Genomic DNA, 57,671 nt, shown 5'->3' with positions numbered 1-57,671 from the left:
GTCGTTGACGTACCAGACGGTAAGAGCCACAAACGCGACGAGGGCGCCGAGGTTGATCGCGTTCTTGCCCGGCAGCATCAACGGTGAGGACTTCATCCTCGCGGAGAGTTTCAGGAACGCCACGATCGAGCCGGTGAAGGTCACCGCACCAATGAAAACGCCGATGAACACCTCGGCGTGGTGGATCGCTGTCAGGTCCGGGGATAGGTCCGGGGCTTCGAGGTGCCCGTTCCACCCAACCAGCACCGCGGCGAGACCAACGAAGCTATGCAGCAGGGCGATCAGTTCGGGCATGCCGGTCATCTCCACCACCCGGGCGCGCCAGAGCCCGATGGCGCCGCCGACGGCCACCGCGGCGACCAGCAGGCCCAGCCCGGTCAGGCCGGCGCCGGTGCCCCAGGCGCCCTGCAGGGTCAGCCAGATCGTCGCTGCCAGGGCGATGACCATGCCGGTGATGCCGTAGATGACCCCGGCCCGGGCTTTCTCGTGCTTGCTCAGCCCGGCGAGGCTGAGGATGAACAGCAGGGCAGCGACGACGTAGGCGGCGCCGGCGATGGAGTCGGCGGTCAACGGACCGGAGACGGTGTCAGACACGGTAGAGCTCCTCGTAAGTGTTGCTACTGCTGCTTCGGTGGCCGCGCTCATGAACGTGCCTTCCCGGCCGAGAACATGGCGAGCATGCGCCGGGTGACGGCGAAGCCGCCGAAAATGTTAATGCTGGCCAGCAGCACCGCGACCGCGGCCAGGACCTGCATGACAATGTTGTCCGAGGTGACCTGCAGCAGCGCGCCGACGACGATGATCCCCGAGATCGCATTCGTGACGGACATCAGCGGGGTGTGCAGGGCGTGATGGACTTTCCCGATGACATAGAAGCCGACCACTATCGAGAGCATCAGCACCGTAAAGTGCTGGGGCAGCGGCGCCGGAGCCACCGCGTTCACCAGGAACAACGCCGCGATGCCGGCGGCAAACAAGCCCGCTTTACCGGCGGTACCGAGGACTTGCTTCTTCTTCGGGGCGGTGGTTTCGGCAGCCGTGGCCTGGGCCTGGGCCGCCGGGGCGGCTGAGACCTGGACCGGTGGCGGCGGCCAGGTCTTCTCACCGTCGCGCACCACCGTCACCGAGCGCTGCACCACGTCATCGAAATCGATCCGAAGCTGACCGTCTTTGTCCGGGGTCAGGAGCTTGAGCAGGTTCACCATGTTCGTCCCGTACAGCTGGGACGCCTGGGCCGGCAAACGGGCCGGAAGATCCGTGTAGCCCAGGATCACCACCCCGTTGTCCGTCACGATGCGTTCGCCGGCGACGGAGCCTTCGACGTTCCCGCCCTGACCCGCTGCCATGTCCACGATCACACTGCCAGCCTTCATGCCGGCCACATCGGAGGCGGTGAGGAGCTTCGGCGCCGGACGCCCCGGGATCAGGGCAGTGGTGATGATGATGTCCACATCCGCTGCCTGCTCGGAGTAAATTTCCGCGGCCCGGGCGTTGTACGCCTCGGACGTCGCCTTCGCGTATCCATCGGAGGACTTCATCTCCTCGGCGACCTCGACCTTGAGGTAGGTACCGCCGATCGACTTCACCTGGTCGGCGACCTCCGGCCGCGGATCCGTCGCCCGGACAATCGCGCCCAGGCTGGACGCGGCCCCGATCGCCGCCAACCCGGCAACACCGGCACCAGCGACCAGGACCTTCGCCGGCGGAACCTTGCCCGCCGCCGTCACCTGCCCGGTAAAGAACCGGCCAAACTCGTGCGCAGCCTCGATCACGGCACGGTACCCGGCAATGTTCGCCATCGAACTGAGCACATCCATCGACTGCGCCCGCGAGATCCGCGGCACCGCATCCAACGCCAGCGCCGTGACCGGACGCGAAGCCAGAGCCTCCACCAGCTCAGGCCGCAAACCAGGACTCAACGACCCGATCAACGTGGCACCCTCGGTCAGACGGGCAATCTCATCCTCAGTAGGCGGATTAATCCGCAACACCACCTCGCTGCCCCACGCCTCATCGGCGCCCACAATCAGGGCACCCGCTTCGGCATAAGCCTCATCACGGAACGACGCGGACTCCCCCGCACCCTTCTCGACCACAACCTCGTAACCCAACCCCAACAACTGCTTCACGGTGACAGGCGTCGCCGCCACCCTCGTCTCGCGACCCAACTCGGCCACAATGCCAATACGTGTCACTTTTTTCCTTTTCTCTAAGATGTGATGTGCCTGGACGGATCCCGTTGCCGGGCACCGGGCGACGTCTGTCCGTATCTCTCAAGACCGATCATCATTGACGGTCCCCATGGCTCATTCCCCGTGAGAATCCCGGGTCGATGGAAACCCCTACTACCGCGCGACCACCATGCTGTATACAGCGGTTATTCGGCTTACGGGGAGATCCCGGCAATCCTCTCCGCCTGAAGAACAGGCGTCAGCAGGGGACCTCTTGGTGCAAATCACTGCAGGAATGGTCGCCGGTGAGCCTAGCAGTAAAAGTATCCGGCCCACTGCGGCTTACCACGACGCTGTCCGTCCTGGTCGCGGCCCGTGCTGCAAGGTTCTGGACCATGCCGTCAAGTGTGGCGATGATAGTTGACCGGTCCCATATTTTCAGCGTTAGGGAGTCTGTACATTCGCAGTTCATGTCAGTTCTTTCATTCATGGGGAGCAATGTCGGGATCGTTCCAAATCTCGCAGAAACTCTCACAACTGAGTCTCCGCGTACCGCTCTTGTGAACGGTACGCGGAGCCAAGAAGGAGATTCTTGCCCGTCAACGGGGGGCAAGCATCTCCTATCGCAGTCAGCCCAGCTCCCGACTTTCGGGTCTCCTGTTGCGATTGGATTGCTGGACCGACTGACGCTTTCCGCTTTAGGCTCTGGCGAGTTCTTCCTCGGTGGCCTTTTCGCGGGCCTCGGTGAGGTAGTGGGCGTAGGCGGGGAGGGTGAGGAAGGAGGGGAAGTCCTGGCTGAGTGTGACTTCCTCGAAGATGTCGCGGGAGTCTTCGAAGCGGTCGCCGTCGAAGCGTTCCAGGCGTGCGAACTCTTCGTCGAGCAGTTCCTCGATCCAGTGGTGGGTGATGATTTCGCCGCGGTCGGTGATGGCGGACGCGTACATCCACTGCCAGAGCTGGGAGCGGGAGATTTCCGCGGTGGCGGCGTCTTCCATGAGGTTGTGGATGGCGACGGCGCCGTTCCCGCGGAGCCAGGACTCGATGTAGCGGATGCCTACCTCGATGTTGTTCCGGATGCCCTGTTCGGTGATGGTCCCGGTGGTGGCGGCCACGTTGATGAGGGCGCGGTCGTCGGGGATGACGTCCTCGCGGGTGCGGTCCAGCTGGTTGGGGCGTTCGCCGAGGGTGGCGTCGAACACTTCGCGGCAGACCGGAACGAGGTCCGGGTGGGCCACCCAGGAGCCGTCGAAGCCGTCGTTGGCCTCGCGGGTTTTGTCGGCACGGACCTTCTCGAACGCGTTGGTGTTGGCTGCTTCGTCCTTGCGGTTGGGGACGGCGGCGGCCATTCCGCCGATGGCCATGGCGCCGCGCTTGTGGCAGGCACGGACCAGCTGTTCGGTGTAGGCGCGCATGAAGGGCTGGGTCATGGTTACCTGGGCGCGGTCCGGCAGGACAAACCGGGGGCCGCGGGTGCGGAAGTTCTTGATCAGGGAGAAGATGTAGTCCCAGCGGCCGGCGTTAAGGCCGGCGGCGTGGTCGCGCAGTTCGTAGAGGATCTCCTCCATCTCGAAGGCCGCGGTGATGGTCTCGATCAGCACGGTGGCGCGGATGGTGCCCTGCGGGATGCCGAGCAGGTCCTGGGCGAGGATGAAGATGTCGTTCCACAGCCGGGCTTCGAGGTGGTTTTCGATCTTGGGCAGGTAGAAGTACGGGCCTTTGCCCTGGGCGATCAGGCGGCGGGCGTTGTGGAAGAAGAACAGACCGAAGTCCACGATGCCGCCGGCCACGGGAGCGCCGTCGATGATCATGTGCTTCTCGGGCAGGTGCCAGCCGCGGGGCCGGACCACGATGGTGGGCAGATCCTCGGCGGGGCGGAGCTTGTATTCCTTGCCTTCGGGGCTCGTGTAGTCGATGCGTCGTTCGAGGGCGTCGGTGAGGTTCAGCTGGCCCTTGATGACGTTGCGCCACGTGGGGGTGGAGGAGTCTTCCATGTCCGCGAGCCAGACCTTTGCGCCGGAGTTCAGCGCGTTGATGGTCATCTTCTTGTCCACCGGGCCGGTGATCTCCACCCGGCGGTCCTCCAGCCCGGGCGCCGGCGGAGCGACGCGCCACGACGGGTCGTTGCGGATGTCCTCGGTCTCCCGAAGGAACCGCGGGTCCTGCCCGGCAGCGATCTCGGCCCGCCGGGTCCGACGTGCCTGCAGCAACTCCTGCCGCCGCTCAGCGGTGGCCCGGTGCAGCTTTGAAACGAATTGCAGCGCCTCCGGCGTGAGGACTTCGTTCTGGCGCAGTATGGGCTGGGCAGTTAATGTAATCCCAGTGATGGTCAAAATGTCAGTGAAGTAGCTCACGAGTTTCTCCTTGGAGGGCGACGGCGGGCACTTCATTTCAAGAGGTGGAAGGCCCGGCCGTCGTAGGTGTTAGTGGAACTGGCCTTCTTCGGTGGATCCCACCAGTGCCAGGGTTGATGCGTTCGGGTTGAGCGCGGTAGCGATGTCGTCGAAGTAGCCGGTGCCGACTTCGCGCTGGTGCTTGGTTGCGGTGTAGCCGCGGGATTCGGAGGCGAATTCCTTTTCCTGGAGCTCGACATAGGCGCTCATGCCTTCACGGGCGTAGCCGTGGGCAAGGTCGAACATCGAGTAATTCAGGGCGTGGAAGCCGGCCAGGGTGATGAACTGGAACGTGAAGCCCATGGCGCCGAGTTCACGCTGGAACTTGGCGATGGTGGCGTCGTCCAGGTGCTTGCGCCAGTTGAATGACGGCGAGCAGTTGTAGGAGAGCATCTGGTCCGGGAAGTCGGCCTTGACGGCTTCGGCGAACTTGCGGGCCAGTTCGAGGTCAGGGGTGCCCGTTTCCATCCAGATGAGGTCGGAGTACGGGGCGTAGGCCTTGGCGCAGGCGATGCAGGGTTCGATGCCGTTGCGGACCTTGTAGAAGCCCTCCGGGGTGCGAACCGGCTGGCCCCCTTCGCGGAGGACGAATTCCTGGTCGCGGGGATCGACGTCGGAGGTGATCAGGGTTGCCGCCTCGGCGTCGGTGCGGGCGATGACCACCGACGGTGTGCCGGCGACGTCTGCAGCCAGGCGGGCCGCGTTCAGGGTCCGGACGTGCTGCTGGGTGGGGATCAGGACCTTGCCGCCGAGGTGGCCGCACTTCTTCTCCGAGGCGAGCTGGTCTTCCCAGTGCACACCCGAGGCGCCGGCCTGGATCATGGATTTCATGAGCTCGTAGGCGTTCAGCGGCCCGCCGAAGCCTGCCTCGGCATCGGCAACGATCGGCACCATCCAGTCCTCAACAGTCTGGATGCCCTCGGAGAACTCGATCTGGTCTGCCCGGAGCAGGGCGTTGTTGATGCGGCGGACCACTGTGGGTACCGAGTTGGCCGGGTAGAGGGACTGGTCCGGGTAGGTGTGGCCGGAGTTGTTGGCGTCCGCGGCCACCTGCCAGCCTGAGAGGTAGATGGCACGGAGGCCAGCCTTGACCTGCTGCACAGCCTGGTTGCCGGTCAGGGCGCCCAGGGCGTTCGTATAGCCGCCGGTCTTGTGCTCCTCGGTCAGCTGCTTCCACAGCTTTTCCGAGCCGCGGCGGGCCAGAGTGTGCTCTTCGGAGACACGGCCACGGAGGCGGACGACATCCGCGGCCTTGTAGTCCCGGGTCACACCTTCCCAGCGCGGGTTGGCGGCCCACTCAAGCTCCAGGGCGGCCGCCTGCTGTTCGGCCGCCTGCTGTTCGGGCGTCTGCTGGTTTGGCGTAGATGCAGTCATCATCGATCTCCTTGATTGAGCTAGGGGTGTTTGACGCCGGCAGGAACTGCTGCTTTGCGTCCCGACCGGTCACCCCCGGTGCGGTGCTTCTTTCCGTGAACACCACCTTCCAGCACTTCCAGTTGGCTTTCTAGGTCAAATGACCAGAAAGAAATGCAGTTCTTCTCGTATTCTCAACAAATGTCGTTTGGAAGCTCGAGTGATAGGCCCTCGGATACGTCTCGGCATCGTGAGCGCCGGAGCGGCCGACTCGTGAATGGTAGATAAGTATCAGTTAACTTCTGAGCCGCTCCACTGCGGACAACAGTTGCTCGGCGTCTCCTTGCCGGCCGTCGGCGTTCCAGGAGGGTCCGCTTTCCCACATGGCGTTGAAATTTAGCCCGTTTCCCATGTAAAGGACCGCTTTAGCCGCTTCCTCGCCAATGTCTGCGCCAATCAGTTCCAACAATCGCTGCTGCGTGGATACAAAGTAGCGGCGAGCCTCCTTATCTGCACCCTCAGCAAGACGCGTTACAGCCATGAGGGAGCGTTGCAGGGGCGAGTTGGACCGGAGGGATGACTGGATGAAGTACACAGCCGGTCCCTCTGGCGCGGATGTCATTTGGCCCCGGTCCTCACTTGCCAGACGGTCCAGACGCTCTAGCGTGGCAGTAATCAGCGCGTATTTATTGGGGAAGTGGTAAAGGAGGCCTCCTTTAGAGACCCCGGCCCGCTTGGCCACAGTGTCCAAGGTAGCGGAGCGCTCCCCTGCTTGAATCAGGAGTTCCTCAAAGGCGTCGAGAACTGCATCCCGCGCACCGGGTTTTTTGGCCATTACTCCAACGCTCCGGGGGTCGGCAAATGCTGTATTTACAAGGGCACACCTGGTCTTGTTTCCCGGGAGTCGCCGGTGGACTGTTGCCGTATTGATGTCCTGTTCTGCCTGCTTACGGACCTGCCAATACATCATCTGTGCCACGCCGGGACTCTATCTGTTTCGGGAGCACCCGGTAGGTGTGTGAGGCCAGCCCTAAACGCGGAAGGGCCGGTCCGGTGGACCTAGCGGTGGACCGGACCGGCAATATATGGAATGAGCAGGGCGGTAGGTATCACCGGGTCCTGGTGGTCAAGGGATGTCTGCGCTTGGAGAAGGTCTGCCCGTTGACTCGTTGGGAGGCGCCTACACGGTCCAGGTAGGGGGTGATGCCGCCCATGTGCATCGGCCAGCCGGCACCCAGAATCATGCACAGATCGATGTCCTCGGGGGCCGCGACCACGCCCTCATCAAGCATGAGACCGATTTCCAGGGCCAGTGCGTCTTGGACGCGGACCAGCAGTTCGTTGGAGGTGCTGGGTGTGTTGCCGAACCGGAGCAGTTCCAACGTGGAAAGCGGGACGCATAGGGCGCCGTCGTCGTTCCTGGCCCACAGCGAGCTGATGCCGTTGTCGATGAGGATCTGCAGGTTGGCGGAGACGTGGAACCGTTCGCCGAAGGCGGCGTGCAGCGATTTGGTCACGTGTTGCACCACCGGAATCCCCACCATTGCCAGCAGAGTGAACGGAGTCATCGGCAGCCCCAGCGGTTTGAGCGCATTGTCAGCCATGTCCGCCGGCGTGCCATCGTCGAAGGCATTGACAACCTCACCCATCAGGCGCAGCAGGACACGGTTCACGACGAACGCAGGGCTGTCTTGGACCAAGACCCCGGTCTTCTTCAGTGTCTGGGCGAGGACAAACGCGGTGGCCAGAACTTCGTTGCTCGTCTTGGGCGTACGCACTACTTCAAGCAACGGCATGGCGGACACTGGATTGAAGAAGTGGAATCCGATAACCCGCTCGGGGTGCCGCAGATCCGCGGCCATGTCCGCTACGGACAGGGATGAAGTGTTGGTTGCGAGGATGCATTCAGGCGAAACGACGGCTTCCACCTCGGCGAAGACCTGCTTCTTCACGGACATGTCCTCGAAAACGGCTTCGATGACAAAATTGGCGTCGGCAAAGGCCTCTTTGGATACGGAACCGGTTACTAGTGCCTTAGTGCGTTGGGCGGCGTGGTCGGTGATGCGCTGTTGAGCGAGCAACTTGTCAATTTGTGTGTGTACGTACGCCACGCCATTGTTCACCCGTGTCTGGTCAATGTCCGTCATGATCACGGGCACTTGGAGCTGGCGGACAAAGAGCAGCGCTAGCTGGCTGGCCATCAGGCCGGCACCAATGATGCCGACCTTCGTAACCGGCCGGCTGAGCTGCGTGTCTGGGGCACCCGCGGGTTGCTTGGAGCGCGACTGGATCACATCGAGGAACGCGTAGACAGTGTCCTGGAAATGCGGAGTCTGCATGAGGGCTGCCAAGGTCTCCACCTCAGCGTCGGCGGACTCTTCTGCCGTGAGGTGTCTGCCCTTCTCCAGCAGGTCCAGGACCTTGCCGGGCGCGGGGGTGGCGTTCGAGGTCTTCGCCTCGATGAATGCCCGGCCACTGGCGAGAGCGGCATCCCAGTCGGTGTCGTCACTTGCTGCCTTTTCGGCACGTCGGGCAACTATGTCGGCAACGGCGGCCTCGTCGGCGATGATTGTTTCGGCCCAGTTCAGGGATTCCTGGAGGAAATTGTCCGGTGCGAAGATGGCGTCAGCGATGCCAAGATCGAAGGCGGCTTTGCCAGCGAGCGTTCGGTTGTTGTTGAGGGCGTTTTCAACCATCACCTTTACCGCGTTGCCGGGGCCGATCAGTCGCGGCAACTGGTAAACCCCGCCCCAGCCGGGAATCAATCCGAGGTATGCCTCGGGCAGGGAGATAGCCTTAGCTGCCGTGGATACCGTGCGATAGTCCGCGGACAGCGCGACTTCGAGACCGCCCCCTATGGCGGATCCGTTGATGAAAGCAAACGTCGGCACGCCCAGGGTACTCAGCGCCCTGAATGTCTGATGGCCAAGGCGGGCCATGAGACGGGCGGGGACAGGATCAGTAAGCGTCCGTAGCGCAGAAAGGTCAGCGCCAGCGGCCAGATAGCCCGATGTCCCAATAAGGCCGACGGCGGAAACGTCCCCGGCCGCCGCCCGTTCCTTGAGCCTGTCGAGCAGGCAGCCAAGTTCGATGAGCGTCTTCGGTCCCAGCGTGGCAGGTCTGCGGTCAAGCCCGTTGTCCAGGGTGATCAGTGCGAAGGTGCCGGATCTTGGGAGTTCGATTTCCTGCAGGCGGGCATGGGAAACTGTCTCGTTCGGGAAGAGCTCCATCAAAGTCCGGTAATCGTCCGGGGTCATGGCTTGTCCTCTCCGGCGACGGAAGCGAGGTCGCCTGAGTAGTGCTCAGCGAGCACGCGTTTGAGGATTTTTCCGCTTGGTCCCAAGGGCAGTTCAGACACCACGTTGATAATCCGCGGGTATTTGTAGGCGGCTAGCTGGCTGCGCGCGTATTCGACCAGGTTCCCGGCCCTGACGGTGCTGCCCGGCGAGGTAACGACGGCGGCTGCGACTTCCTGGCCATGCAAATTGTGTACGACGCCGAAGACTGCCGCGCTGACCACTTCGGGATGCCGGTTCAGGACTTCTTCGACCTCTCGCGGATACACGTTGTAGCCGTTTCGAATGATCATGTCCTTCTTACGGTCCAGAATGCGCAGGTAGCCGTCCTTGTCCTTCGTACCCAGGTCACCCGTCCTGAACCAGCCGTCGATGACCGCCTCGGCTGTCGCGTCCGGCCGGTTCAGATAGCCCCTGAAGAGGTTGTGCCCCCGAATCACCAGTTCGCCTAGTTCATCAAGCGGCAGTAGTTCAATGCTGTCAGTGGCCTCGGGTCGGGCGATTTCAATTTCAACGCCCCAGATGGGCGTTCCGATGGAGCCAGGGCGAGGCGTTGTGCCCACGTGGTTAAAGCTAGCTACGGGGGAGGTCTCCGTCAGGCCGTAGCCTTCGTAGATGTCGGCCCCGAAGACCTCGCGGAATTCATCCATCACCGCTACCGGCAGAGAAGCGCCGCCTGAGATGCAGTAGCGCAGCCCGTCGGGGCGGGCGGGATTGGTCTTAGCTGCTTCCAGTAGCGCCACGTACATGGTGGGCACGCCGAAGAAGACGTTGATCTTGTGTTGGTGCAGCAGTTCCAACGCCGCACCGCCGGTGAATCTTGGGCACATGACTATGGTGGCGCCGGCGCGGAGACCAGCGTTGAGCACGCAGGTCTGGCCGAAGGTGTGGAAGAGCGGCAGGCCGCCAAACACATGATCGTCGGGCCGGAGATCGAAGGTGCCGTTCAGTAGCACATTGACCTGTTCCATCAGAGCGAAATGCGTGCCGAGGGCACCTTTGGGTTTCCCTGTCGTCCCGGAGGTATAGAGGATGGTCGCGATGTCCTGCGGCTTGCGCGGGACGTAGCTTTGAATCGGGTCAGCAGCGACGGCCTCGGATTCCAGCCGGGCGGGACACACACTAGCGTCCGGAGCCATCACCGTCAGCACTTCCACCTCGGCTGCAGCGGCGCCCGGGGCACCCTCGCCCAGCAGGGGGGCAGCACAGATGAGCAACCTGGCGCCGCTGTCGCGCAATGCGTACTCAATTTCACCGGCCTTCAGCAGTGCATGGACCGGGACCACGACCCCTCCGAGGGCCAGGACGGCGTAGTAGACACGGGCGAAGTCCGCCACGTTGGGGATGAGGATGGCCACGGGGTCGCCTGGTCCGACGCCGCGGGCGCGCAGCGCCCCGGCGTAGGCCCGGGTTTGTTCCCACAGTTGCTCGTAGCTGGTCTTTTCGTCTCCGACGATGATGGCGGTGGCCCGAGGCCTCCGGGCGGCTGACTCGGCCAAGATGGCTGCGAGGGAGATCGTGCTGAAGTCGTCAGTGGCTAGCGTGTTTGTCATAGTGGCTGGTGTCCTTGGTGATGAGTGGGAGGGCGTCGTTATGCCTTGAGGATCAGGGCGTCGCCCTGCCCTCCGCCGCCGCACAGGGCAACGACGCCGGTCCCGCCGCCGCGGCGCTTGAGCGCCAGTGCCTGGTGCAGGACCAGCCGGGCGCCAGAGGCGCCGACCGGGTGTCCGAGGGCGATAGCTCCGCCCTCGGCGTTAATGCGGTCGGGATCGATGCCAAGGTCTTTGGCGGACTGGATGACTACGGAGGCGAAGGCTTCATTGACCTCAATGAGGTCCAACTGCTGAGTGGTGAGTCCTTCACGTTTGAGTGCTGCCGCGATGGCTCGTGACGGTTGAGAATGCAGGTACCCGTCCGGGCCGGCGGTCTGGCCGTGTGCGCCGATTTCTGCGATCCATTCCAGGCCTGCCGCTTTGGCGGCAGCCTTGCTGGCAATGACCACCGCTGCGGCCCCGTCGGAGAGCGGAGAGGAGGAACCTGCGGTGATGGTTGCCTGCTCACCCTTCGCGAAGGCCGGCTTGAGCGCCGCGAGGTCCTCCACGGTCGTTCCGGGGCGGATGCCTTCGTCGGCCTCGAGCGTCAACGCTGGTCCCCGTCGCTGCGGGATCTCCACGGGGACGATTTCCTCCGCGAAGATGCCCGCGGCGCGGGCGGTTTCGGCGCGCTGGTGGGACAGGGCGGAGACCTCGTCCTGGTGCTGGCGGCTGATGCTGCGTGCGGCGTTACCGGCGTCCGTGGCCGAGCCCATAAGTTCACCGCTGAACGGGTCCTGCAGACCGTCGTGGTTCAGCGAGTCCACCAGGGGCGTGTCTCCTATGGTTACACCTGTCCGTAGCCCCTTAACCAGGTGCGGAGCGTTGGTCATCGATTCCTGGCCGGCGGCCACGACAAAGTCGGCCTCTCCGCCCCGGATCATCCGGGCAGCGTCGATTATGGCGGTTAGGCCGGAAATGCAGAGCTTGTTTACCGTCACCGTAGGGACGTCCCAGGCGATGCCGGCGCCCAGGCTTGCCTGCCGGGCCGGTCCCTGGCGAGCGCCGGCCTGGATGACCTGGCCGACAACAACGGCATCAATCTGTGTGGCGGCTACGCCGCTGCGCTCCAGAGCTGCACGGATGGCGAGGGAACCGAGGTCGGTGGCGGAGAACGGCGTGAGGGCACCCCGGAAGCGCCCGAAGGGGGTTCGGGCGCCGCCGAGAATGACGGGAGTAGTGGCATCGGTGTTCATTGGGGCTGCCTTTCGGACAGGAATGACGGGGGAAAAAGGGTAGGTGCGGCCATGCGGTGAAATCAGGCGAATGCAGATATTCCTGTGATGGACCGCCCGATTATCAGGGCTTGTATGGTCTCAGTGCCTTCATAGGTGTGGAGGGCTTCAATGTCAGCCATATGCCGGGCTACACGGTTGGCCACCAGGATCCCGTTGCCGCCAAGCAGGTCCCGGGCGTTGGCGGCGATGGTACGGGCCGTGCGGGTACAGGTGAATTTGGCCAGAGATGCCTGCTCAGGGGTTAAATTGCCGGTTTCGTCCAGGCGTGTCGCCTGCAGGGCCATGAGTTGCATGGTGACCAGTTCGCTCTGCATCCGGGCCAGGCGTTCCTGCACGATCTGGGATGCGGCCAGGGGCCGGCCAAATTGTTTGCGTTGCGCGGCGTACTGTACCGCGGTCTCGTAGCAGGCGGTCGCCTGGCCGACGGCGCACCAGGCGACGCTGACACGAGTGGCTAACAGGATTCGGGCGACGTCCTTGAAGGAGGTGGCGCCAGGCAATTCGTTAGAGGCCGGAACGAAGACGTTCTCCAGCCGGATATGCGCCTGCCAGATGGCCCGCAGCGAAGATTTGCCTTCGATGACCGTAGCCCTGTATCCGGGGGATTCCTGGGGGACGAGGTACCCGTGGACTTGTCCGTCTTCGGCTCGTGCCCAGATCACTGTGAGTCCGCCAATCGAACCGTTGCCGATCCACTTCTTCTCGCCGTTAAGCAGGAAACCTCCATCGGTGCGGGTGGCGGAGGTCTCCAGGCCTACGGAATCCGAGCCGTGGGTCGGCTCGGTCAGGCCGAAGGCAGCAAAGTCATCCGCCCGCGACAGAGCAGGCAGCCATCGGTCCTTCTGCTCCCCTGACCCGCAGTATGCGATCGAGCGCATGGCCAGTCCGCCCTGGACGCCAATGGCGGTGCTCAGGGACCCGTCGCCCCGGCTGATCTCCATGGACACCAGCCCGGCTGCCAGCTTGCTCATTGGGGCGAAACCTTCAACCTGAACGCCATCCCGTAGCAGATCAAGCTCGCCCATCCGCCGTACTAGATGCAGTGGGTACTCCGCTCGCTCCCAGTAGCCGCCGATGACCGGCAGCACTTCCTCCTGGACAAAGGTCCGGGCGCGAGCCCAGTAAGCACGGTCTGCCGCACCGATGTTGACAAACACACCGGCAGGATCAATTTCAGGTGGATCGGTCAGAACATACTCGGGTTCAACTGTTCCGGCCGGGAACTCTTCCGGTACGCGGGTATGGGCCTCTTGGGCGGTGATTGACGGCGTCGTCATCGTGCAGTCCTCAGTCTTGGGCTTCCGCTCCTGCTAGGGCAGGGGAGCGGTTAGTTTGGGCGGAAAACCCACCGTGGCGGCAAATGGGAGCCAGCTAAATGCTTGTCCCTGAACCGATATCGGCAGTACGTTGGCCGACTTCCCCAGTGGGCAGAACACATTTGGTTGAACCTTGGCTGGTCGCCAATGAAATCAGGGGCGGTAAACTGCCCTGTTCCCAGGCAGGCATGTGAAAAAGGGAGGCTGTTCGACAGGCGCAAAGGGAACTATGAGCCATTGGCCGCCGTAGAACTCCACGTATGAATCCGAGGGGCATCCTGCGTAGGCTTCTTCCCGCGTCACTCTAATCTCTCCTTCTAAACAGTGAGTCGGTCATATGACTAAGTCTATTGATCACATACGTGATGGTCAAGAGTTACGTCAACGGAGCCCGTGCTTAAAACGCCGACAATGGAACTTTCGTATAGTTTTCGCGAAGGCGTAGGGATACCCGTGCAGAGTGGTGCTCACCGTTCATCACTCGACGGGGGCATCGGATGGCCAAGTGGTCATAGAAAACCAACCCCAACATCGAAGTTCGTCAGTAGCGCCTAGAGGTTCCGTCGATCGGTCAGGACGGTGGCGATGTACTCAGACCCTGAGTTGAAGCCGGTCTTTGGCCTGGATTGATTGAGCCTTTGCGGCTTGCCTGCCCATGCTGGCGACCGGCTTGACCCGCCGGAACGCGGCGAGAACGGCCCGGCCCACCAGAATGATTCCGACGATGGTGGTGACGGCACGCAGCGTGTCCCAGCCCGCCGTTGACGTCACCAGCGAGTAGAGCAGGAAGCTGCTGAGGTTGGTGCCCAGAGGTGCGCCGGGCACGTAGGAGATGCCGGTGCCGGCGCCTACCGCGAAGGGCCAGAACCACAGGTTGGTCAGCAGGCCGAACACGTAGGACGCCACCACGCCGTAGCCGCACAGCATCCACAGTTCGGCTTTGCCGCGCACGCGTCGGGGGAGCAGGCCGGCCCCGGCGCCCACCCACGCGCAGGCGAAGATCTGGAATGGTGTCCACGGCCCGATGCCACTCCACAGGGCACTGGAGACGGCGATGGTGGCGGCGCCCAGCAGCAGCCCGAAACGGGCCCCGAAGGCCCGGCCGGCCAGGATCAGCAGGATAAACACTGCCTCCACGCCCCCGACGCCGGTACTTGCCACCCGCACCGCCGAGCCGACGGCGGCCAGGACACCGAGCAACGCCACCGTGTGCGCGGAGCTGACCGAGCCGTCCAGCGACACCACGATGGCAACGACGGCGAGCGGCGCGATGGCCAGCGCCGCATACGGGAGCGCCGCGGCGGCATCCTGGGGGAGGGCCGCGGCGAGCAAAGGCCAGCAGAACGCCGCAAGGGCCAAAATGTTTGCGGCAGCGAGAACTACGAGCTCGACGCCCCGCGGCATCCGGATGCGGGGCTTCCTGGCCGCGCTCTGGGAGTCTGTTTCGTCGAGGACACTTGATCGTGGCCCGGCACCTGCTGGCTGGCGAGCCGGAAGCGGCTCTTCAGGAACATGGGCTGCCGCGGACGAAGGCGCGACGCCGTCACTCATCGGAAGGATCCGCGCGCCGAGGCCTTGGGCAAAGTCGTGGTCATGTGTGGCGATCATGACGGCCGCGCCGGCGTCCGCTGCGGCCCGCAGTGCCGTGGAGACTGCTGCGCGCGCTGCTGGATCGAGTCCGCGGGTGGGCTCGTCGATCAGGAGAACCTGGGGGTCGTCCATGGTCTGCAGCGCGATGGCAAGGATCCTGCGCTCACCGGCAGAGAGGTCCCGGGGATGCTCGTGTCCGATAGGTATGCTGACGTCTCCCCGCAGCCGGGCCAGATGGGAAGCTGCGGAACCCGGCTCAGGCTTGGCGCCGTTCTTTCGGCGCGCCTGGCGCCGCTCGGCGGCGCGCAGCTCTGCTGCGACAGTATCCCTGGTGAAGAGATCGTCCGAGGCGTCCGGGACGAGGGCGACGCGGCCGCCGCCGAGCATGTTCTGACCGCCCGTGCCGCCGTCGGCTGTTCCGCCACCACCCGTTCCCTCACCGAGCGCGAGCGCCACCAGGAGGGACGACTTCCCGGCCCCGTTCGGCCCCACCAGGGCCACCACCTCGCCGCGGTGCAGGGTCAGCGACGCTTCGCGGACGAGTGGCTTGCCCTTGCGGTGCACGGCAAGGTTAGTGGCAGTCAGAACGGGCACGAGATCCGCTGGCGCTGCCGGCGTCGGACTGGCCTCGAGAGGGTGCGAACGCGCGGCTGGCGCGGAACCGGGCACCAGGGCGCCGCCGTCGATGGTCCACCACGAGTCGGCAACCGGTACCAGCTGCTCCGCCCGGTGCTCCGCCACGATGACACACACACCGGATTCGTGGGCCAGGGCGCTGAGCACGGCGATGACGTGCCGGCGTGCTGAGGTGTCAAGATCGGCCAGGGGCTCATCAACCAGGAGCAGGGGCGGGCGCTCCACCACGGCGGCGGCGATGGCCACGAGCGTGGCCTCACCCGCCGAAAGGGTACTGAGATTCCGGTCCAGCAGGGCTTCCACCCCGATGCTCTCGGCGACCTCCAGCACCCGGGCCTTGACGGCGCCGGAAGCCATGCCGCGCAGCTCAAGCGCGAGGGAGATTTCATCACGGACCCGGGTGCTGGCGAACGCTGCGCGCGGATTCTGCAAAATGACGCCGATAAGGCGGGCGGTATCGCGTGGAGGCGTGGTGGCGCGGTCCGCTCCGCCGACGCGGACGGTACCGGAGATTTCTCCGCCGTCAACGTGGGAGAGGAGGCCGGCGATGCCCCGCAGGATGGTGGACTTGCCGGAGCCGGTGGGCCCGGTAATGACCGTGATTGAACCGCTCGACGGCGTGAAGCCGGCAACGCGCACCTGCGCATCGCCAATGCGGAACTGTGCGTCCCGCACCAGAAGCGGATTGTCGCCGTCGTTATTGGAGCTATGCGCTGCCCGGCTCCCGAAACCGCGCAGCTCCAAGGCCGCGGCAACCCGGCCGGCGTGCTCCAGGGTCCGCTCAAGTACGGGCACCAGGGCGCGGGCTCCAAACTTTTCGCCCCGCAACCGGAAGGCCAGGCGCACGGAGGTGACGGCGTCGGCAAGTGCCGGCAGCGCCGCCCATGCAACCACCAGCATCCGGGCAATGCCCTGCATGGGTCCGCGTCGGGCCAGGTGCACGAAACCGCGGGCTATGTCCACCCAGGCGTTGAGGATGCCGAAACCGAGGATGATCCCGGCGATCGGCAGGGCGGACAGAACCGCCTGCCATAAGCCGGGTCCCGTGACGGGACCGAGGAGGACCACATGGGCGAACGGGGCAGGCAGCCGCACCGGCGGCAGGTCGAGCAGGACCGGTTCGCCGATGCCCGCCCCGTAGAAAAGGATGCGGTAGATGACCCGCGCCGCGATGAAGACGACGGCGAGAGCCGCCGCTGCACGTAACGGCGCGGGTCGGAACGTCATGCCTTCGGGGCGGCCGGTTCGTTGTCGACCGAGAAGAGCAGTTCCAGGCTCTCTCCGGGCTTCATCTGCAGGGTGGCGAGGCCCTCCTGGGCATAGGCCCAGTCACCGGTGGCCGGCTTTACCCACATAGCCCAGTAGGCAAAGGCGGCGGGCATGCCGCTGCATTCTTCCTTGTAGGTGCCGCCCTTGTGGACGATCTCGAAGTCGGCGGCGGGTACGCCGTTCACGCGGCATATCAGTTCGTTGGGGTATTGGGTGGTGCCTACGGTTTTGACGCCTGCTTCTTCGAGCACCTTGGACGCTGGAGTCGCCGCGTCCACGGGCACGCAGACGGACTTGTCAGCGGCAGCCTGCTTCAGGGCGCCCGAATCGACGATGACCTTCACGCCGGTGCAGGGTCCGGAGTCGGCGCTGCTGGAAGACGTTGCCGTGGAAGCCGGCGCGGAGGTGGTTGGCTGGGTGGCGGCCGGTGCTGAACAGGCGGCGAGGGTAAACAGGAGACCTGCGGCGGCGAGGGAGCTCGCGGCGGCGGTGCGGATCGTAGTCAAAGTCACTTGTCAAGGGTAGGCCGTTGCTGGTCAGGAGCGGGATGCCGTTCCGTTGTGTGACGTCAGGTCACCGCGTGGGGATGTCATGCGGTGCAGACTACGGAATTCCTGGCCAGGGCGTACGGTCAGTGCTGGCCGCGAGCGCTGCCGCTGCCGGTTTAGCCCGCTTCCTCAAGGTTCTGCGCCACTACTGCCAAAGTCCGTGCCAGTTCTTCCGTCGGGCTGAACTCCACCAGAACCGTGCCGGGATCAAGCTCGTCGGTATGTCCCGGAGGTGTGTAATATGCCTCTCCGGCTTCTATGATCTCGTCTCCGGCAGGCATGTGCATGATGAGCCGGCCCTTCACAACGTACCCCCAGTGGTGGCTTTGGCACCGGTCATCCGGCAGGCCCTTGTAATACGGTGTGAAGTCGCCTCCGTCGTCGAACTTTTCGAAGGCGATTGTGTATCCGTCTTCCTCGCGGTAACGGCCCTCGTAGCCTGTCATCCGCTCGACGCGGGCGGTCTGATCGTCAATCGTTAGCTTTGCCATTGTCTTGTTCTTTCCTTGTTGTTGGCGCAGGCTCACCCTGCGCCGCGGTTTCCGCTGCGGCGATGAGCCGCCGCAGTCCTGCTCTGCTTGCCCGCGCCCATTGAACCGAGGCGATTGACCGCAGGACCGGGATCCCGAACATCGCCAATAGGCCCGGCAGCCCAGTCGCCCGGACCAGCCGGCAGGTGTAGGTGACGTTGCTCTGGTTTCCGTCCGCCTCGATTTCGTAGCGGTGCACCAGGACCCAGTCCGCCGTCGTCCCGTTCTTCTTCGAAACCAGGGCGGACTCGGTGACCTGCTCAAACCTCAACGGCCGAACGGCTTCGGTCACTACCGACGAATTTCGGATTCGGCAGATCCGGTCTTCAGCTGTGGAGCTGAACTCGGTTCCGGCGGGCGCCTGTCCCTCCGGTGCAGCCATGGACAGAAGCGTGGAAGCCTCGGCTCCTCCCCATTGGAGGTGTCCAGGCAAATTGGTGAGGACATCGAAGACTGCGTATGCAGGGGCAGTGGTGTGCTCACGGACGGTGACCGCCACTTCTTGTGAGAGGACGTTGCCCGCTGTTCGTTGCTGCTTCATTCCGCACCTCCCGGTGTAGTGACTTTCTGACACTCCAAGGATGCGACGACGGCGGGACGAAAGGATGGGGGGTTGCCCCCATCTATCGCCCTATTCAGGGCGGGAGGAGCGCAGGGCGAACCCTGCTGCTTCGACGCGGCTGCGCAAGTGCAGCTTGGCGAGGATGTTGCTCACATGGTGCTCGACAGTCTTGGCGCTGATGAACAGGCGGGCCCCGATTTCGGCGTTCGTCTTGGCTTCAGCGAGCAGCTCGAGCACCTCGCGTTCCCGCCGTGAGAGCAGGCCGAAAGCCTTGGGGCCCGTCCGGGCGGGGCCGCCAAGGGCGCGTAGAAGCGCCGCAGCCTTGTCAGCCATGCCTGCGGCACCCGCCTCGTCGAACACGGCCAGGGCCACACCTGCCTCGTAGACGGCGACTTCGCGGTCCGAATCACGCAGGGCTTCGGCAAGTGACAGCCTGGCACGGGCGGCCTCGAGTGGCATGTTGAGTTCACCGAAGATCGCGATTGCTGATTCGAGCCGCTTCTGGGCCGAGGCAACGTCCCCACCATCGGATGCGACACGGCCGGCCGTAAGGTGCGAGGCCCCGATAGCCTTCGGCCAATGAGTTTCGGCAGCGACCTCGTCAAGACGCTTGGCCGTTTCCAATGCTTGGCCAGCGTCGCTTTGTGCCATCTGGACCTCGGCGAGCAGCGCGAGCAAAGGGACGGCGAGAAGGCCGCCGACGACCTCATGGATGCGGCGATGCAACAGCGCGGCCGCCACGGCTGTGTCACCGGCAGCAAAGCGGACTGCCGCCGTCGCAAGCAATGCATCGGGGCGATCTTCAAAGCCCGCGAGCAGCCGGCTTGCATCCTCCACACGGCCCTGGAGCAGCCGCAATTCAGCTAATTTTGCTGCCGGGTGTATGCACCGTGCGCGGTGGCCGCCCTGATCCAGTTCGTGCAGCGTCTTGGTGAGCCATCCCTCGGCGCTTGCGATGTCACCGGAGGCCAGGAAAATCTCAGCGCAGCAGGTGCCGCAGAATTGGAGCAGCGTGAGGTGGCCAGTGCGTTGCATGAAACGCATAACGATTTTGTTCCACTGACTCAGCCGGGACGCATCACAGGCCTCTTCGCTGGCCCGCGTGACCATGCAGCACACATCGCCGAAAACCATCTTGTCCTGAAGTTCCCCGGCGGTAACCACCACCATCGCCTCGTCAACGAGCGTCATGCCCTCCGAGACGTCACCGGCCGCGATAGTCCCAAGTCCGAGCAGCGCCAAGGCCGTCGCCTCAAGATCCGGGTCACCCGAGCTCCGCGCAACTCTCAGAGCCGCCCCGGCGTCCTCCCGTGCCATTGCCGGGTCGGCCCGCAACAGGCCGCGCGTGACGGCCAACCAACCGACCTCGGCACCGTCGGGCAGTCCGGATGCAAGACCCTCCGCGCGGGCAAACCAACCGCGGCTGACCGGCTCGCTGCCCAGTACCTCCGCATACTCACGCGCCAACCACACTGCTGCCCGGAAGGCACGCGCGTCCTGTCCGAGGCGGCGAAAACCGGCGTAAGCCGCCGTGCGCTCAGCAATGGCCCGGTCAACATCGCGAAGCCACCACAACGCACGTCCCAAGCCATCATGTGCCGCCGGTTCGTCATGGACGGCCAGCACGGATTCAAACGCCGAAGCCGCAGCCGCCCACTCGGTAGAAGAGAGAAGGCGCTCACCTTCCTCAAGGCCCTCAGACACCGCGGCATCCACCATGAATTCATTCTGCGCTCAGCGGCGCTGCACTCATAGCCCCCTCGGCCGCGTTGGTTTTGTCCCTGCCTAAAACTTGGTAGTGCCGCGCAACTTGCGGGGGCGGCCGTCCGGGTCAACTAGGAAGCGGTTTGCAGGAGCCGCCCAAAGACGCTGAAGTGACGAAACCGGTTCTGTACTGTGGTGCCGCACATGTCCAGGGGGCCGGGGCGAGTTGCTACCGGTTTCGTGCCAGTGGTCCAGAGCGTCGGCGGCGGCGTTCCACAGTCGGAGGCCGTCCGCCGGATCGTGGAGCTGGGGGTCACTCTCGTCGAGTCCCAGATGTTCGGCCCAGAGTTGGAGCCGGACGCTGTAGGCCAAGGGACGGGAAGCGCCCGGTCCAGTGTCTGCGCCGGGCGCTTCCTGCCCACCGGCCGTGGTGTCGATGACTGCGCAGGTAAGCTCGCTGTCCGTGGTCCAGGACCGACGGTTGAAGTTGTCCGACCCGCACGTGAACCAAGTGTCGTCGATGATGCAGATCTTGGCATGCACGTAGATCGGGGTCCCTGCTGTGTTCTCCAGATTGAACACGCGAAACCTGTCGGGTGCAGCGCGGCGTATCGTTTCGATGGCACGCAGTTGCCCCAGCCGCTTGGGTGGCCCTCCGAGCGGACCGTCTGAATCCGGGTAGCGGGGAACCACGGCGATCACGTTCAGCCCGGGGTTCTGTTCGAGGGCCGCAGCGATTCCGGCTGCCACTTCTGCCGACCACAGGTACTGGTCCTCGATGTAGATCAGCGAACGGGCCAGACCGAAAGCTTTCGTGTACGCCCGGGCAACGCTCCGCTCACCAGCAGGGGCGAAGGGGAACGGCGGATGCTTCACGCCGTAGGTGCGCAGCAGCTGAACGGCGTGGGGGCCGGCCGGTGGCGGCGGGGGCGCGGTCTCGGGCAGGGGTTCGGGGTGCCGGGGCATATCGGCCAGGCGTTGCAGGAGCATCCGGTACGGTGTGCGATGGTCCAGGGGATGGGGGTCATTCCACCTTTCCGCGAACAACTCGAGCACATCTGCCACCACCGGGCCCCGCAGTTCGACGGCGGCATCGTGCCACGGAGGCTGTTTCCCGTACCGGGGATCCATGTCCACCGCCTGCGGGTCTCCCGCGTGATCGGCGTCGTCCCGCCGGCTGTGGGAGAGGTCGATCCCGCCAACGAACGCGACATCCCGCGACGGGTCGCTGCCGCTGCGGATGACGAACAATTTCTGGTGATGGCAACCGAAGATGCGCACGCGCTGATCCAACAGCACCTCGCCGCCGGCGTCGTTGATCTGGCGGCTGAGCAGCTCATTGGACCGGTTACTCATGGGGGCGGACACGCGCTCGCCGTGGGATCTCCAGATCAGGCCGCGCACTTCCACTCCCGCCCGCGCCAACCGGGCCAACAACTCGCCGATCGCCGGTCCGTCCGCCGTAAGCTGCTCGTCGCCGTCGCCACGCCAGTCGGTGAACCAGACACGGTCTCCCGCCTGAAGAGCGGACAGCTCCTCATGCAGCCGGGTGAAGTAGGCGGCCCCGTGAATCAGGGGCCGCACCAGGTTGCCCTCGGACCAGGACGATAGTCCTGCGCCGCCGGCGTGCACGCGGGTGGCGTCATTTCCCCGCTCAGCGGCACCCAAGAACCAGTAATCAGGACTACCGTTCACTCGACGTTCCCTTCGGGACCCGAGGCCGGTCACTAAGCGTCCGGCCTACTCCATAGCCTACGACTGTGGTGGGCAATGTCAGCGGGTGCCTTCGTCACTCGCAACCTTGTCTCTGCCGACGTCGAGGTTTACGGTAATCCCATGGCTCGGCGAATTCGCGGAGATGCGACAGCGGCGGCTGTCATGGTGGCGGGATCGGCGACGTTCCTGGCCGGGGCCTTTATGCCAGTCTCGCGGGTGTACGTCGAAGGAGACCCTCAGCGCAAACTGGTCATTCTGCTCGCGAACCCTGGGCAGTGGAGTACGCAGCAAATGCTCTTGGCCGCAGGCACAGCTGCGTTGCCCGTTGGGGTGGTGATGCTCGCCCGTCACTGGGATATTGGAAGCGATCGGGGCAGTCAGCAACCCTTGGCTGGGCAGCGGTTTGTCCAGGCGGCTGCACTTCCATTGGCCACGGGAGCGTGTCTGTTCCTGGGTCACCTGGCGGCGCGATACAAGGATCCGGAGGCCTTCGCGTTGGGGAAGGTGCCCATGTGGCCGTTCCAGGGGTATATGGGGCTGAGCCTTGCCGGCATGGCTGCCCTGGGTGGCGGGTTGCTGGCACGGGCGCGTGCTCACGCCCATTCCGGCGCCCTGCCACAGGACCCGCGCTGGCCGGGCTGGCTCAATGTGGGCGGGGCCGGGGTCTTCGCCGCCGTCCTGGTTTCTACCGGTGACTTGCCGCCCCTGTTGGTCTACGTTGTGGAGCTGGCCACCGGGGCTGCGCTGCTACGGCAGGTCCGCAAGGGCGCCAACCCGGAGAGGCCTGTCTGAAAGGTCAGGGTGCCGACCGCGTGTCGAACGCCCCGGCCGATTCCCGTAGAAGGCGTGCCACGGTGTCCAGCGGCGTACTGGTTGACCGTCGTCGGTCGAACCGGCGCAGAACGATCCGTCGCGTTCCGAGCCCGGGGACGTCCAGGACGTCCACGCCGTCGTGGGCGACGCCACTCAACGCCAAAGTGGGCACGATAGCAATACCCTCGCCCGCAGCGACGAGCGCGAGGGCGGTCAGTGTTTCCTGGTACTGATGCACGGTTTCCATCTGCGTGCCCGTTGACTGACGGAGCCTGCCAAGCACTGCAGAGTTGGCGGCTATGGGGTCGACGCCGAGCCACGGAAGCGGCAGCCGGCCAAGATCGATGTTCTCCGTGGAAAGCAGGGCGCCTGCAGGAACCACCAGTTTCCATGGCTCGTCGAGCAGGGGCTCCTCGGACATGCCGGCGGAAAGTGAACGCGATTCGGACGTCGTCGAATCGAGCTCCACCACGACGGCGTCGAGCTGGCGCTGGCGGAGCATCCGCATCAGGGCAGGGAAGTCGTCCTCGACGATCCGGATCTGCAATTGCGGGTACTGGGAGCGCCACTCAGGCAGGCGCGGAATCACCACCGTCCGAATGAAGCTGGTGAATCCGCCGACGCGGACGACCCCTGCGATCTTGGCCCCGCCTTCGATCCGGGCGCGGGCGACGCTGAGTGCGCGTTCAATCTCCTCGCCGGCTTCCGCCACTGCCAGGCCGGCGGGGGTCAAAACTGAGCCTTTGGGCGTGCGCACCACCATGGCGTGCCCCGTCTCGTCCTCCAATTTGGTGAGCTGCTGTGAGACGGCGGAGGCCGTAATTCCCAGCTCGTCAGCGGCGGCGAGCACCCCGCCCGTGCGGGCAACGGCAAGAAGAACGCGCAGCCTGCGCGGGTCGATATCCATGTTAAGTAGTTCTAAACCAGACCTTCAGTTAAATGCAATTGCTCTAAAGCTTTTTCGTACCCATAATTGCTGTTAAAGCGGGACGTTCCCGGGGAAAATACCCTCTGAAAGGACATCATGGAACTGCTGTGGGAAATCGCGGGTTGGTCGGGGGCAGTTTTGATCCTGTCGGCGTACCTGTCTGTTTCCATGGGTTGGTTGAAGGCCGGTAGGCGCTTTCAGGTGGCCAACCTCATCGGTGCTTGTGCCTTCATCGTCAACGGTGCGGTCCATGAAGCGTGGCCCTCAGTGGTCACAAACGTTGCCTGGTGCCTTATTTCTGCCGTCGCGATTTTTCGCATGCGCGCCACACACGAGTCGCCGGTGACCGCAGTTGAGGCCCCGCAGGTGCAGTTTCCCGGCGTCCCTGACACCTCCGGCCAAATCGCTGTAGTCGAGGCGTTTACTTCTGCCGTCCACGGCGACGTCGCGGGACGGGCGGCTGAGTGCCAGGCCAGCCGGCGTGACGGGCGGGCAGCGGATTCAGCGATCCTTAGTTTGCGGACTTAACCGAGTAGTCGCTTCCTTAGAAGCGGAGTTCCATGAAAACGCTGTTTGGATCCAGGGTGTAGTCGGCAAAAGGCGGGCACTCGGTGAAGCCGTTGCGGAGGTACAGGCGCCGGGCGGGAGCGAAGTAGTCCTCGGTTCCGGTCTCCAGGAAGACGCGCTCGAGGTTCCGGGCCAGGGCGTCGTCGAGGATATGCCGGAGCATAAGGGTGGCCACACCCCGTCCCCGTGCACCCGCTGCGGTACGCATGGACTTTATTTCGCCGTGCCTGGGGGACCTGGGCGGGGAATCCAGGAGCTTGAGTGCACCGCACCCCAGCAGGCCGCCCGCCTCGCGGGCCGTCCAAAACGTGATTGATGGCGAGGACAGGGCCGAGTGGTCCAGCGCGTGGACGCTTTCTGCGGGCGACGTGGCGAACATGTCCGCAAGGTGTTCGCTCAGGAGCTGATGGACATCTTGGCGTGCGGGGTCATCCCGGTCAATGGAAATCATTACCCTAAATTTACCGCCTAGCGCTGAGGCGGAAGCGGACGACGGCGGGAGGTCCCGCCGTCGTCGTCGATTACTGGTTCCGCCAACTATGACGCAAGGTGCAGCTTGGCGCTGACGCCGTCGGGTTGGTCGCGTACCGCGGCGAGGTCCTCGAATGTGCCGATCCGGACGATCCCGTTGAAGCGCCCGACGTGTTCGTAGTACAGCACCAGTACCTGGTCCGGGGCGTAGTAGCCGATGGTCAGCGGGTCCGCATCGCTGCCCGACGGCGAGCCCTCGAGGGATAGCGGCGCTGGCAGGCGGGCGCTCTTTTCCTGGCCGCCATGGTCCTTAAACGTGAGAGTCAGGGGAAACTGTCCGATCAATGAGCGTGCGGTGGCGTTGTCAATGAGGATCCCTCGTACCGCCCGTCCGCCGATGTCTATGGTGATCGGTGTGCCGTCTGCTGTGGGTGAGCTTTGCATGGTGACCATGTCCTCTGAACTGGATTGAGCCGTAGGGAGTTGCTGATCTGCAACGGAGCTGCCGTCAGTGCTGCCGCAGGCAGTGAGGGCGGCGAGGGTCAGGACCAGGCCCGCCCCAAAGATGGCGAGTGTCTTCACGGCGTCTCCTATCCGTTTCGGCTGCTTTTCCATCCAACGGCCTGCGCCCGGCGGTAACAAGGGCTCTGTCAAGACGGGTTATGGCAGAGCCTCCCTGGCGTTCCTCGCTACAGGGGCTCTGGCAAAACCAGTCCCAGCAGGGACTCTCACTGACCAATGAGCCTGTGATGTGCTCGAAAAGACGACGAAGTCCATCACGATACGTAACCGACAATCATGAGGATGAATACGATGAGCACGAACTTCAACGGAAGCGACAACACTGCTTTGGGAACCGGCGCTGCCCCGATAACGCTCCCGGACCAGGGCGTATCCCGCCGGAACCTGATCAAGCTGACTGGCGCAGGCGCCGGCGCTGGTGGTGGGCCACCCCATGGGCGCCGTGAAGGAACAGAGCGCCAACCTCTACGCCACCAAAATGGCCGAGCAGGGCTACGTCACGCTCTCCTTCGACCTCTCCTTCTGGGGAGAAAGCGCCGGCAAGCCGGGCAACGCCGTCTCGCCCGACATCTATGCCGAAGACTTCAGCGCCGCGGTGGACTACCTGCGCTCGCAGGCCTTCGTTGACAAGGAGCGCGTGGGGGCCATCGGGATCTGCGGCAGCGGCAGCTTTGTGATCAGCGCGGCGAAGATCGATCCCAGGATCAAGGCCATCGCCACGGTGAGCATGTACGACATGGGCGCCGCCAACCGCGACGGGCTCAACAAGTCCGTAACGCTGGAACAGCGCCAGGCCATCACCGCAGGCAGCTGCCCAGCGCGACGTCGAGTTCGCCGGCGGCGCGATCCAGTACACCGGCGGCACACCGGACGTGCTCACGGCAGAATCCACCGCTGTGGACCGGGAGTTCTACGACTTCTACCGCACGGCACGCGGGTATCACCCGAACACCACCACGCATCCCGCCCTGACCACCAACACCAAGTTCATGAACTTCCACCCGTTCAACGACCTGGACCTGATCTCCCCGCGCCCGCTGCTTTTCATCACCGGCGACCAGGCGCACTCAAGGGAATTCAGCGAAGAGGCCTACCGGCTCGCCGCCGGACCGAAGGAACTCTTCTGGGTCCCCGGCGCCGGCCATGTGGACCTCTACGACCGCGTGGGCCTCATCTCCTTCGCCAAGCTCACGGACTTCTTCCGGTCCAAGCTCTAGTACCAAAGTGAAACGTGAGCGGACGACGGCGGGACTTCCCGCCGTCGTCCGCTGTTGTTTTACTCGGGTGTTACGTAGGCGCCGGAGATGCCGCCGTCAACCAGGAAGGTTGAGGCTGTGATGAAGGACGAATCGTCACTGGCGAGGAAGGCCACTGCTGCTGCCAGTTCCTCCGGTTCGGCGAACCGGCCCAGGGGAACATGCACCAGGCGGCGGGCCGCCTTCTCTGGGTCCTTGGCGAAGAGTTCCTTCAGCAGCGGGGTGTTGACCGGTCCGGGGCACAGGGCGTTGATGCGGATTCCCTGCCGGGCGAATTCGACGCCGAGTTCCCGGCTCATGGCTAGCACCCCGCCTTTGGAGGCACTGTAGGAGATCTGCGAGGTGGCGGCACCCATCACGGCCACGAAGGACGCGGTATTGATGATGGAGCCCTTGCCCTGCGCCTGCATGTAGGGGAGCGCGTACTTGCAGCAGTAGAAGACGGACGTCAGGTTCACTTCCTGGACCCTGCGCCAGGCGTCAATGCCTGTGTCGAGGATTGAGGCGTCGTCCGGGGGTGAAATTCCGGCGTTGTTGAACGAGATGTCAACGCTGCCGTAGGTTTCGTTGGTGACGGCGTAGAGGTTCTTGACCTCTTCTTCGCTGGTGACGTCCACCTTCACGTAGAGGCCGCCCACCTCATCGGCCGCGCGCTGGCCGGAGGTTGGGTCCAGGTCTGCGATGACAACATGGGCACCCTCGGCGGCGAAGCGGCGGGCTGTAGCGAGTCCAATGCCGCTGGCGCCGCCGGTGATCACAGCGCTGCGTCCCTTGAGGCGGTTGGAGATTACTTCAATCATTTCTGGCTTTCCTTACTGGTGGCGACGTTAGGGGTTGGTGGAGATGAAGACGTTTTTGGTCTCGGTGAAGGCGTCAAGGGCGTCCGGGCCAAGTTCGCGTCCCAGCCCTGACTGCTTGAAGCCTCCGAAGGGTGTGGAGTAGCGCACCGATGAGTGGGAATTGACCGAGAGGTTCCCTGACTCAAGTCCGCGGGCCATCCTCAGCGCCCGTCCGACGTCGCGGGTCCAGATGGATCCCGAGAGCCCGTAGATCGAATCGTTGGCCAGCCGGAGCGCATCGGGTTCGTCGCTGAAGGGAACCACGGCCACTACAGGGCCGAAGATTTCCTCGTGCATGACCCGGTCTTCCCGGGACGGCGTCAGCACGGTGGGCGGGAACCAGAAACCCTTGCCGTCCGGGGCGGATCCCTGAAACGCGATGGGGGATCCGTCGGGGACGTACCCGGACACCGTGTTGCGCTGGCCGGCCGAAATCAACGGTCCCATGAAGGAATCCTCGTCGCCGGGGTCGCCCACCTGCAGGGCCTTGACCACCGGTTCCAGGAGCTCGAGGAACTTTTCGTACACGCTGTCCTGGACCAGGATCCTGGAGCGGGAGCAGCAGTCCTGCCCGGCGTTGTCGAAAGCCCCTCCGGGGGCCGCCGCTGCGGCGGCTTCAAGATCGGAATCGGCGAAGATGATGTTGGCGCTCTTGCCGCCCAGTTCCAGCGTTACTGGCTTGAGTTGCTCGGCGCAGCCCGCCATGATGCGTTTGCCGACGCCGGTTGAGCCCGTGAAGACAACCTTCCGCACCGACGGGTGGGTCACGAACCGTTCGCCCACGACCGAACCCTTGCCCGGGATGATATTCAGGACGCCCTCGGGCAGCCCTGCTTCCTTCGCCAGCTGCCCCAGCCGGATAGCGGTCAGGGGAGTCAGCTCCGCGGGTTTCAGCACCACTGTGTTGCCGGCGGCAAGGGCGGGGGCGAATCCCCAGGCTGCGATGGGCATGGGGAAGTTCCAGGGGACGATGATCCCCACAACACCGAGGGGCTCGTGGAAGGTGACGTTGATTCCGCCCGCTACCGGAATCTGCTGCCCGAGGTGACGCTCGGGTGCGGCGGCGTAGTACTCCAGGACGTCCCGGACGTTTCCGGCCTCCCACCGGGCATTGCCGATGGTGTGGCCCGCGTTGTAGACCTCCAGCAGGGCGAGGTTTTCACGGTCGGCGTCGACGGCGGCGGCGAAGCGGCGCAGGAGCATCGCCCTGTCTGCGGGAGCTACTTGGCGCCACGTCGCGAAAGCCCGCTCGGCCTTGGCGATCGCGGCGTCTGTTTCCTCCAGTGAGGCAAGGGCGATGGTCTCGATGACTTCTTCGGTGGCCGGATTCAGAACGTCATAGGTGCTGGACATGAATTGGGTTCTCCATTCGTTCTGTGCGGAGGTTGTCTGCGGGGCTGTCGTTGGCTTCTTTGCGCTGGTTGGCCGGGCGTTGGTTGGCCGCGGCGCGGTAGTCGGATGCGGCCTCGACGAACCCCCTGAAAAGCCGGAGGTCGGAGGGGTTATGTTCGGGGTGAAACTGGACTCCGAGCACCCACCCGCCCGACGTCGTTTCCACCGCTTCGATGGTGCCGTCGGCCGCTGATGCCGCGACGCGCAGCCCGTCCGCCAGGCCGTCAATCGCCTGGTGGTGGTAGCACGGTGCGCTGGCCACGGGTCCCAGCAGTTCCCGGGTGATGCTTCCCGGCAGGCTGGTGAACCCGACGCTGCCGTAGACACCCGGGGCGGGCTGGTATTCGGCTTCCGGGTTCACGTCCGGGATGTGCTGGAGCAGGGTTCCGCCCAGGGCAACGTTGAGGATCTGGGCTCCCCGGCAGATGGCGAAGAGGGGCACCCCGGCCTCCAGCGCTGCCCTGGTGAGGGCAATGTCGTGCTCATCCCTGGCCGGTTGGGCCCGGGTGAGCCGGTGCGGCTCGGCACCGTACTGTTCGGGGCCAACATCGCTGCCGCCGGAAATGATCAGCCCGTCCAGGACCTCCACAATGGAGGGATCAGTGCCGACAGGCGGCAAGAGGACAGGGGTTCCGCCGGCGGAGACAACCGCCTGCACGTACGTCCCCGGCAGGATTGCCGCATCCGCTGTCCAAACGCCCCAGGACGCTTCCTGGAAGTAGGTGGTCAGCCCGATGCGCGGGCGGTAGGTATCAGAGCCGCTCAAAGACACGCTTGCGCTCCCAGTCCGTCACTGCGCTGTCGAAGGCCTTCAGTTCGACGCCGGCCGCCAAGACATAGTGGTCCACCACTTCATCGCCAAATGCCTTGCGTGCAATCTCGCTGTCGGCCAGCAGGGCCCGAGAGTCCCGCAGGTTGGTCGGGATGCGGTCAGCGTTGGACTGGTACGCGTTCCCGGTCATGATCGGCTCGAGCGGGAGCTGGTTCTCGATGCCATGGATGGCGGCTGCGATGAGGGCCGCTGCTGCCAGATAAGGGTTGACGTCGCCGCCTCCCACGCGGTTTTCCACCCGCATGCCGGGGCCGCGTCCCACGATGCGCAGTGCGCAGCTGCGGTTGTCCAGCCCCCAGGCGATGGCCGTGGGGGCGAAGCTGCCTTCCACAAACCGCTTGTAGGAATTGATGTTCGGGGCAACGAAGTACGCCAGCTCCTTCAGCGCGGCCAGCTGGCCGGCGATGAAGTGCTCCATCACAGGGCTGAAGCCATGCTGGCCCTCACCGGCTAGGACGGGGTTGCCGTCCAGGTCCGTCAGGCTGAAATGGATGTGGCAGGAACTGCCCTCACGTTCGTTGTACTTCGCCATGAACGTGATGCTCTTGCCCTGCTGCGCGGCGATTTCCTTGGCCCCGTTTTTGTAAAACACATGGTTGTCGCAGGCAGCAAGGGCTTCTGCGTAGCGAAAGGTGATCTCCTGCTGCCCCAGGTTGCACTCGCCTTTGGAAGATTCGACGACGAGCCCGGCTTTTTCCATTCCGTTCCGGATGCTTCGGATCACCGGTTCCAGCCTGGCCGTGGCCAGGAGGGAATAGTCCACGTTGTAACGCGTCGAGGGGGAGAGGCCTTCGTAGTTCTTGTCCCACGCTTCTTCGTAGGTGTCGTCGAACATGATGAATTCGAGTTCGGTGCCGATGTGGGCCCGGTAGCCCAGCGCCTCCAGGCGGTCGATCTGTGCGCGCAGGATCTGCCGGGGCGACTGGACCACCGGGCTGCCGTCGAGCCAGTGGATGTCGCACTGGATCATTGCGGTACCTTCCAGCCACGGCACCCGGCGCAGGGTGGAGACGTCCGGCTGCATCACCATGTCCCCGTAGCCGTTGGCCCAGGAAGACATGGAGTAGCCGTCAATGGTGTTCATTTCCACGTCGACGGCCAAAAGGTAATTACAGCCTTCGGCACCGTGCCCGAGTACGTCGTCGAGGAAGGACCGTGCGCCGCATCTTTTCCCCTGGAGGCGGCCCATTGAATCTGTGATGGCAACAACAACGGTGTCGATTTCGCCGGAGGCTACCAGGTCCCGCAGTTCGTCAACGCCCAGTTGGCCGTGCTTGGAGGTTCCACTTGTTTGATTTGTCATGTTTGTATCCGTCGCCTTGATCAATTTTAGAGGGAAAGGGTGTCGGGGGCCGCCCGTTTGCCGGTTTTCAGTTCAGCCTCGGCGGCGGCCAGCTGCGCGAATTCCTCCTCCGGAGCGCCGGCAACGATCCGGTGGCGGCTGAAGAACCAGTAGTAGAGGAGCGCGGCGCCGAATATTGCGGCTGTTATGGATGCCGCGAACACATCCACCACAAAAGTTGCGACGACGGCCACCGCAGCCAGAACCAGTGCGATCGACGTCGTGACGACGCCGCCGGGGGTGAGGTACCCGCGGGGCAGATCGGGTTCTTTTTTCCTCAGCACGATGTGGGAGAGGTTCAGGAGGACATAGGACACGGTGGCACCAAAGACGGCGATGTTGATCAGGAGCGCGCCGTTGCCGGTGGCTGCCGCAAGGATGAAACCAAGGGTTCCCGGCACGATCAGTGCCCAGTAAGGGGTTCGGCGCTTGCCGGTCAGCGAGAGCCACTTGGGGAGATATCCAGCCCGGGACAGCGCGAAGAGCTGGCGGGAGTAGGCGTAGATGATGGAAAAGAAGCTGGCTACCAGCCCGGCCAGGCCGGCGTAGTTGACGAAGTCGGCCAGGAACGTGTTTCCGCCGTATGCCAGGCGCAGGGCCTCCGGGAGCGGGTTATTGGATGTGCTCATCGCCGCAGACCCGGCAGCACCCGGTACCAGCACCAGCATCAGTGCCCCGAAAACCACCAGGATCAGGACGGCAACCATGATGCCCCGGGGCATATCCTTCTTCGGGTTGGCGGTCTCTTCAGCGGCCAGGGGAACGCCTTCCACGGCAAGGAAAAACCAGATCCCGTAGACCAGGGCACCAACCACGCCGCCGATTCCCATCGGCAGGAAAGCACTCGACGCCGGGGAGCCGTCCGGGACGATGTCAAAGAGGTTCTGGGCATTGAACTTCGGAAGGAGGCCGATGACCACGGCGACCAGGGCGATGACGGCCACCGCCGTGATACCAAAGATCATTTTGAGCGCCTCGCCAACGCCGCGAAGGTGGATGCCGACGAAGACCGCGTAGGTCACCAGGTAAACCGGCCAGGAGTTCGTCAGGCCGAAGAGCCCCAGGGCTTCAACGTAGCCGCCGATAAAGATGGCTATCGCCGCCGGTGCGACCGCGTACTCAATAAGGACGGCCATTCCGGTGGCAAAACCGCCCAATGGCCCCAGCGCCCGGCGGGCGAAGCCGTAACCGGCGCCCGCGGCCGGCAGCGTGGAGGACAGTTCGGCCAGGCCGTACGCCATGCAGGTGTACATGATGCCCATGAGTACAAAGGCAATGAGCAGCCCGCCCCAGCCGCCCTGGGCCAGGCCAAGGTTCCAGCCCGCAAAGTCGCCGGAGATCACGTAAGCGACGCCGAGGCCGGCAAGCAGGATCCAGCCCGCGGCACCGCGCTTCAGCTGCCGATGCTCCAGATACTGCTTGTCTTCCGTTGGTTTGATTGAATCAGAGAATGACACTGTAAATCCCTTCATCCAAGGGCATTGGTCTGGATTCAGACCATAAGCTCGTTACAGTGTGTGGCAGATCACCGGCGGCGTCAAGAGCTCGAGTTTGGCATTTCCTTGTTTTTCTGTGCTGATTCACCCCGTGGAGGGTGTAAGAAAGGCCTTTTGGCTTCCATCCAAAGGCATTATTTCGGGCCGATTATGATGAGTGCATGGAAGAAGAACTGTTCGAGACCCGCACGCGGATCCTTCGTCCTGCCCGGCACGGAAACGCCTTCGAGGAAACCATCGAACGCCTGCTCCAGAACATTAAGCTCGGCCTCTTCGCGGTGGGGGAGAAGCTGCCGGCGGAACGCGAACTTGCGGAGCTGCTGGGGGTGTCCCGGGCCACGCTGCGGGATGCCTTGGCCGAACTGCAGAAAGCGGGATACGTCGAGGTTCAGCGCGGCCGTTATGGGGGAACGTATGTGTGTAGCCGGCCCTCCGCCAGCCCGGGGTCCTACCCGGAACTGGACCCGGGTGAGGTGGAGGACGTCCTGACCCTCCGTAGCGTGCTGGAACCGGCGGCCGCATCCCTGGCAGCCAAAGCCACGCTGTCCCCGGCACAGCGGAGCCACCTGGTGAAGACGCTGGCTGAGGTGGCGGCCGCACCTGCCCACCTGTACCGGCCCAAGGATGCAAGGTTCCACGTGGCCATTGCGGAAGTGACGGGATCGCCAAGCCTGGCCAGTGCAGTGGCCGATGTCCGTTCCAGGGTCAATGACCTTTTGGACCGGATACCCCTCCTTGAGCCCAACCTTGAACACTCGAACCGGCAGCACCAGGAGATTATGGACGCCATCCTCCGGGGCGACGGCGAGGAAGCATTCCGGGCGGCCCAGAACCATCTTCAGGGAACGGCTTCATTGCTGCATGGATTCCTGGGCTCTTCCCACACCGAATCTTCCGGCTAGCAGGCTGAGAAGGCGAGGTTTCACAGGTATGGCCACCCCGGAACAGTTCTATGACGACCTCGCGCCCGAGTATCACCGGCTCTTCGCTGACTGGTGGTCAGCGGCCCAGTGGCACGGGCAGGTCATCGCCGGCATCCTCGCCCAGCACGGGATCCCGGAAGGGCGCCTGCTGGACTGCACCTGCGGCATCGGAACCCAGGCCCTGCCGCTGGCGACGCTTGGATACGGCGTGACAGCGAGCGACGTGAGTAAAGCGGCAATTGACCGGGCCCGCGTGGAGGCGGCCGAGAGAAGAATCGACGTCGATTTCAAGATCTGCGACGTCCGCGAGATCCGCGACCACGTCGAAGGGACCTTCGATGTGGTTATCTCGTGCGATAACGCCCTGCCGCACCTGCTCACTGACGAGCACCTGCAAAATGCCTTGAGCAGTGTTCGTGCCTGCCTGCGGCCAGCCGGGCTGTTGCTCGCCTCTCTTCGCGACTATGACGCGTTGAGACTCATCCGTCCCGACGGGGTCCCGATCTCTGTCCACGGGGAAGTCGGGTCGCGGCATGGATCGGGCCAGGTGTGGCGGTGGTCGGCGGACGCGGAGTATGTGGATATCGAATTGTTCACTTTCGCCGAAGAGGCGGCCGGATCATGGCGGGCGAGCTCGGGTACGACACGCTACCGGGCCCTGCAGCGCGCGAAACTCGAAAGCCTGCTGATATCGGCCGGGTTTACCGCCGTCGAATGGCTCATGCCTGACGTCAGCGGCTACTACCAGCCGATCGTACTCGCGAAAGCCTGACGGAGGAGCCGGGGGCTGCGGCCGGCCCCGCCGCACGAGCGGTTTTGCCCCGCATGAACGGCTTGGGGCCGGTATTTATCAAGCTGTTTGTGACAGCCGGGTGGTTTGTTTGTTGTTGATGCCCGCTGTGAGTGGGACTCCTGGCGCGGCGGGCCTGTGTCGGTATCGGTGTGGGTTGCGGGCGTAGCAGGTATCGAGTGTGTCTTGGCGTTGCTGGCGTGCTTGCCGGACGAGTCCATGGTGGACGGTGTCCGGGGTGTAGTAGTTCAGGCCGCTGTGGCGGTGGTGGGTGTTGTAGCCGGTGAAGAACGCCGCCATGTGGTCCCGTGCGTGCTGCAGATCTTGGAACCGGCGGGGGAAGTCCAGGTCGTATTTCACGGTTTTGAACAAGGCCTCTGAATAGGGGTTGTCGTCAGAGACCCGTGGCCGGGAGTAGGACAAAGTGATGCCCAAGGCGCGGGCCAGGTCCAACGTCGTGGCTGCCCGCATCGGCGCCCCGTTGTCGGCATGGATCACGGCGGGCCGGTGATTGTTGTCGGCGACGGCGTCCCTGATAAGTGCTGAGGCAAGGGCGGCCGTTTCGGTGTATTCGACGCGGTGACCGACGACCTTGCGGGAGAACACGTCCATGATTGTGTAGAGCTTGTAGGTGTGTTTGCCGGGGCCGTGGAGCGTGGTGATGTCCCAGCTCCAGAGCTGGTTCGGAGCCGTCGCAGCGTGGACTGGTTTGGCTCTTTTGGGCCCGGTGCCGGTGCGTTGTTCGCGGCGGTCTCCGTTCTGCCCATGCCGGGCCACGATCCGGTGCGCTGCGGCGATCGAGAACGGGCAGTAACCCGCGTCCAGCATCCGGTAATAGGCCTGTGTGACCGAAAGGTTCCCGTATTCCTCGGAATTAAGCAGTCCCATGAACTCGTCGGACTCGGCCGTGGTGATCCGGTTCGGGTAGTCACGGTCGACATGCGGAACGGTGATCCCGGCCAGGCCGGGAGGATTCTGATGCCGGTACCAGGCGGTGCGGTGCACGCCAACCAGGGCGCAGGCTTTGACCGCTGACCAGCCGGCCGTGACCAGGTTCCGGGCGAAGGTCAGGGCGATGTCTTTCCAGGCTTTGGCATCAACCACTCCGGACGCCCCGGCTCCGGCTCCTCCAGTTGCGGTTCGGTCGCCGCCGCGCTCTTGGCCATGGCGTCCAAGAGCGCGGAAGCTTTTCCCAAGATGTCCACCGCGGCCTCGGACCTGGCCAGCTTGGCCTTGAGAATCTCGTTCTCCTTCAGAACGCGTTTGAGTTGCTTCTTATCGCCTGCATTCAATCGCGGATCCTTCCATCTTGAATCGGCCGGCAGATCACCGGATTCCCGGTCGATTGCCCACTCTCGGATGGTCTCGGCCTTGACTCCGACCGCCCTCGCAAGGGCGGTCTTGGAGCCTAGCTCAAGGCACTTTTCGTTCTCATCCAGAATCGCGTTTTTCTCGTCAACAGTGAAGCGACGATTCGACTGACGGACCGGAATAACAAAATCCATAAGGGACCTTCCCCGTCCCATATGTCTCCTCCGGTGCAAACAGAAAACCTGTCACACAAGAGCCTGACACACAGGGGGGCAGCAACGCTCATGCGGGCCAAGGCCGCTCGTGTGGCCGCGCTGGTTATAGTGTTTCCGGGATTGGGCGTCCCGGGAAGAGTGTCGCGTACTGCTTGTGGTACATCCTGCGGCCGATGAGACGGTAGCCGAGACGGGCGGGGGCAGGAATTTCCTCAAAGAATATTTCCCTGCGGTCATCCGGCGGGTTCGTGGCCAGAATCATTCCGAGGTAGGTGACGAGGAACTTCTTGTCGTGCTGCTTAACCCCGTGCTGAATCATCGCTTTAAGTTCCTCCTCCGTGATGACCCGGTCGACGGCGGGCATCACCTCGGTGACCTCGCGGCGCAGATGCTCCTTGAGAACAGACTGCACGTCCTCGTAGCCACTTGCGAGTTCTTCCCTGTCGTCTGGGTCTGCTGTCTGCATCCAGCGCTTGCGGACGGGCTCGATGCTTTGGACGCGTTCTCGAATCTGCTTGTGCTGCTCAAGCATCTGCTCCACGTGTGGCGTGCTTGCCGGAGCCCGCTCGGCCAGTTGCGGGTACATGAACAGGTCCTGGCCTTCCTGGTGGATAAGGAGCACCTTGTCGAAGTTCCCGAGTACTTGCCCCACGTAGGCGGCGCGGGAAGTGTCTCCGGGCGCGGTGGAACGCACCAAGTTGGGCGCCTCCTCGTATGCCCAGAGGAGGAAGCGGTGCACCCGCCGAATGCCGGTTGACCCCGTGGACAGGACAGGTCCCGGTGGGAGTGGAGCTGCAGTTTCGCCGGGCTGCATAGTGAAGAAATCGGTCATTTTGGTGGCCTCCATTTCCAGGAATCAAGCGAGACCCCCGTTCCCTGCGGGAGCATTTCAGGAAGCAATGCCAGTTGGCGTAGCAGCCGCTGCGTCACGCCGGCATGCTCGACAGGGTGCTTCTGGGCCGGTCTCGGTCAGGCGTTGTGGTTTTGTCAGGCGTGTTGAACGCCGATGTGCGCCGCGGGTTCCTGATCACGAGCAGGTGATGAACCCGTGGGAGTGCCCGCGCGCTGTAGGAGGAACTTGCGCCGTGGGCCGTGGAGATGACAGCTAGGCCTGCCATGGAGACAGATTACTATAAACGTAGTGGATTGTCACTACGTTTATAGTATGAAGTATGTCCACTCGTTCACAGATCCTGGATGCCGCTGTCGAACTGCTTGGCACGCAGGGGCTGAAGGCCCTCACGCATATCAGGGTTGATGAAGCGGCGGGGGTGCCGAAGGGCTCGACGTCGAACTATTTCCGGACTCGCGCAGCGCTCCTGACCGGCGTGGTCGAGTGGGTCGCGGAGCAGGATCTGGCCGCGCTTGGAGGGCCGCCAGGCCCGCCGACTGATGTCGCCGCCTTCGTTACTATGCTGGCGGGCACAGTAGAGAACATCACCACCGCTTCACGGACCCGGACGATTGCCCGGTATGTGCTCTTCCTCGAAGGCACCCACAACGAAGACGTCCGGCGCCCGCTGCTTGCCGGCCGAGTCTACTTCCGCGCCTTTGTCGAAAACGCCATGGCGGCCCTCGGAGCCCCTGACCCCGTGGCAGCGGCGACTGCCATCACAGCCGTGGGCGACGGCATGATCATCCAGCGGATGGCTGTAGACCCGGATGCGGAAGTGTTTACGCCCATTGATGCCGTTGTGCGGGCGTTTATTCCGCAGCGTCGCAGTCGCGCAGCAAAGTAAGAGTCCCACAGTGGCTTGAGCTTCTGCGAGGCGGCCTTGCGCCGAGTCCGGGGACGTTTCCGCCAGGATGCGCATCACCAGACGGCCGCCCGGCCACGCCACAAGCAGCCCGGAGATCAACGCCGTTATGCACCAAAGATTGGCCCACCAGATGAAACGGCGCAATGCAGCCGGGCGGGCCGAGCGGCCGTTCGGGAGCGGCCCCTCTTGGACGGGCGGCTGAATGGTTTCGCGGCCCCAGATGACGATCAACCACACTCCGGCAAGGAGAAGCAGCACGGATCCCACGACGATGACCGTCATCATTTGATGTTCCTTAAGGCCGGGTCAACGGATTGTACTGTCCGAGCCCGACCCCGTGAGGGGCCGGCCTCGGACATAAACCCATGTTTCTGGCTGCCGCTGCTACCGGTTAACGAACTCGCCAGGGCATGCCGCCAAAGCTGCAGCGCTGCCAAGCACATAAAGGTTCAGGTGGTCTCCGGGAACTCCGCGGTGCACCAGCAAATGGAGGGGGTGGGTCAGGCCATCAGCCTCAGGGATGTCCACGTTCGGGTTTCCGCTGCCGTCAGTGGGGAACACCGCAGAGGGAAGGTCCACTTCCGATTCTCCGGAGCCTTGGGCAACAACGATGCACCCTCCGTTGCCGACTTCCTTAACGTGAGTGTGGTCGGCCTGTGCAGGCCCCGCCGCTCCGAGAAGCAGCAGTAGTGCGGAGGCCGCCGCTACAGGAACCGCCATGCGTACGGTCTGGATATTTTTCATAGGAAACTCCTTAGATTGTGCGGAAATTGATAGGTGGGCGTTGAGAGTTACGTTGGCGATGAGATTCGCAGCTGTGACCGCATGATGTTGGCGGTGTCCATTGAACCCGGGTGTCTTAGAGGATTCCTTGCCCAGACCGCGCTGAATACGACGCTTCGGAAGATTGCGCACAGACATTGCGTCCCCACGTTCTGCCACATCGCGGCTGCCCAGCGCCGAACCGTGAAATGAACGGTTGGTTTTACGATCTTGGCGAATCACGCCGGAACCGGCATGAATTAGTGCTCATCAGATTGGCCCTGCGGCTGGTGTTTGTCAAGACGATTGCCGAATTCTCGGCGGCCCAATAAAGACCACATAGACGATCTCCGCCGTGACACTTTCGGTTCACGTCGTGGATACCCCAATGCTTTCCACCGTTCTTCCGCGGCCAGCAGTCTTTTCACGCACCCTCTGTCCGGCTACCCATGAGCCGGCAATCCCTCGCCCTTGAGTAGAAACAGGTACCCCATGCCTTCGAAGACCATGAAAACTACGACGGCGGCAGCCGTCCTTGCGCTCGGCCTGCTTGCGTCCCAGCCGGCCAACGCAGCCGACACCACCTTCGACAGCCAGGCCTTCACCTTTGGTGTCATTGGCGACATCCCCTACGGCGACGCTGAGATCGCCAAGTTCCCAGTCCGGATCCAGGACATCAACGCCGACGACGATCTGAAATTTGTAGCACACGTGGGCGACATCAAGAACGGCTCCTCCGTCTGCTCCGACGAATACTTTGCCAGCATCCGGGCCCAGTTCGATACGTTCGAGCACCCGCTGGTCTTCACCCCGGGCGACAACGAATGGGTGGACTGCCACCGCACCAACAACGGTGCCTACAACCCGCTGGAGCGGCTGGACAAGCTGCGGGAAGTTTTCTTCGACGAGCCCGGCAAAACCCTGGGCACCACCATGCCGGTCAAGACCCAGGAGAGCCTCGGGCTGCCGGAAAACGTCCGATTCACCGAGAACCGGGTGGCCTTCTCCGTGCTGAACATCCAGGGCAGCAACAACTCGCTGCTTCCGTGGAGCGGCCTGGGCGAAACCACGGCCACACCCGAGCAGCTTGCTGAGGTTGAGCACCGGACGGACGCAGTGCTGGAGCAGATCCGCGACACGTTTGCTGACGCCGAGCGCCGCAACGACCGCGCCGTGGTGCTGATGACCCAGGCCGACATGTTCGATCCGTCGCAGCTTGCCGCGGCCACGGCCAACCCGGAAGCGGTATCCGGCTTCCGGGAAATTGTTCAAGCCATCATCGAGGAAACCAACGGCTTCGACCGCCCGGTCTACCTCATCAACGGCGACAGCCACGTCTTCGCCGAGAACCAGCCGCTGGCGGAAGGTTCACCCTGGCTGGACATCTACGGCCAGCCCGCCGCGGATGACCTGCAGCGCATCACCGTGGATGGATCCGCCAACGCCACCAACTACGTCAGATTCTCGGTCGCCGGCAACAGCTCCGAGGCGGACGTCCTGATCTGGGAAAAGGTCCCCTTCAGCCAGTAGGCAGCAAAGTGAAGCGGACGACGGCGGGAGGTCCCGCCGTCGTCCGCTTCTGTAGTCATAAACCCGGGACGCACTCGGTCATCCCCACGATGATCCGCTCAGCATACCCCCGAGTGCTCCGCGAACTCTTCAGTCAGTTGTCCAGCAGGCCGCCACTGGCCCAGCGCTTGACCGCGAGCTTTTCCGCGGCGTCGAACTCAAGCAGCGCCACCCGGCAGAGTTCTTCCACGTTCGCAGTCCACGCTGCTGCCAGCTCTGCTGGACTCGCCTGTTCGCTGAGCTGGAAATTGGCGTAGGCGAGGCCTTGCAGGACGAAACTCACCGCGCTGCGGGAGACCGGCTGGCCCGCGTTCACGCAGTCATCCCTGACCTGCCGCGACAGTTCGGTGCGGTTAAGCGGATGTTGACGAAGCCGGGCTGCCAGGGCCTGAAAAATCTGCCTGAACTGGTCCGCGGAAAGCGCCGGAACGTCCGTCACCCGGGTGACTTGCTCCTCGATGCCCGGCTGGAGGTCAGCTGGCACGGGCAGATCATCGCTGGAGAACCGCTTCGAGTCCCAGACCCAGCCGCCCTGTGCTGCCGAGTATTCGACGTTCTGGCCGATCTGGGAGATCCACGTTCCAAACTTTCCGAAGCCGCCCCAGTCGGTTTTCAAGGAAGGGTCTGCCGTAAGCGCCCGGTGGGCCACCATGGCACCAACCACTGGTCCTGGTGCGGAACGGACGAACTCCAACACCTCAAAGACGGCGGGCGAGCTTGCCTTCGTCTTCGTCTTCGCCTTGGTTGCGGCAACGACGTGCGGCTGCTTAACGGATGCCACCGCGTGGATGGGCTCCGCCGTGGTGCCGTTGAGGATCGCAACGAAGTCGTGGGACTCCACCACGTGGTCCGCCATCTCCCGGTAGGCGAAAGCAACAGCGCCAGCAGCAATAACTGTGGTCATCCGGTCAGCGGCCCGGAACCGCTGGATCAGGGAGGTAAAGTCGGCGTCGGCCGAGGCGATGAAGAACTCTTCGATGCCACCGCTTCCGGCGAGTGCGTCCATGGCATCGAGCACCAGGTTGATGTCCGTGCTGCTCTTTCCCCGCTGCGTCAGCGATGGGCAGTCGATCACGCGGAAACCAGCGCGGGTCCAGTATGTCCGGTACTTCGAGTACACCATCGGATTTAGGTAGCAGTTGCGGATCAGGAAGCGGCGGGCCCCCTCTCCGGAACCCCCGGCTGACAATGCGTCCGCCCAATGCTTGGGGTCTTCGGCGAACCGCTTTGCGGCCAGCGGATCCATAGCCTGCAAACCGGTAAACACATTGTCGAAATCAACAAACATCGCTGCTCGGATGCCGGGCCTGCGGGAAGGTGAGAGCGCCTCGTTCATTGGGCAAGTGTTGCACGGGCTTTGGGTGCCGGGTAGGACCAGGCTACGTCCAGCGGACGACGGCGGGAGGTCCCGCCGTCGTCCGCGTTCCTGTAAATCCAGCATTGTGATGGCCGTCAGACGGGCGCACCATGGTCGTATGGACGCGGAAACACACGCGGTGGAATTGAACCTGCCCCAAGCCTTCCTCCTTTTGGCCACCAACGACAAAGACGGCAAACCTGAGGTGCCTATGTACGCGCTCAGGACCACTTTGGCAGGGGCCATTCTGGCTGAGCTGGAACAGCTTGGTGCGATCGAGCTGCGGGGAAAGCACGTCAAGGCTGCCGGCACGGCCCCCAAAACGGGCTTCCAGCGCGAACTGGAATTCATCCGCCACAAATCACGGCCGCACACTCCCAAGCGGTGGGTCTCAAATCTGGAGAGCCGTGCTGAAGTCCAGCGCGTCTATGAGGGTATGGCGTCACTGGGCATCGTGGAACATGCCGGCGAAAAACACCTTGGTCTGTTCCGGACCGTGCGGTATCCGGAGAAGGACCATGGCCCGGAGGCGGCGGTCCTGACGAAGATCGAGGCCGCGATCAGGGGTTCGGCGACCGGTGCCCCGGTCCCTGATGCCCCGGCGACCAATGGCGGGGCGTCCAGGGCCGGCGCCGCTGCCGGAGCCACTGAGGCGGGGACGACGGATGCGGAAGCCTTGGATACCGGAACGCCTAAACCCTCAAAGCCCGCTCCCGAGGCACCCGAGGACAGGACCTTGGCCCTGATCGCCCTGCTTCAGGCCGCCGGACTGCTCACCAAGCTCTTCCCGGGCGTAGACAGACTTTGGGCATATGAGTTGGCGAAGGACTATTGGCCGGCCCGCGCCGTAGAGGATGAACTTCGAATGATCAGGCTGGCGGAGGAAGAAGCTCCAGCCCTGTAACTCATCGTCCAGCCGCAGGCGCCTCAGCTGACTAGGCAACTTCGATCCGTGCCAACAGGATGGCGCCCACCGTTACGTTGAAGACGGCGCGGTCCTCTTCATGCGTGAAGGGTATCTCTACCGGTGCCAGGTCCCCAGGCTGCGTGACGGTTACCCCCTGCGGAGTCTTCCCGCCACACGGGATGCCAACCTTGAAGCTTGCGCTCTCAGCCTTGAACCCGCTGGTGTCCAGGCCGTTGATGTTGGCGAAGAGCACATCAATGCGGGGCTCCGCCGGCTGCCGCAGGTCGATCACGACGGCGGGCGGCGCATCGGTCACAACGGTGCGCGGGCTCGTCGCCATAATCCCTGCGAGCTCGGCTGTGATGGCGGCATCCGTGGTCTGGTAATAGTTCTGCCCCACCTGCTCGGTCACCAGCACCACGGCCCCTGGGCCGTGCGACGTGCGCTGCCAGTTGGTGCCCGGGCCGAGGCCAAACGCCTCCAGGAGCGCAGGCCCCGCCCGTAGCCCACCGTTCTGATCGAAGACGCCGGCATCGGTACCACCGGTAATCACAAGCGTGCCGCCGGCCTCGACGTAACTCTTAAGGCTGGCGATCTCCGCATCCGACAGCGCAGCGGGCCGTGGCGCCACCACTACCGGGTAGGGTGCGAGCCGCTCCGCGGACAGGTGCGGCGTGGTGACGACGTCGTACGGTGCGTGCGCGTGGATCAGGGCCTTGCAGATGCCACGGTACTCGCCCAGGTAGGGCAGGGCCTTGGCCGAGTCCGTCGGCTCGGTGGCCCACCAGAGATTATCTGCCAGATTGGTGCTGGTGTAGAGGCCGATACCGGCGTTCTGGTCGACGAAATCGCGGCTCAAACTGGAGAAGACCACCGCCACCGGGTTGGCGCTCTGGCCGGCCCAGATGTCGTTGTTTTCCTTGAGCCAGCCATACATCTTGCCGCGCCAGGCGTCGCCCACCGTGTGGTTGAGCACCGGGATCTGGGTCTCGTAGGGCCGCAGGCCACCGGCGATGGAGATGGCCATGACACGTTCGGCGTCGTCTGCCTCCTTGCCGTACGAAATCACCCAGCTCGGGTTCTTGCCCGCGCAGCCGCGGCCGTGGCGCATCATGATCGCCATCGAGATCCAATCATCGGCGGGCGCCTCGCGCATGCCGGTCTCGTCGCTGACACAGTCAACTTCCCACACGCGGAGAACATCGCCGTCATCGCGGCTGGCGCCGTCAAGGCCCTGCACGGTGCACGCGTTGTAGTCCATGGTCACGGTCTCAACGATCAGCTGGAAGTCCGGCCGTACCGTGCGTGCGCCGGCAAGCACCGCCTGCTCGAATTCATGGATGACGCCGTGGCGCCACGCCACCCAGCGGCGAAACCCCGGATTGTTCCAATCCACGCCGGCGGGCTGCGCGAGTCCTGTCTCTGCGAGGAACTTGGCGGCGCAGGTCTCGTTGGTGCAAGGCCACACCCCGGCGATGTCCGAAAGCAGCGGAACGTCGCCCCACAAACCGTCCAGCGAGGTCTGTGCCAGCCGCTTCACCCGGTTGATGAAGTAATCGCGGTAGGAGGTGGTGGGGCAGAGCCAGGCGCTCTCGGTCCCCTCCGGCACCCAAAACACGCGGCCCTCGCCGCCAATAAAGATGTTCGGCTTCCCATCGATGCCGCGCTGCACCCAGTCCGGATGATCCTTGCCCATAGTGCTTTCGGCATCCGGCGCGTTCTCCGTCAGTGCCTCCAGCATCGGGTAATAGACGAGTATCTTCATGCCGCGCTCGTGGCATTTCTTTGCCACCTGATCAAAGTAGAGTGCATCCGCCTCGAAGGTCGCGTCGGTCAGATAGAACGAGAGGTCGCAATCCATCACCACCACGCTCACATGCGCCGCCGCGAGGACATCGAGGCGCGCGTCAACGTCCGGATCGTCCCTAAAGGTCTCGAACCCCGCGACGCGCGCTTCGGAGATCCAGGTCAGGTCAGCAGGCGGCGTTTCCGTACCTGGTGCGGGCGTCGCGCCGGTACCCTCACCGGCCGGTGGGTTGTTTCCCAACCCAGTGCCAACGGCCACAGCGCCGATGCCGACGGCGGTGGCCCCGAGGGCGGCCGAAATGATGAATCTGCGTCGGGATACTCCGGGCCTGGGTCCCATGACGGCCTTCCTGCTGGGGTCCTGCAGCCGTCAGAGCATGGGCACTGCTCCCCAGCATCGCCATGTTCAGGTGGAATGCCGTTACGGCGTTCCGCCTTCCCCTTTCGGCTGTGCCCTCTTAGGCTACCGGCTCTGACCAAGTGCCTTCCAGAGTTCCCTGTGGTTTGCCCTCCCCGCGCTCGCCGTGGACGCGCTGGACAGATAGGGAGCCCCACTAGACTCACGTGCATGGGGGAAAACGAAACATCCGGGGAACGCAACCCGGCCAGGCCCAGCCGACTCTCTTCCGCCGTCGTTCCCCTTGCAGGCGTCATCGCGGTAATGGCGGGTATTTTCGTGGCATGGAGCAACAGGAATACCAGCCTTGGCTGGTTCGCCTACGCACCGCTGAGCAACCAGGAGTTCACTGGCAACGGCACGGCTTTTGTCAGTCAGGGGACTCAGATCGGCTTGGCGGTGGCTGTTGTTGGCCTGCTCGTCCTGGCCTTTTGGGTAGGCCTCAGAATCGGCAGAAGATCCCGCTCCTAGCCGAGTTGTCCCGGGTTCCACCCTCCAGTAGCCATTCCAATCGCAACCGAATCCGGACTAGCCTGTTCCTAGGCGCGTCAGGCTGTCTGCTGGCGCTGCGGCGTTTCTGATTTGTAATGGCCAGGGGGCACATAGTGGGGGAATCTTTTCCGGTGGGTACGGGGCCGGTCCAAAGACAAATGGTGGTTCCGCGTCCGACCGTGGAACCCTTAGGGCTTCCAGGTTCCGATAACCCCCTGCCAGCCATGACGGTGCTGGTGGTGGACGACGATCCAGGATCCCTGCTGGTTGCCAGGGCCGCCGTCGAGAAGTCCGGCCATCACTGCATTGTGGCCTCCGACGGGGACATAGCGTGGCAGCTATACCAGGACCATCATCCCGAGGTGGTGGTAACGGACCTCATGATGCCCGGGCTCAACGGGTTTGAACTGTGCCGGGCCATCCGCGCCGCTGAGTCGGGGTCCTATGCCTACCTGGTCCTGCTGACGTCCCACGGGGCGCGGGAGGACGTCCTGCAAGGCATGAAAGCCGGGGCTGATGATTACGTGACCAAACCGCTGGACCCCTTCGTCCTGCATACCCGCCTGCTTGCGGCCCGGCGTGTCACCACCCTTCACGGCGCGCTGGCCGAAGCCTTGACCGAAACCAGGGGCAGCAATGAGCGGCTGGCCGAGTTCACCGGCAGGGTCAGCCACGATCTCCGCAATCCGTTGACGTCAATCCTTGGCTACGTGGAGCTAGGTTCCATGGAAACGGATAGCGACTCAGCTGCCGAGTACCTCGAGGTGGTGGGTCACAGTGCGCGGAGGATGCTGTCCATGGTGGAGGAGCTGCTCACCTTCGCATCCATTGGTGGTTCGCTGGTCAGGTCCCGGCTGTCGCTGGCAGACCTCGTGAAGGACGTCGCCGACGACCTAAACCTTGGCCTGCGGGAAGCCGAAGCCGTGGTGGAGTGTGAGGATTTCTATTTCGATGCTGACGGAAGCCAGATGCGGGTGGCGCTGCAGAACCTCATCCAGAATGCCGTGGCTTACCGGCGGTCCGGGGTTCCCCCTGTCATCCGGATCCACGGAGACAACTTCGGGGCCGGCGTCGTCATCCAGGTAGCGGATAACGGCAAGGGAATCAGTCCGGGGGACCGACGCCGGGTGCTTGAGCCGCTGGTCCGGCTGCACCGGGAGGGGGACCCGCCAGGATCCGGGCTGGGCCTGGCCACGTGTGCCAGGATCGCGGCGGCCCACGGCGGCCGCCTGGACATCTCTGCCAGCCAGAGCGGCGGGACCGCCGTCAGCCTGTACCTGGCACCGGCAGCACCTGGTACCTAGTCCTAATCTCCAGTTACCACCACAACACAACGCCCGGCTGAGAAACTTAGCCGGGCGTTTTGCATGAATCTGACCATAAATTTCTCCGTTTTGGTTTTATGTAGATCCGGTTGACCAAAAATACAAAAAAACCCGCCCAGGGTCACGATAAAGAAAGCGGTCATAACCATTTCTGTCAAATCATTTGGTTTCCACCGCGCCTCTGCATAGCGCAGCTGGCCGGGCTTTTTGGGAACTGGCATAAAAAATATAAGTGGGTATGGTATTGGGTAACGCAACGCAGAGAAAGGCGTGATTCCGATGTCAGGAAAATCCCCCAAAAGCAGCGCAGCCAAGAAGGTTGGCAAATCCATTCTCGAAAAGCGCGCCGACAAAAAGGCGAAAAATGAAAACAGCGAGATTAATTTCATAAAGCCGCGCAAGATCCAGCGCTAACCAAGTCAGCGGGCAGCCGAACGCGGGACTCCTAGCCCGCACGGCTGCCCGCCATCCCGGTATTCAGCTCCAAGGACACCACCATGATCATTTCCTGTAATGCCTTAGTTGTCCCGGCCAGACTCTCCCACCCAGTGCACCTCAAACCCGTTGAGATAGACCTGCCCGCACTGCAGCGCGTGGCCGCGGGGGAGGTTGGTTTGATCACTGGACAGACGTGGCATGTCTACCTGGACAACGACGGAAGGCGGACCTCACCGAATATGCGGGCGGAGGTCCTTATCCGCGAAGCAGGCGTCGATCTGGAGGATACAGTCCACGGGACGGCCATCTTCCTTGGCCGCCGAAACGGAGGCGAAGATACCGACGCTCCCCACCACCTCATCAGGCTCGCCGAAGAACTCTTCGACGTGCCATTGGCCGCGTAGAACTCTGGACTTTACGACGGCGGGGGGCCTCCCGCCGTCGTACATTTCTGACCTGAATTACTGACTCAGGCTTTTGCATCCCTTATTGCAACGGGATAGCCTGTGAGCCGTGTTACCCACCAGTGGCACACGCTGATGATCTGCGGCGGGAGAGTCCTGCCGGTACGTTCTGCAGGCGCCGTAGGAGCAAGTCCTCTCCGGGAATCTCTCAGGCCCACGTACCGCCGCGGCTAGGCAACTCTGGAAAGCAGTCCGGGCAACCGGGCTCACCGACGGTGCAAGTGGCGCCCTGCGAACAGCAGGACAAAACGGAAACTCTCAGGTCCAATACAGAGCGGGGAGGAACCCGAATCAACGTGGCGTTTTGGCGCCACCTGAAGGATGGAGTTCCTCTGATGAGATTCACAGTCACCTTCGCGGTCCTGCATATGGATGCCGGGCCTGCCTTTGCAGGCACCCTGCCACCGGCACAGGCTTCCTGGCTGCGACAGGACAAATAATGCTCCCCATCAGAATTGAGATCATCCCTTCCGCGGGAATCGTTGGGCTGGTCAAGGCCAAGGTGCCGCTGACCACAACGCTCACGGTGACCTGCCTGCCGCATCACGGCATCGAGCGGACCATGCGGACCGCCGTGGAGCTGAGCGTGCTTGGTTACAAGGTGATCCCGCACCTCGCGGCGCGGAGCCTGCGCGACCGTGCCGAGCTCACCCGGATCGTTCGTGAGTGCGATGCAGCCGGCATCTGCGAGGTGTTCGTGATCGGTGGAGACCGGAAGCAACCGGCGGGGGTCTACGCAACGGCTCTTCCTGTCCTGGAGGACATCGCGCAGTATTCGGGCGGGATGCTGCGGGCAGGCATAGCAGGATATCCGGAGGGGCACCCGTTGGTAAGTCCTGCGGATGTGCTTGATTCCCTTCTGGCCAAGCAGAGCCTGGCCTCGCACATGGTCACGCAGATGTGCTTTTCCCCGGAGAAGATCCACGATTTCGCGGCCGTCCTGCGCCGCGAAGGCGTGGAGCTCCCCATCTGGGCGGGGGTGGCGGGGTCCGTTCCACGGACCAAACTGATCTCCCTGGGAACACAGATCGGTGTGGGAAGTTCGCTCAAATTCCTGAGCCGCAAAGGCCCGCTTGCCCGCAAGCTCCTGAGCGGCGACCGCTACTCGCCAGAAAGCCTGATGTCCGGACTGGAAAGCCAGGCCGGCGCGATCGCGGGCATCCACCTCTACAGCTTCAACAGCCTCGACTCGATTCCCGGCCAATCCCTGCCCGGGCTGGGCCTGGCATCAGCACCCGCTGCACTCCAGACAGCATTGGCTCGGGGAAGAGCACGTGACGATCGAGAGTAACGGGTAAGGGCGAAGGCCCTCCGCGGCGAGCCGAGATGGAGGCGTCCACAGACCGTGACGGAAGGAGCAGCCGACGACGGCGGGAGGTCCCGCCGTCGGGCCGGTTGCCTGCCATTCTCAAAGGTTCTTGACCACTCAATCCCCAGCCGCCACCATAAGATATGAGCGACTCCGGAGCTTATACCGCAGGTGTCCCTTTCGACGGCGATGACGACGACCTGGTGGATGTTTCCAGCCCTGAGACTATTGAAAGCATTGCCGAAGATGTCCGTGACGATATCCGGCTGGGCCACATCCAGGATGACGTAAGCCACGTGCTTGAGGAACGCTTCCGCAAGGCTGGAATCAACCTGCGCCCCGAAGAGATAGACGACCTTGCCGAAGAAATCGAAAGGGACGTCTCCATATAGAACGTCACAAGTCATCCCGGACGGTGCGGGCCCGAAACGGCAGAGAACAACCTGGATTACTGCGCTGGCCGTGTTGGGCGCATGGCTTCCGAGTCATACCAGTGGTTCAGGTGGCCCGTACGCCCGAGAATTCTCCAGCGTGAGGATCTGGCACTCAGGCCTGCTGCACGAGGTGCCCATCGCGGAGTGGATCGCCGGCGAATTCCAGATTCGCAGGAGTGAGTTCGTCTGGCAGAGGGTATTCAGGCGGCCAGCAAAGGTGATTATCGGGCTCTGCTGCAGGCCAAAGACTCCATTCAGGAAACGGGTCCACGGGTAGAGTCGGGTCCAGGTCCATGTCCCCGCTCGTGTCTGAGAGCACCTCTGAGTCCACGTCTGGGTGCATGTCCGAGCCCGCGTCTTGGTGGGCACGGGATCGGCCGGGTTGAGTTGGCCAGCGTGGTGGTTCCCAGTCGGGTTGTTCGCTGGGGTAGTGGCGTCCTGTTGGTGAGGTCCAGCCGGGTGGTTTGTTTTTGCTGGCTCCGGTTGGGGTCCAGGCCGTGGTGTGTTTGAGTCGGTGGTGCTTTGGGCATGGCTGTCCAAGGTTGGATATGCCGGTGGTGCCGCCGCGGGCCCAGGCGAGGAGATGGTCTGCTTCGTTGTCCAGGGAGTGGTTGTTGCAGCCGGGAAAGGGGCATTTGCCGTCCCGGAGCCGGAGCCATTGGCGCATCGCTTTGGTGATGCGGTAGCTGGTCCGGCCGATTTCCAGTGGTGCGCCGTCGCGGGGGTCCGTCAGGACGCGCATGAACGACGTGGCGCCGTCGCTGATGAGGCGCCGGGCCATGGACGGCGGGATGGGCCCGTACCCGTCCAGGGTGGCTGGCTCGTCGGTGGCGCCCAGGAGGGCCATGACCGGGACGGTGATGAGCACCTGCGCTGCCGGCGACGGCACACCGCTGCGGCTGTCGGTGCCGCCGTCGAGGCTGGTGTCGCTGCTTGTTCCGGTGCCGCTGCCGCCATCGAAGCTGGTGCCGCTGCCGGTGCCGCTGCTTGTTCCGGTGCCGGTACCGCCGATGCTGCTAGCCGTGCCGGTGCCACCCATCATGTGGTCGCCAATACCCCTGCGAGTTTGGCCGCTTTTAGTGCCGCTGTACGTGCGGTCGCCCCTGCCGCCCAACGTTCCGTCGTCGGCCATTGCTGTGGCTGCGGCCAGGGTGCCGTGGGTGTTGTTGGTGAGGAGCCAGGTGGCGGCGAGGTCGGCGCGGAGCTGGGTGAGGGTCCTGTTCTCGTGCGGGCCCTGCAGGGCGCGTGCGGCGGTGGTGGTCCGATCCCAGATCCCGGAGGCCTGATCGGCCGGGAGGTACGCGGAGAGCCAGGCCATGCCGTCGCGGTCCGGCTGGTACTCCAGCCGCCGGTCCTGGACCCCTTTGGCGTGGCGCTTCTCGATGGACAAGGGGTGGTGGCGTTCGCGCCAGGACCGGGCCCTGGCGCGGAACCGGGACGGGACGAGCTCACCGGCCGGGCCGCGGGCAGGGGTGGGTGCTCCGGGGTCCAGGAAGTGCGCCTCTAACGCCGCCGCCCCGTCCGGGTCCAGATTGCTGGTTTCATCAACCATAATCCGGGCATGCTGCCATGAAATCGACCCGGACTGCAGCGCGGACAAGGTCTGCGGCAGGATGCTGGTCAATGCCTGGGATTCAGAGATCAGGGCACCCGCGGCGCGTTCGCTGACTGTGAGGGCGCACGCGATCTCCGCGGTGACCGACATTTCCTGGGCCGTGGCGTCCTGCGCTGTCACAGCTGGGGCGGCGAGGGCCTCTTCCAGCTCGACGATTTCAGCGGCCAGATGTACCTTCAGTGCCGCATTTTTTGCATCAGCGCGGGAAACCTCAGCCAGCGCATTCAAGCAGGCGTCGAGACGCCGGCGCAACGGGTCAGAGCCCAGCAACGGATCGGAGTCCGCGTCACCGGCAGCGCCACGGCCAGCCGTGCTGTCATCCAAAGCCGTGCTGTTATCCAAAGCAATGCTGTCCTCCAAATGGGGCCGGATGATTCGGCCAATGGCAGCCGTGGAGGCTTCAATACCGGCCAGGGCACCGGCGATCCCAGGACCGGTGGCAGCCTCGAAGCCCGCCCCGCTCCCCGCTGGCCATGCCCCCGTGCTGTCCATAAGAAAAGCATCCCATCAGGGTCTGACAAAAACGCTGCTCCGAACGTGGGCTCCGAACGGCAGGAACCCAACAGCCGCCGTCGCCCGCATTTTGGCCTCTCCGGTACCCTGTTGAAATGGTGCGAGGAAATGCCGACATGGGTGCCGAAGGCATCCTGCTCGCTGGGGCAGGGCGCGCCATTTTGCTGCAGCTCGCCAACCCTGCCGTGGGCCACGGCGTCGCCGAGCACAGCAACTTCGTTGACCGGCCGCTAGACAGGTTCCTGGCAACCATCACCTACGTGTATGCCGTGACATACGGCGACGAGGAGCAGGTGAAGGCGGTGCGCCGCAAAGTCAATCATGTCCATGCCCGGGTTCGCCGCAAGCCTGACGGCAGCTCCGCAGGCTACGACGCGTTCGATCCGCAATCGCAGCTGTGGGTGGTGGCCACCCTCTACGACACAGCGGTCACTGTCTACGAACGAATCTACGGCGCGCTGGACGATGAGACGGCGGAGAGCGTCTACCGTGAGTACGCCAAACTCGGGACAGCCCTTCAGCTGCCACCGGAGCTCTGGCCGGCAGACCGTGCAGCCTTCCGCGCGTACTGGGACGAGCGCATACAGACGCTGAAGCCCGACGACGTCACGGCCCGGGTGGCCCGCGACCTCATGTACCCGCCAACCGGTCCGCTCTGGCTTCGCCTGAGCATGCCCCTGGTCCGTTTCATCACCGCTGGGCTCCTGCCCGACCATCTCCGGGAAGGCTTCGGGTTGCCGTGGAGTCCGCGGCATCACCGGCAGTTCGACCGGACGATGCGCACGGTTGCGGTGGTCTATCCACGGTTGCCTCAAGGCATCCGGCACTGGTTCAAGAACTACTCCCTTAGACGGCTCAGCACCGCCTAGCGATCCCGCGGGAGAACCTGTTAACGCGGGCTCCCTACAATTGCTAAGGTGCGCGATACGGAAATAGGAGGGGCTCTGGTCAGGGCGGCAGCCTTGGCGGCCCCCGGCCCTGCCGAGTTGAAGCTGCTTGACTCTTCCGAACACCGACGCGCCGCTACTTTTCACAACCCCGCCGATGCTGCTGATTTCCTGGCCGGCAGGGCGGCGCTCCGACTGTTCGCTGCGGAGCTGGCAGGTACTTCGCCCGCAGCTTTGGTGGCGGCGTACAGATGTACCCGTTGCGGCGGAGGAGAAGGGGACCATGGCCAGCCGGGCTATCTCCTCCAGGATGGGGGAGCGGGGCCTCTACTGAGCCTGAGCCGGGCGGACGGTTGGGTTGTCCTGGCCGGCGCCGCTGACGGCGGCAGCCTGAGCGGAATAGGTGTAGATGTGGAGCAGGCGGGAAGAACAGCATTCCCCGGCTTTGACGCTCTTGTCCTGACTCCACGGGAACGCACTTGCTTGGCGCCGGCCACAACAGCGGAAGGGCGTGGTCAGCGGGCGCGGTTCTGGACCCGGAAGGAAGCATTCCTCAAATCCACTGGCGAGGGGCTGGGACGGGACCCTGCAACATGCGACGTCACAGCAGAACGCCTTGAAGGAGCCCTGCTGGCCGATCTGGAGCCGGCGCGCCTTGGGCTCCCATCGGGAACTGTCGCAGCCTTAGCGCTGCGGCAGGAGTGATTCGTAGAGCCAGGGACGGAGAATCGCTTCGGCGTCAAAGCCGGGGACGCTGCCACAAAGTTCCTGCGCCAGTATCGTCAGATCGCCGGTGGACACTGATCCGAAACAATTTCGTTCGGTCCAAGCCCTGAGAAGCCCGAAAAAGAGGACGTCGCCCACGGCTGTCCTCAACGCGTGCAGGGCCAGTGCACCGCGCTTGTAGACCCGGTCATCGAACATCAGTTCCGGGCCGGGATCGCCGATCTGCAGATCCTGCGGTTTCGAAGCGAGGCCGTCCCAGGCAGCCTCTGCCCGGGCTGCCGCCGATCCTTGCCCCGACGCTTCTGACCACAGCCATTCGGCATAACAGGCGAACCCCTCGTGCAGCCAGATGTCCTTCCAAGAGGAGGCCGTCAATGAATTCCCGAACCATTGGTGCGCCAGTTCGTGGGCGATCAGCCGCTGGGATTCCCACCTCAGATCCAAATGATTCCGGCCGATTATCGACAGGGACTGCGCTTCAAGGGGAATCTCCAGTTCGTCGTCCGGTACGACGACGGTATAAGAGTGAAAGGGGTACGGCCCGAAGCAGGTTTCGAACGTCGCCATCATCTCGCGCTGCCGGACGAGCGCTTCCTGCGCCCGGTCCATCAGGACCGTCGGAGCAGCGACGAGCTGCCGGACCCCGCTTCCGGTGGCTGGGATGGCTGTGACTGGCATGCCCCCGACGGCGGCTCCCGCGCCCGCGATTGCGGCTCTCGCCGGGGGGACGCTCCCGGCGAGGGGAACGATCTCGTAGCGGCCGATCTGTACGGTGGCGAGGTAAGTGGCCATGGGTTCGGCCTGTTCGTAAACCCAAGTCTCGCGGCTGGCCTTCGAATGCCTGGACACCAGGGTCCCGTTGCAGACCACCTGGTAGTTCATGTCGGTGGTGACGGTGAATCCGAAGCTGGCTTTGCGGCTGGGATGGTCGTTGCAGGGAAACCACGAGGGTGCTCCTGTTGGCTGCCCGGCGACCAGGACGCCGTCGGTCAGTTCTTCCCAGCCGACGTCGCCCCAGTTTCCGCGCAGCGGCCCCGGACGGCCTTCATAGCGGATGTCCAGGCTGAATTCGGATCCGGGGGCGAGAGGCGCGGCCGGAGTGATAACAACCCGGCCCTCGCGCTGGATGAAGCGGGCGGGGCGCTTGCCGTCCACCCTGACCTTGATGACCCGCAGGCCCGAGAGGTTCAGCATGATGGACTGCAGCCGGGTGATGGCGGTCCCGGCGACTGTCACGTGAGCGTCCAGCCGGTTCGTGGCCACGCGGTAGTCAAGGTACAGCTCATAGCGGGAAACGCTGAAGTCTGGGGAGCCGTGACCCGGCGTGTAGGAATCCGGCAGGGGTTCCCCGGTGAGTGTCCGGCCCTGTTCGGGGGAAGCAAGAGGTCGGCTCACCCGCTCATCGTAGCCGACTGAGCCCACAGCGCCGGAGGGCAAGGTCATGATGGCCCTCCCGACCAGGGGCTGACAGGGTTCCCGATCCAATAACTCCCTGCGGGAACGGTTTCGCCGCGCATGACGAGGGACGCCGGGCCGACGGTGCCCCCGGCGCCGATGCGTGCCGCCGGCAGAATCACGCCGTGTGGACCGATGGTGGCACCGTCGTCCAAGGTCACCTCGGCCATGCTCATGACGCGGTCGTGGAAGAGGTGGGTCTGGATCACGCAGCCGCGGTTGACGGTGGAGTTTTCACCCAGGGTGACGAGGTCCGCTTCAGGCAGCCAGTAGCTTTCGCACCAACTGCCGGAGCCGATTCGAGCACCCAGGGCACGCAGCCACCACACGAGGGCAGGACTGCCCGTTGCGGACCGGGCGAACCACGGTGCTGTGACCATCTCGACAAAGGTGTCCACCACCTCGTTGCGCCAAATGAAAGAACTCCACAGCGGATGTTCTCCGGCCTTGATTCGCCCCACAAGGAGCCATTTGGCGACGACGGAGGCCGCCGCTGCCACGGCACCTGCAGCCACGATGATCACGCCGCCCAAAAGAGCCGCCGTGATGTAGCCGCCGGTGCTGCCCGCCAGGAGGTCAAGAGCCAGCAGGACTCCTGCGGCAATACCCACTGTCAGGAACACCGGAATCGCCCGGCACAGTTCCCAGCACGCGCGAAAGAGCTTCAGCCGAAGGGGAGGATCGAACGTCAGTGTCTGGTCGGCGTCGAGCTTTGACCTCCTGAGCCGGACGGGAGGGCTGCCCAGCCAGGACGTGCCTGATTTGGCCTTGGCCGGTGTTGCGGAGAGCACCGCGACGAGGGAATTCTTGGGCACGCTGCGGCCGGGCCCGGTCATTCCGGAGTTCCCCAGAAACGCGCGCTTGCCAATCTTCGCGGGAGCCACTTTCATCCAGCCGCCGGCAAGTTCGTAGGAGGCGATCATGGTGTCATCGGCGAGGAAGGCCCCGTCGCCAACCGTGGTCATGGACGGAAGGAGCAGCACAGTGGACGCTTCGACGTTCCGGCCAACCTTGGCGCCCAGCATTCTCAGCCACACCGGGGTAAACAGGCTTGCGTAGATGGGAAACAGCAGGTCCCGGGCTGCATCGAGCACCCGCTCCGTGGCCCAGATCCGCCATCCCGTCAGGCTCCGCACGCGGTAGTGGCCTTCCTTCAGTCCGATCCCAAGGATACGGACCAGCCCCGCGGTGAGCAGGAGGTTGGTGATGAACCACACGGCGGCCGCCAACGGCACAGCTCCCAGCACAATCGGCCAGGCCTGCACCAGGGAGCCCTGGCCGCGAACTGCCCAGGCGACCACGGCGGCGGCGGCCACCACGGAGCACAACGGAATCGCTGCGAGCAGTGTGGAACCGGCAGCGTACGCCGGGAACCAAAGACGGGATCCGCCGGTGCGGGCCGGCTCTGCAGGAAAGCTTGGGCGGGCCTTGCCTCGCCGTACGGCAGGTGACCCTGCATAATGCTGGTTCGCGCGGACCTTTCCCAGAACCGCGGAGCCGGGGGCCACTTCAGCGCCGGCTCCCACCCGGGCACCGGGCATCAGTGTGCTGCGGGAACCTATGGTGGCGCCCCGGCCAACATGGATGCGTCCGATATGGACCAGGTCGCCGTCGATCCACCAGCCCGACAGATCCACTTCAGGCTCAACCGAGGCCTCCGGACCGAGGTAGAGCATCCCGGTGACAGGGGGCACGGAATGGAGGTCAACATTCGGGCCGATCTTCGCGCCCAATGCCCTGGCATAGTACGGAATCCAGGGGGCTCCGGCGAGACTGACAGCTCCGGTGAGGTCAGCGATCTGCTCCGCCAGCCACAGCCTCAGGTGCACCTTGCCCGAGCGGGGATAAGCGCCCGGGACAACGCCTCGCAGGAGTATCCGGGCCGCGGCCGCAGCAAGTGCCATGCGGCCCAGCGGACTGACGAACACTGCCCAGGAAGCAAAAACCCACCACCAGGAAACGGTGGTTGCAGCTGTGAGAAGGCCCAGCATGGACAGCAGGTTGTTCGCAGCCATGAGGTAAGTCAGCCAGCGCATGCCAACCAGGACATGCAGGGGCGCACTGATCAGGACCTGAAAGATTTGGGATTTCAGCGCCGTCGGCCTGACGGTTCGCTCACGGGCAGGAAAAGCAGCCGCTTCATCGCCGGATGCCAGGACCAGTTCCACCAGGGCTCCCAGCCGGGGCCGCGAATAGATATCGGCGACGGCGATGGTTGGGTATCGCGTCCGCAGCGCAGACACCAGCTGAGCGGCGGCAAGGCTGCCACCGCCGTGAGCGAAAAAGTCGGCCTCCAGGCCTTCCGGTGCCGTGCCCAGGACAGCTGTCCACTGCTCCGCGATCCAAGCGGCAACCGGATCCAGGGACGCGCTTCCGGTGCTTTCCTCGCCGGGAGATATGAGGGGCCACGGCAGCGCGGCCCTGTCCACTTTGCCGCTGGTCTTCACCGGCAGGGAGCCGACGACGGTCAGCATGGGAACCAGCGCGGCCGGCAACGTCCGGGCGAGGAGGTCACGGAAAGCGGAAAGGTCTGGTTCAACGCCCGGCCCGGGGGCCAGGTAGCCGACCAGGACCTGGTGCCCGGCACCGGTGTTCTTCACCGCGGCGGCTGCGCCGTGGATTCCGGGGAGGGCCTGCAGGGCGGAATCAACTTCCCCCAATTCAATCCGCCGCCCGCCGAGTTTGACCTGTTCATCGGCCCTGCCCATGAACAGAAGTCCTTCACGTTCAAAGCGCACCAGGTCGCCGCTGCGGTAGGCGCGGCTCCATCCCAGACTTTCCATGGGCGCGAACTTTTCCGCATCCTTGGCCGGGTCCAGATACCTGGCGAGTCCCACTCCGCCAATGATGAGCTCTCCAACGTTGCCCTCGGGGACGGGTATCCCCTGGGAGTCCACGACGGCCAGGTCCCAGCCATCCAGCGGAAGGCCGATTCTTACTGGGTCGGATCCGTCCATGAGCGCTGCACAGGACACCACGGTCGCCTCGGTGGGTCCATAGGTGTTCCACACCTCGCGTTCCTGTACGGCGAGGCGGGCTACCAGTTCCGGCGGGCAGGATTCGCCGCCAAAGATCAGCAGCCGCACTGCGTCCAGCGTTTCCACCGGCCAGAGCGCCGCCAGTGTTGGCACAGTGGAGACGGCAGTTATGCCCTTGGTGACAAGCCACGGACCCAGGTCCATTCCTGTCCGCACCAGTGCCCGAGGGGCCGGCACCAGGCAGGCCCCGTGCCGCCACGCGAGCCACATCTCTTCGCAGGAAGCGTCGAAGGCAACTGAAAGGCCAGCCAACACGCGGTCGGAAGGGCCCAGCGGTTCCTCCTGCAGGAACAGCCGGGCTTCGGCGTCCACGAATGCCGCGGCGGCGCGATGCGTTACCGCCACTCCCTTCGGGGTTCCGGTAGACCCGGAGGTGAAGATAATCCACGCATCATCATCGGGGCTGGCCGAACGGGGCTCCGCCCCGGGCTCGCCAGGGGGACGGGAGGCTCCCGATTTGAGGCCGTCCTGGATGCCGCCGGCGCCCAGGACGGCGGAAACCCCGGCTTCGGCAAACACGAGCCTGGCCCGTTCATCCGGATCATCCGCATCCACGGGCACATACGCGGCTCCAATAAACAGGACGGCAAGTATCGCCACATACAGTTCGTTGGTGCCGGACGGGATCCGCACCCCCACCCTGTCCCCGACGCCTATGCCGGAACGTCGCAACCGGCCGGCGTAGGCCTTCACCTCCGCCTGCAGTTCGGCGTAACTGAGGCACACACGGCCGTCGTCGAGGGCGGAGGAATCCGGATGCGCCGCCACAGTCGCTTCGAAAATCTCCACCAGGGTGCGGACAGGGGGTG

48 protein-coding genes, 2 pseudogenes and 1 riboswitch (2 of these 51 only partly in view) are annotated in these 57,671 nt (G+C 64.0%); of the genes and pseudogenes, 17 read left to right on the top strand and 33 right to left on the bottom strand.

Annotation, left to right across the window (positions count from 1 at the left end):
* The 15 genes from pntB to F8G81_RS20460 form a co-directional block, all read right to left on the bottom strand.
* Positions 1-645 carry the 5' portion of a Re/Si-specific NAD(P)(+) transhydrogenase subunit beta gene (pntB, locus tag F8G81_RS20530; RefSeq protein WP_267276477.1) on the bottom strand. It extends 834 nt beyond the left edge of the window, so the window shows 645 of its 1,479 coding nt (coding positions 1-645); the start codon lies at positions 643-645; its stop codon lies off the left edge, out of view.
* Positions 642-2,195, bottom strand: coding sequence for a Re/Si-specific NAD(P)(+) transhydrogenase subunit alpha (locus F8G81_RS20525; RefSeq protein ID WP_267276476.1), 1,554 nt, complete (start codon positions 2,193-2,195; stop codon positions 642-644). The genes pntB and F8G81_RS20525 overlap by 4 nt, the downstream gene beginning before the upstream one ends.
* Positions 2,196-2,869: 674 nt before the next feature.
* A complete protein-coding gene (gene aceB, locus F8G81_RS20520; RefSeq protein ID WP_267276475.1) occupies positions 2,870-4,522 on the bottom strand; it encodes a malate synthase A in 1,653 nt (550 codons plus the stop codon).
* 69 nt (positions 4,523-4,591) lie between these two features.
* A complete protein-coding gene (gene aceA / locus F8G81_RS20515) occupies positions 4,592-5,935 on the bottom strand; it encodes an isocitrate lyase (RefSeq protein WP_267276474.1) in 1,344 nt (447 codons plus the stop codon).
* Between the two features lie 274 nt (positions 5,936-6,209).
* Complete coding sequence (locus tag F8G81_RS20510) at positions 6,210-6,749, bottom strand: TetR/AcrR family transcriptional regulator (RefSeq protein WP_267276473.1); 540 nt, start codon at positions 6,747-6,749, stop codon at positions 6,210-6,212.
* A 274-nt stretch (positions 6,750-7,023) separates the two neighbouring features.
* The gene (locus tag F8G81_RS20505) at positions 7,024-9,171 is read right to left on the bottom strand and encodes a 3-hydroxyacyl-CoA dehydrogenase NAD-binding domain-containing protein (RefSeq protein WP_267276472.1); all 2,148 of its coding nucleotides are present in this window, start codon (positions 9,169-9,171) and stop codon (positions 7,024-7,026) included.
* Complete coding sequence (locus F8G81_RS20500) at positions 9,168-10,763, bottom strand: long-chain-fatty-acid--CoA ligase (RefSeq protein ID WP_267276471.1); 1,596 nt, start codon at positions 10,761-10,763, stop codon at positions 9,168-9,170. The genes F8G81_RS20505 and F8G81_RS20500 overlap by 4 nt, the downstream gene beginning before the upstream one ends.
* A gap of 38 nt (positions 10,764-10,801) precedes the next feature.
* Entirely contained in the window at positions 10,802-11,998 is a 1,197-nt protein-coding gene (locus tag F8G81_RS20495; RefSeq protein ID WP_267276470.1) for an acetyl-CoA C-acetyltransferase, read from the bottom strand.
* Between the two features lie 62 nt (positions 11,999-12,060).
* Complete coding sequence (locus tag F8G81_RS20490) at positions 12,061-13,317, bottom strand: acyl-CoA dehydrogenase family protein (RefSeq protein ID WP_267276469.1); 1,257 nt, start codon at positions 13,315-13,317, stop codon at positions 12,061-12,063.
* A 630-nt stretch (positions 13,318-13,947) separates the two neighbouring features.
* Complete coding sequence (locus F8G81_RS20485; protein ID WP_267276468.1) at positions 13,948-16,809, bottom strand: ATP-binding cassette domain-containing protein; 2,862 nt, start codon at positions 16,807-16,809, stop codon at positions 13,948-13,950.
* Positions 16,806-17,363, bottom strand: a complete 558-nt coding sequence (locus tag F8G81_RS20480; protein WP_267276467.1) for a hypothetical protein — start codon at positions 17,361-17,363, stop codon at positions 16,806-16,808. Before F8G81_RS20480 ends, F8G81_RS20485 begins: the two co-directional genes overlap by 4 nt.
* Positions 17,364-17,515: 152 nt before the next feature.
* Complete coding sequence (locus F8G81_RS20475) at positions 17,516-17,890, bottom strand: hypothetical protein (protein WP_267276466.1); 375 nt, start codon at positions 17,888-17,890, stop codon at positions 17,516-17,518.
* Positions 17,871-18,470 (bottom strand): SRPBCC family protein, encoded by a 600-nt coding sequence (locus tag F8G81_RS20470; RefSeq protein ID WP_267276465.1) that lies wholly within the window; start codon positions 18,468-18,470, stop codon positions 17,871-17,873. Before F8G81_RS20470 ends, F8G81_RS20475 begins: the two co-directional genes overlap by 20 nt.
* 90 nt (positions 18,471-18,560) lie before the next feature.
* The gene (locus F8G81_RS23520) at positions 18,561-20,210 is read right to left on the bottom strand and encodes a helix-turn-helix transcriptional regulator (RefSeq protein ID WP_323809212.1); all 1,650 of its coding nucleotides are present in this window, start codon (positions 20,208-20,210) and stop codon (positions 18,561-18,563) included.
* 66 nt (positions 20,211-20,276) lie between these two features.
* Positions 20,277-21,890: a phospholipase D family protein gene (locus F8G81_RS20460; RefSeq protein WP_267276464.1), complete on the bottom strand. Its 1,614-nt coding sequence runs from the start codon at positions 21,888-21,890 to the stop codon at positions 20,277-20,279.
* Between the two features lie 141 nt (positions 21,891-22,031).
* Here F8G81_RS20460 and F8G81_RS20455 point away from each other — a divergent pair, with 141 nt between their 5' ends.
* Positions 22,032-22,703 carry a hypothetical protein gene (locus F8G81_RS20455; RefSeq protein ID WP_267276463.1) on the top strand — a complete coding sequence of 224 codons (672 nt, stop codon included), beginning with the start codon at positions 22,032-22,034 and terminating at the stop codon, positions 22,701-22,703.
* A gap of 4 nt (positions 22,704-22,707) precedes the next feature.
* Here F8G81_RS20455 and F8G81_RS20450 read toward each other — a convergent pair whose 3' ends face one another.
* The gene (locus tag F8G81_RS20450; RefSeq protein ID WP_267276462.1) at positions 22,708-23,631 is read right to left on the bottom strand and encodes a LysR family transcriptional regulator; all 924 of its coding nucleotides are present in this window, start codon (positions 23,629-23,631) and stop codon (positions 22,708-22,710) included.
* 117 nt (positions 23,632-23,748) lie between these two features.
* Between F8G81_RS20450 and F8G81_RS20445 the strand changes: the two genes are divergently transcribed.
* Positions 23,749-24,180, top strand: coding sequence for a CBU_0592 family membrane protein (locus F8G81_RS20445; RefSeq protein ID WP_267276461.1), 432 nt, complete (start codon positions 23,749-23,751; stop codon positions 24,178-24,180).
* A 16-nt stretch (positions 24,181-24,196) separates the two neighbouring features.
* Here F8G81_RS20445 and F8G81_RS20440 read toward each other — a convergent pair whose 3' ends face one another.
* Both F8G81_RS20440 and F8G81_RS20435 read right to left on the bottom strand, forming a co-directional pair.
* On the bottom strand, positions 24,197-24,670 hold the full coding sequence (locus tag F8G81_RS20440; RefSeq protein WP_267276460.1) for a GNAT family N-acetyltransferase: 474 nt from the start codon (positions 24,668-24,670) through the stop codon (positions 24,197-24,199).
* An 86-nt stretch (positions 24,671-24,756) separates the two neighbouring features.
* Positions 24,757-25,272, bottom strand: a complete 516-nt coding sequence (locus F8G81_RS20435) for a cyclophilin-like fold protein (RefSeq protein WP_267276459.1) — start codon at positions 25,270-25,272, stop codon at positions 24,757-24,759.
* A gap of 216 nt (positions 25,273-25,488) precedes the next feature.
* Between F8G81_RS20435 and F8G81_RS23620 the strand changes: the two are divergent.
* From F8G81_RS23620 to F8G81_RS20425, 3 genes and pseudogenes are all read left to right on the top strand, one after another.
* Positions 25,489-25,614: pseudogene (locus tag F8G81_RS23620) on the top strand (hypothetical protein); the annotation flags it as partial.
* Between the two features lie 31 nt (positions 25,615-25,645).
* Positions 25,646-25,885 (top strand): annotated as a pseudogene (locus F8G81_RS23615) (alpha/beta hydrolase); the annotation flags it as partial.
* A 199-nt stretch (positions 25,886-26,084) separates the two neighbouring features.
* Positions 26,085-26,429 (top strand): alpha/beta hydrolase, encoded by a 345-nt coding sequence (locus F8G81_RS20425; RefSeq protein WP_267276457.1) that lies wholly within the window; start codon positions 26,085-26,087, stop codon positions 26,427-26,429.
* Positions 26,430-26,488: 59 nt separating this feature from the next.
* On the opposite strand, the gene F8G81_RS20420 is transcribed toward F8G81_RS20425, so the two are convergent.
* From F8G81_RS20420 to eat, 5 genes are read right to left on the bottom strand one after another with little or no spacing between them, the layout of a single operon-like run.
* Positions 26,489-27,268, bottom strand: a complete 780-nt coding sequence (locus F8G81_RS20420) for a 3-oxoacyl-ACP reductase (protein ID WP_267276456.1) — start codon at positions 27,266-27,268, stop codon at positions 26,489-26,491.
* 27 nt (positions 27,269-27,295) lie between these two features.
* Positions 27,296-28,660, bottom strand: coding sequence for an aldehyde dehydrogenase family protein (locus tag F8G81_RS20415; RefSeq protein ID WP_267276455.1), 1,365 nt, complete (start codon positions 28,658-28,660; stop codon positions 27,296-27,298).
* Positions 28,644-29,471, bottom strand: coding sequence for a gamma-glutamyl-gamma-aminobutyrate hydrolase family protein (locus F8G81_RS20410; RefSeq protein WP_267276454.1), 828 nt, complete (start codon positions 29,469-29,471; stop codon positions 28,644-28,646). The genes F8G81_RS20415 and F8G81_RS20410 overlap by 17 nt, the downstream gene beginning before the upstream one ends.
* A complete protein-coding gene (locus F8G81_RS20405; protein ID WP_267276453.1) occupies positions 29,452-30,834 on the bottom strand; it encodes a glutamine synthetase family protein in 1,383 nt (460 codons plus the stop codon). The genes F8G81_RS20410 and F8G81_RS20405 overlap by 20 nt, the downstream gene beginning before the upstream one ends.
* Positions 30,835-30,860: 26 nt before the next feature.
* Positions 30,861-32,330 (bottom strand): ethanolamine permease, encoded by a 1,470-nt coding sequence (gene eat, locus F8G81_RS20400; protein ID WP_267276452.1) that lies wholly within the window; start codon positions 32,328-32,330, stop codon positions 30,861-30,863.
* Between the two features lie 200 nt (positions 32,331-32,530).
* Between eat and F8G81_RS20395 the strand changes: the two genes are divergently transcribed.
* Together F8G81_RS20395 and F8G81_RS20390 are read left to right on the top strand one after the other, a co-directional pair.
* Positions 32,531-33,271: a FadR/GntR family transcriptional regulator gene (locus F8G81_RS20395; protein WP_267276451.1), complete on the top strand. Its 741-nt coding sequence runs from the start codon at positions 32,531-32,533 to the stop codon at positions 33,269-33,271.
* Between the two features lie 28 nt (positions 33,272-33,299).
* Entirely contained in the window at positions 33,300-34,064 is a 765-nt protein-coding gene (locus F8G81_RS20390) for a class I SAM-dependent methyltransferase (RefSeq protein WP_267276450.1), read from the top strand.
* 78 nt (positions 34,065-34,142) lie between these two features.
* Here F8G81_RS20390 and F8G81_RS20385 read toward each other — a convergent pair whose 3' ends face one another.
* The 3 genes from F8G81_RS20385 to F8G81_RS20375 all read right to left on the bottom strand — a co-directional run bounded on the left by F8G81_RS20385 (position 34,143) and on the right by F8G81_RS20375 (position 36,440).
* A complete protein-coding gene (locus F8G81_RS20385) occupies positions 34,143-35,186 on the bottom strand; it encodes an IS3 family transposase (protein WP_267276014.1) in 1,044 nt (347 codons plus the stop codon).
* Entirely contained in the window at positions 35,150-35,587 is a 438-nt protein-coding gene (locus F8G81_RS20380; protein WP_267276015.1) for a hypothetical protein, read from the bottom strand. The genes F8G81_RS20385 and F8G81_RS20380 overlap by 37 nt, the downstream gene beginning before the upstream one ends.
* Before the next feature lie 124 nt (positions 35,588-35,711).
* Positions 35,712-36,440 (bottom strand): hemerythrin domain-containing protein, encoded by a 729-nt coding sequence (locus F8G81_RS20375; protein WP_267276449.1) that lies wholly within the window; start codon positions 36,438-36,440, stop codon positions 35,712-35,714.
* Between the two features lie 340 nt (positions 36,441-36,780).
* Here F8G81_RS20375 and F8G81_RS20370 point away from each other — a divergent pair, with 340 nt between their 5' ends.
* Complete coding sequence (locus F8G81_RS20370; protein WP_267276448.1) at positions 36,781-37,347, top strand: TetR/AcrR family transcriptional regulator; 567 nt, start codon at positions 36,781-36,783, stop codon at positions 37,345-37,347.
* Between the two features lie 405 nt (positions 37,348-37,752).
* Here F8G81_RS20370 and F8G81_RS20365 read toward each other — a convergent pair whose 3' ends face one another.
* Positions 37,753-38,112 (bottom strand): hypothetical protein, encoded by a 360-nt coding sequence (locus F8G81_RS20365; RefSeq protein ID WP_267276447.1) that lies wholly within the window; start codon positions 38,110-38,112, stop codon positions 37,753-37,755.
* A 510-nt stretch (positions 38,113-38,622) separates the two neighbouring features.
* Here F8G81_RS20365 and F8G81_RS20360 point away from each other — a divergent pair.
* A complete protein-coding gene (locus F8G81_RS20360) occupies positions 38,623-39,660 on the top strand; it encodes a hypothetical protein (protein ID WP_267276446.1) in 1,038 nt (345 codons plus the stop codon).
* A 133-nt stretch (positions 39,661-39,793) separates the two neighbouring features.
* On the opposite strand, the gene F8G81_RS20355 is transcribed toward F8G81_RS20360, so the two are convergent.
* Complete coding sequence (locus F8G81_RS20355) at positions 39,794-41,035, bottom strand: NYN domain-containing protein (RefSeq protein ID WP_267276445.1); 1,242 nt, start codon at positions 41,033-41,035, stop codon at positions 39,794-39,796.
* A gap of 139 nt (positions 41,036-41,174) precedes the next feature.
* Between F8G81_RS20355 and F8G81_RS20350 the strand changes: the two genes are divergently transcribed.
* Positions 41,175-41,960 (top strand): GOLPH3/VPS74 family protein, encoded by a 786-nt coding sequence (locus tag F8G81_RS20350; RefSeq protein WP_267276444.1) that lies wholly within the window; start codon positions 41,175-41,177, stop codon positions 41,958-41,960.
* 31 nt (positions 41,961-41,991) lie between these two features.
* Here the strand turns inward: F8G81_RS20350 and F8G81_RS20345 are convergent, their stop codons facing one another.
* Positions 41,992-44,109 carry a beta-galactosidase trimerization domain-containing protein gene (locus F8G81_RS20345; protein WP_267276443.1) on the bottom strand — a complete coding sequence of 706 codons (2,118 nt, stop codon included), beginning with the start codon at positions 44,107-44,109 and terminating at the stop codon, positions 41,992-41,994.
* A gap of 228 nt (positions 44,110-44,337) precedes the next feature.
* Here F8G81_RS20345 and F8G81_RS20340 point away from each other — a divergent pair, with 228 nt between their 5' ends.
* The gene (locus F8G81_RS20340) at positions 44,338-44,637 is read left to right on the top strand and encodes a hypothetical protein (protein ID WP_267276442.1); all 300 of its coding nucleotides are present in this window, start codon (positions 44,338-44,340) and stop codon (positions 44,635-44,637) included.
* Positions 44,638-44,882: 245 nt separating this feature from the next.
* Positions 44,883-45,962, top strand: coding sequence for a response regulator (locus F8G81_RS20335; protein WP_267276441.1), 1,080 nt, complete (start codon positions 44,883-44,885; stop codon positions 45,960-45,962).
* A 2-nt stretch (positions 45,963-45,964) separates the two neighbouring features.
* Here F8G81_RS20335 and F8G81_RS20330 read toward each other — a convergent pair whose 3' ends face one another.
* Positions 45,965-46,372, bottom strand: a complete 408-nt coding sequence (locus F8G81_RS20330; RefSeq protein ID WP_267279392.1) for a hypothetical protein — start codon at positions 46,370-46,372, stop codon at positions 45,965-45,967.
* A 108-nt stretch (positions 46,373-46,480) separates the two neighbouring features.
* Here F8G81_RS20330 and F8G81_RS20325 point away from each other — a divergent pair, with 108 nt between their 5' ends.
* The 3 genes from F8G81_RS20325 (at position 46,481) to F8G81_RS20315 (ending at position 48,586) form a co-directional block, all read left to right on the top strand.
* The gene (locus tag F8G81_RS20325) at positions 46,481-46,825 is read left to right on the top strand and encodes a DUF3846 domain-containing protein (RefSeq protein ID WP_267276440.1); all 345 of its coding nucleotides are present in this window, start codon (positions 46,481-46,483) and stop codon (positions 46,823-46,825) included.
* Positions 46,826-46,961: 136 nt separating this feature from the next.
* Positions 46,962-47,059: riboswitch (glycine riboswitch) on the top strand.
* A 265-nt stretch (positions 47,060-47,324) separates the two neighbouring features.
* Complete coding sequence (locus F8G81_RS20320; RefSeq protein WP_267276439.1) at positions 47,325-48,176, top strand: methylenetetrahydrofolate reductase; 852 nt, start codon at positions 47,325-47,327, stop codon at positions 48,174-48,176.
* Between the two features lie 161 nt (positions 48,177-48,337).
* Entirely contained in the window at positions 48,338-48,586 is a 249-nt protein-coding gene (locus F8G81_RS20315) for a hypothetical protein (protein WP_267276438.1), read from the top strand.
* Between the two features lie 154 nt (positions 48,587-48,740).
* Here F8G81_RS20315 and F8G81_RS20310 read toward each other — a convergent pair whose 3' ends face one another.
* The gene (locus tag F8G81_RS20310) at positions 48,741-50,735 is read right to left on the bottom strand and encodes an HNH endonuclease signature motif containing protein (protein ID WP_267276437.1); all 1,995 of its coding nucleotides are present in this window, start codon (positions 50,733-50,735) and stop codon (positions 48,741-48,743) included.
* Between the two features lie 116 nt (positions 50,736-50,851).
* Here F8G81_RS20310 and F8G81_RS20305 point away from each other — a divergent pair, with 116 nt between their 5' ends.
* Together F8G81_RS20305 and F8G81_RS20300 are read left to right on the top strand one after the other, a co-directional pair.
* Positions 50,852-51,625, top strand: coding sequence for an oxygenase MpaB family protein (locus F8G81_RS20305; RefSeq protein ID WP_267276436.1), 774 nt, complete (start codon positions 50,852-50,854; stop codon positions 51,623-51,625).
* A 48-nt stretch (positions 51,626-51,673) separates the two neighbouring features.
* A complete protein-coding gene (locus F8G81_RS20300) occupies positions 51,674-52,348 on the top strand; it encodes a 4'-phosphopantetheinyl transferase family protein (RefSeq protein ID WP_267276435.1) in 675 nt (224 codons plus the stop codon).
* Here the strand turns inward: F8G81_RS20300 and F8G81_RS20295 are convergent.
* Positions 52,328-53,812 carry a M1 family metallopeptidase gene (locus F8G81_RS20295; protein ID WP_267276434.1) on the bottom strand — a complete coding sequence of 495 codons (1,485 nt, stop codon included), beginning with the start codon at positions 53,810-53,812 and terminating at the stop codon, positions 52,328-52,330. The two genes, F8G81_RS20300 and F8G81_RS20295, sit on opposite strands and share 21 nt — an antisense overlap.
* Positions 53,809-57,671, bottom strand: the 3' portion of a protein-coding gene (locus F8G81_RS20290) for a Pls/PosA family non-ribosomal peptide synthetase (protein ID WP_267276433.1). It continues 106 nt past the right edge of the window; 3,863 of the gene's 3,969 nt are visible here — the last part of the coding sequence; its start codon lies beyond the right edge, outside the window; the stop codon is at positions 53,809-53,811. Before F8G81_RS20290 ends, F8G81_RS20295 begins: the two co-directional genes overlap by 4 nt.

This window comes from Arthrobacter sp. CDRTa11 (genome assembly GCF_026427775.1).
GTDB lineage: Bacteria > Actinomycetota > Actinomycetes > Actinomycetales > Micrococcaceae > Arthrobacter.
This window is presented reverse-complemented; position numbering and strand designations above follow the sequence as displayed.

Bases quoted from the DNA above. Each gene is read 5' to 3' on its own strand.
- F8G81_RS20475 (WP_267276466.1), bottom strand. From the start codon at position 17,890: ATGGCAAAGCTAACGATTGACGATCAGACCGCCCGCGTCGAGCGGATG.
- F8G81_RS20440 (WP_267276460.1), bottom strand. From the start codon at position 24,670: ATGATTTCCATTGACCGGGATGACCCCGCACGCCAAGATGTCCATCAG.
- F8G81_RS20445 (WP_267276461.1), top strand. From the start codon at position 23,749: ATGGAACTGCTGTGGGAAATCGCGGGTTGGTCGGGGGCAGTTTTGATC.
- F8G81_RS20325 (WP_267276440.1), top strand. From the start codon at position 46,481: ATGATCATTTCCTGTAATGCCTTAGTTGTCCCGGCCAGACTCTCCCAC.
- F8G81_RS20375 (WP_267276449.1), bottom strand. From the start codon at position 36,440: ATGACCGATTTCTTCACTATGCAGCCCGGCGAAACTGCAGCTCCACTC.
- F8G81_RS20420 (WP_267276456.1), bottom strand. From the start codon at position 27,268: ATGATTGAAGTAATCTCCAACCGCCTCAAGGGACGCAGCGCTGTGATC.
- F8G81_RS20470 (WP_267276465.1), bottom strand. From the start codon at position 18,470: ATGAAGCAGCAACGAACAGCGGGCAACGTCCTCTCACAAGAAGTGGCG.
- F8G81_RS20380 (WP_267276015.1), bottom strand. From the start codon at position 35,587: ATGGATTTTGTTATTCCGGTCCGTCAGTCGAATCGTCGCTTCACTGTT.
- F8G81_RS20295 (WP_267276434.1), bottom strand. From the start codon at position 53,812: ATGACCTTGCCCTCCGGCGCTGTGGGCTCAGTCGGCTACGATGAGCGG.
- F8G81_RS20505 (WP_267276472.1), bottom strand. From the start codon at position 9,171: ATGACCCCGGACGATTACCGGACTTTGATGGAGCTCTTCCCGAACGAG.
- F8G81_RS20320 (WP_267276439.1), top strand. From the start codon at position 47,325: ATGCTCCCCATCAGAATTGAGATCATCCCTTCCGCGGGAATCGTTGGG.
- F8G81_RS20395 (WP_267276451.1), top strand. From the start codon at position 32,531: ATGGAAGAAGAACTGTTCGAGACCCGCACGCGGATCCTTCGTCCTGCC.
- F8G81_RS20455 (WP_267276463.1), top strand. From the start codon at position 22,032: ATGGCTCGGCGAATTCGCGGAGATGCGACAGCGGCGGCTGTCATGGTG.
- F8G81_RS20415 (WP_267276455.1), bottom strand. From the start codon at position 28,660: ATGTCCAGCACCTATGACGTTCTGAATCCGGCCACCGAAGAAGTCATC.
- F8G81_RS20355 (WP_267276445.1), bottom strand. From the start codon at position 41,035: ATGAACGAGGCGCTCTCACCTTCCCGCAGGCCCGGCATCCGAGCAGCG.
- F8G81_RS20365 (WP_267276447.1), bottom strand. From the start codon at position 38,112: ATGAAAAATATCCAGACCGTACGCATGGCGGTTCCTGTAGCGGCGGCC.
- F8G81_RS20350 (WP_267276444.1), top strand. From the start codon at position 41,175: ATGGACGCGGAAACACACGCGGTGGAATTGAACCTGCCCCAAGCCTTC.
- aceA (WP_267276474.1), bottom strand. From the start codon at position 5,935: ATGACTGCATCTACGCCAAACCAGCAGACGCCCGAACAGCAGGCGGCC.
- F8G81_RS20495 (WP_267276470.1), bottom strand. From the start codon at position 11,998: ATGAACACCGATGCCACTACTCCCGTCATTCTCGGCGGCGCCCGAACC.
- F8G81_RS20335 (WP_267276441.1), top strand. From the start codon at position 44,883: ATGACGGTGCTGGTGGTGGACGACGATCCAGGATCCCTGCTGGTTGCC.
- F8G81_RS20405 (WP_267276453.1), bottom strand. From the start codon at position 30,834: ATGACAAATCAAACAAGTGGAACCTCCAAGCACGGCCAACTGGGCGTT.
- F8G81_RS20490 (WP_267276469.1), bottom strand. From the start codon at position 13,317: ATGACGACGCCGTCAATCACCGCCCAAGAGGCCCATACCCGCGTACCG.
- F8G81_RS20390 (WP_267276450.1), top strand. From the start codon at position 33,300: ATGGCCACCCCGGAACAGTTCTATGACGACCTCGCGCCCGAGTATCAC.
- F8G81_RS20485 (WP_267276468.1), bottom strand. From the start codon at position 16,809: ATGACGTTCCGACCCGCGCCGTTACGTGCAGCGGCGGCTCTCGCCGTC.
- F8G81_RS20450 (WP_267276462.1), bottom strand. From the start codon at position 23,631: ATGGATATCGACCCGCGCAGGCTGCGCGTTCTTCTTGCCGTTGCCCGC.
- F8G81_RS20330 (WP_267279392.1), bottom strand. From the start codon at position 46,372: ATGAAATTAATCTCGCTGTTTTCATTTTTCGCCTTTTTGTCGGCGCGC.
- F8G81_RS20305 (WP_267276436.1), top strand. From the start codon at position 50,852: ATGGTGCGAGGAAATGCCGACATGGGTGCCGAAGGCATCCTGCTCGCT.
- F8G81_RS20315 (WP_267276438.1), top strand. From the start codon at position 48,338: ATGAGCGACTCCGGAGCTTATACCGCAGGTGTCCCTTTCGACGGCGAT.
- F8G81_RS20345 (WP_267276443.1), bottom strand. From the start codon at position 44,109: ATGGGACCCAGGCCCGGAGTATCCCGACGCAGATTCATCATTTCGGCC.
- F8G81_RS20510 (WP_267276473.1), bottom strand. From the start codon at position 6,749: ATGGCCAAAAAACCCGGTGCGCGGGATGCAGTTCTCGACGCCTTTGAG.
- F8G81_RS20500 (WP_267276471.1), bottom strand. From the start codon at position 10,763: ATGACAAACACGCTAGCCACTGACGACTTCAGCACGATCTCCCTCGCA.
- F8G81_RS20340 (WP_267276442.1), top strand. From the start codon at position 44,338: ATGGGGGAAAACGAAACATCCGGGGAACGCAACCCGGCCAGGCCCAGC.
- F8G81_RS20370 (WP_267276448.1), top strand. From the start codon at position 36,781: ATGTCCACTCGTTCACAGATCCTGGATGCCGCTGTCGAACTGCTTGGC.
- F8G81_RS20360 (WP_267276446.1), top strand. From the start codon at position 38,623: ATGCCTTCGAAGACCATGAAAACTACGACGGCGGCAGCCGTCCTTGCG.
- F8G81_RS20310 (WP_267276437.1), bottom strand. From the start codon at position 50,735: ATGGACAGCACGGGGGCATGGCCAGCGGGGAGCGGGGCGGGCTTCGAG.
- F8G81_RS23520 (WP_323809212.1), bottom strand. From the start codon at position 20,210: ATGGTGGATGCCGCGGTGTCTGAGGGCCTTGAGGAAGGTGAGCGCCTT.